We start from the raw sequence: 56,660 nt of genomic DNA, 5'->3' as shown, positions 1-56,660 counted from the left end.
CAGCTGGCCAGCATCAGGGTGCCGAACAGCGCAGCCATCATCGTGGGCACGTCCGCACCGCCGGTTTTCAGCGCGGTACCACCCATGATCAGTGGCGCAACAAAGTTAAAGCTGGTGCCCTGAATCGAGAGCAGCCCGGAGCCGACCGGGCCCCAGGCTTTGATCTGGATAATAGAGGCGACGCCAGAGGCGAACAGCGACATGCTGATAATGTGCTGAGTATCCTGAGCCGGTAAACCCAGCGCCTGGCAGATAAGCAGCGCGGGCGTGATAACGCCAACAAACATTGCCAGCAGATGCTGGAGCGCGGCAAACAGGGTCTGCGGCAGCGGCGGGCGATCTTCAAGGCGGTAGATCAGTTCGCTGGGTTGAGTCTGCGCAACCGGTTGCGCACTTTCTGACTCGATGGTGTTTACGGACATCTCAAGCAATCCCCTGGATGGAAAAGCGCTGATTTTATCGGACTGTTTGGTAAAAGCAAACGGTTGCTATGCTAAAAACATACTTTTCTAAGGGGTGTTCGTTTTACGGGATAAGGTTCTAAAACTCAGGCGTTGGAGTAGCGTTCTGTTTCCGGCATCCAGCGGTCGATCAGCGCTTCGGCAAGCTGCGGATAACGCTCATGAATATGGCGGGCTACGCGCTGTACTTCCGGGATCATCGCCTGGTCGCGCAACAAGTCGGCGACTTTGAATTCCGCGTTGCCGGTCTGGCGGGTACCAAGCAGTTCGCCGGGACCGCGAATTTCCAGATCTTTTTGCGCAATCACAAAGCCATCGTTACTGTCGCGCAGCACTTGCAGACGTTTTTGCGCGGTTTTTGACAAAGGGGATTTGTAGAGCAGAACGCAGTGGGAGGCTACCGCACCGCGTCCAACGCGGCCACGTAGCTGGTGGAGTTGCGCAAGACCGAGCCGCTCCGGGTTTTCGATAATCATCAGGCTGGAATTTGGCACATCCACGCCCACTTCAATCACCGTGGTGGCGACCAGCAGATGCAACTCGCCCTGTTTGAATGCCTGCATCACCGCCTGTTTTTCTGCCGGTTTCATGCGGCCATGCACCAGGCCAACATTCAGCTCCGGCAACGCCAGTTTTAGCTCTTCCCAGGTCGCTTCCGCCGCTTGTGCTTCCAGCAGGTCGGACTCTTCGATCAATGTACAAACCCAGTAGGCCTGGCGACCTTCGCCAGTACAGGCGCTTCGCACGCGGTCGATAATCTCGCTACGGCGTGTATCCGGGATAGCGACGGTAGTGACCGGTGTACGGCCTGGTGGTAGTTCGTCGATCACCGAGGTGTCGAGATCGGCGTAGGCGGTCATCGCCAGCGTGCGCGGGATTGGTGTTGCCGTCATGATCAACTGATGCGGGTGAAAACCCTGCTGCTGGCCTTTTTCCCACAGCGCCAGCCGCTGATGAACGCCAAAGCGGTGCTGTTCGTCGATAATCACCAGCGCAAGGCCGTTAAACTGCACCTGTTCCTGGAAAATGGCATGGGTGCCCACCACCATTTGTACCTTACCGCTGGCAATCGCCTCCTGCTGTGCCTGGCGCGCTTTGCCTTTTTGCTTGCCCGCCAGCCAGCCTACTTCCACGCCGAGCGGTGCGAACCAGTTGCGGAAATTGTTGGCGTGCTGTTCTGCCAGCAGTTCGGTGGGCGCCATCATCGCCACTTGTTTGCCATTGGCAATTGCCCGCAAGGCTGCCAGCGCGGCGACCAGCGTTTTACCGGAGCCCACATCGCCCTGCACCAGGCGCATCATCGGCATATCCAGCGCCATATCGCGCTCGATCTCCGCGACCACGCGCGTTTGTGCGCCGGTTGGTTTAAACGGCAATGACGCCAGCAGGCGGTTTTTCAGTTCATCTATGGTGCCGAGTGGTTGCGCATGATAACGCTGCGCGCCGGCGCGCAAGGCCAGCATGCTGAGGTTGTGCGCCAGTAATTCTTCAAGGATCAAACGGCGCTGCGCCGGGTGCTGCCCGCTTTCCAGATCGCTTAGTTGCAGTGACGGCGGCGGGCGATGCAGCGTATGCAGCGCTTCTGGCAGGCTCATCATGCCTTGTGCCAGCTCCGGTGGCAGCAGTTCGCTGATGGCACAAGTCGCCAGTAATTCCAGCGCCTGGTCGGTGAGCTTGCGCAGTGTCGCTTGTTTGATGCCTTCGGTGGTGGGGTAAACCGGCGTCAGGGTTTCCTGCAATTCCGGGGTGCTGAGATCGCCCTGCACGCGGTATTCGGGATGGATCATTTCCGCGCCATACTTCCCGCGTTTCGCTTCCCCATAGGCCAGCACACGGCGGCCGGTGGCGAGGCTGTTTTTCATCGCCGCGTTGAAGTTGAAAAAGCGCATCGTGAGAATGCCGGAACCGTCGCTAATCTGGCAGGTCATCATCCGGCGACCACCGAAGGTGATATTGCAGTTCAACACCTCGCCTTCCACCGTGGCGTAAATGCCCGGCAGCAGGTCGGCAATTGGGTAAAGCTGGGTACGATCTTCGTAGCGTAACGGGAGATGAAGCAGGAGATCCTGAACGGTATGCAGGCCGATTTTCGCCAGCTTGCTGCTCTGCGCCGCGCCGACACCGGTCAGCGAACTTAAAGGCACCGCATCGAGCAGCTTACCTTTCATTGGTTATCCCGCCGCCTGCATCGTTGCCCACCACGTTGGGTCGGCTTCGATTTGGCCTTCCGTATTTACGTGGGGGTAAGGCAGGCCCTTGCGTTTCGCGACTCTCGCCAGCACCGGGTAGCCACCCTCAAACAGCAGGCGTTGCTGAACTCCATCCGGCAACATGCTGTTTTCACGTTCATACATACCGGCGTTTTGCCGCTGGCGCTGCGCTTCGTAAAGAATCAATGCTGACGCCACGGAAACATTCAGCGACTGCACCATGCCAGTCATTGGGATGATGATGTCCCGATCCGCCAGATCCAGCGCTTCCTGCGTGATCCCGGTTTTCTCCTGGCCCATCAGAATGCAGGTCGGGCGGGTGTAATCTATTTCGCGGAAATCAACGGCTTTGTCGGACAGATGAGTCGCAAGGATTTGCATGCCGCGCGCTTTCAGCACGCCAACAGCATCGCCAATGGTACGGTGGGTTTTCACTTCCACCCAACTGTTGCTGCCCGCAGCAGATGAGGCCATGGTGCGCATGCGGTTGCCCGGCCAGACGGCGTGAACTTCATGCACGCCGACGGCGTCCGCAGTGCGGATAATGGCGGAGACGTTATGAGGCTTGTGAACCTGCTCCATGCAGACCGTCAGATCCGGCTGACGCCTGGCGAGCATCTCGCGGATACGCGCATAACGTTGAGAATTCATAAAGTTAGTTTCGGTTGCGGGTGACTTTTATCACATCCGGCATCACGCGGATTTTGCGCATGATATTCGCCAGATGGACGCGATCGCGCGCCGTCAGACGGATGAACGCGCTGTAGACGCGGCCATCTTTTTCTTCGGTATTCAGGCTTTGAATATTCGACGAGGCCGTATTAATCGCTGCCGTCAGGTTCGCCAGTGCGCCCTGATGGTTGAACATATCCACCTTGATCTCGGTGATAAATTCCTGCGCGGTCTCTTTGTCCCACTCAACGGCCATGAACTTCTCTGGCTCTTTCTGGTAGCCACGAATGTTGCGGCAGGACTCATGGTGAATAACCAGCCCTTTGCCGGGACTGACGTGCGCGACAATCGGGTCGCCAGGAATGGGGCGACAGCATTTGGCAAAGGTGATCAGTACGCCGTCTGCGCCTTTAATCGGCAGATGACCACCGTTTGAGCCAGCCGGTGCTTGCGTGCTCTGCACGGCTTCCCCTTGCTGCAGGTTTTTCGCAACCACGACGCTCATGGCGTTGCCGAGGCCGATTTCGGCCAGCAAATCATCGAGCGAGGCGAGCTTCATGCGATCCAGCTCGCGCTGCACATGTTCCGGCGGAATTTCGGCCAGTTTACGGCTCCCGCCCAGCGCGTGATTCAGCAGACGGCGGCCGAGGCTCACCGAATCGTCACGCTTGAGGTTTTTCAGCATCTGACGGATTTTGGCGCGTGCTTTCGAGCTGACGACAAAGTTCAGCCATGCGGCATTCGGGCGGGCGCCCGGTGCGGTGATAATTTCTACCGTCTGGCCGCTGGAGAGCGACTGCGACAGCGGATACGGCTGGCGGTCGACGCGCGCGCCAACACAGGCATGGCCGATATCCGTATGCACCGCATAGGCGAAATCCACCGGCGTGGCGCCAGCGGGCAGCTCGACAATACGGCCTTCCGGGGTGAAAACATAAATCTCATCGGGGAAGAGATCAGATTTAACGCTCTCGATAAATTCAAACGAACTACCGGCGCTCTGCTGCAGCTCCAGCAGGCTTTGCATCCAGCGCTGAGCGCGGATTTGCGCGGTAGTACTGCTTTCGCCATGCTCTTTATATGCCCAGTGCGCGGCAACCCCCATCTCTGCCATCTGATCCATATCTTCGGTACGGATCTGCACTTCGACCGGTACGCCGTGCGGGCCAATCATAGAGGTGTGCAGAGATTGATAGCCGTTCGCCTTGGGGATGGCGATATAGTCTTTCACGCGGCCAGGACGTGGTTTGTACAAGCTGTGCATCTGGCCCAGAACGCGATAACAGGTATCCAGATCGTGAACAATCACGCGAAAGGCGTAGATATCCATAATCGAGTGGAAACGCTGCTCTTTCAGCACCATTTTGCAGTAGATCGAGTACAGGTGCTTTTCGCGACCGCTAACGCGGCAGGGAATACCCGCTTCCTGTAAACGCCCTTCGATTTCCGAGAGGATTTTTTGAATCATCTCTTTGCGGTTGCCACGCGCGGCTTTGACCACTTCTTTGATGACGCGATAGCGGTTTGGATATAGCGCTTCAAAGCCCAGCTCTTCGAGCTCGGTTTTGATGTGATGAATACCTAAACGGTGCGCCAGCGGGCTATAGATTTCGAGGGTTTCACGGGCGATGCGACGGCGTTTGTCCGGGCGAAGAGAACCCAGCGTGCGCATATTGTGGGTGCGGTCAGCGAGCTTGATAAGAATGACGCGGATGTCCTGCACCATCGCCATAATCATTTTGCGAAAGTTTTCGGCCTGCGCTTCTTTCTTATCCTGAAACTTGAGCTTATCAAGCTTCGACACCCCTTCCACCAGCTCGGCAACACTTTTGCCAAACAGCTGTTCCATATCCTGGTAGGTGGCGGGGGTATCTTCAATCACGTCATGCAATAGTGCAGCCATCAGCGTTTCGTGGTCGAGTTTCATCTCGGCCAGAATGCAGGCTACCGCTACCGGGTGCGTGATATAAGGTTCACCGCTTGAACGTGTCTGGCCCTCGTGAGCGTCACGTGCAACGAGATACGCCTGCCTGAGACGTTTGATTTGATCTTCAGGCAGATAGTGTTGAATCAGCTGATTCAGGCTTTCAAACAGATACAAGGGTGACCTGCAGGTTAATTAACGACGACCTTCAGCAATGGCGGTTACGGACTGCAGTTCTGCGGCTTCCTGCTCTTGCTGTTCCTGGCGCTCACGGACGTCGAGGATCTGGTTGTTGATCAGACCTTCTTCGATTTCGCGCAGCGCGATAACGGTGGTTTTATCGTTTTCTTCCGGGACTAACGGATCTTTACCGCCAACCTGCATCTGACGAGCGCGACGCGCGGCGACCAGCACCAGGTCAAAACGGTTACCAACTTTCTCTACAGCGTCCTGAACAGTTACGCGTGCCATACTTAAAATGCTCCACAGGTGAAGAAATGACTGGGCATGATACTGAAACCAGGCTCAGTCTGCCAATAGTTTGCTGATTAAAGCGTCATGTCGCTGCTTTTGGCGGCTCATGCGCAGACGTTCGGCGCGAATAATGGTTTTCAGATCACCCAACGCGGTATCGAAATCATCATTCACAATCAGGTAATCATATTCCGCGTAATGGCTCATTTCCGCAACTGCCTGCGCCATACGTTTCGCAATGACCTCTTCGCTATCCTGGCCGCGCCCGCGCAAGCGGCGATCGAGTTCCAGCTTCGACGGCGGCAGAATAAAAATGCTGCGCGCTTGCGGCATACGGGCGCGAATTTGCTGCGCACCCTGCCAGTCGATATCAAGAAACACATCTACGCCGGTTGCCAGCACTTGCTCAATGGCTGCGCGCGAGGTGCCGTAATAGTTACCAAAGACTTCGGCATGCTCAAGAAACGCGTCCTCGCCAATCATGGATTTAAATTCATCATGATTAACAAAGAAATAATGTTCACCGTGCACTTCACCCGGACGCGGAGCGCGCGTGGTGTGCGAAACAGAAACCTGCGTATCGTATAACGGTTGGGTTTTTAGCAAAGCCTGAATGAGGCTTGATTTACCCGCGCCGCTAGGGGCGGAAACAATATAGAGCGTGCCTTGAGCCATGAGAGTCTTTTGTATGTGAATTGCGAAAGGAAACTTACATACGTGCCTATTATACACATCGGCGCTATGTGACGTAGCCTTTGTCACACTTTTTCCCGCTGAGTTTGACATTTTGCGGCCTGCTTTCCTGTTTTATTTGCAAATTTTCACAGCGGCAGTGAATTGCCGGAATCCTCCTCGCAATCTCTCTCTTTCCATGTCGTCAGCACAGCGTTGGCCACGCTATAACAGCGGCGCTATCACAAGGAGAAGGGATGATGTGGAAAAGAACCGGATTCGCGGTGTGTCTGTTGCTATGGAGCCTGTCCAGCCAGGCGGTGTGTCCAGTCTGGTCGCCATCTAGAGCGCAAGATGAGGTTAACCGCCTTCAGCAGCAGCTTACCCAGTGGAATGAGCACTACTGGAAGCAGGGAGCAAGCGAGGTAAGCGACGCTGTTTACGACCAGCTCAGCGCGCGGCTGGCGGCATGGCAACGCTGTTTTGCGCTTGAACCTGCAAATTCAGCACCTGTCTTACCCGGCGGCAGTGTGAAACACCCTGTCGCGCACACTGGGGTGCAAAAGCTAGCGGGTAAGCAAGCGCTACAGCGCTGGATGGCAGGAAAAACCGATTTATGGGCGCAACCAAAAGTGGATGGTGTCGCGGTGACGTTAGTCTATCGCAATGGTGAACTGACGCAGGCAATCAGTCGCGGAGATGGACTGGCGGGTGAAGACTGGACGGCAAAAATACGTGCAATCCCATCGATTCCTGAAAAAGTGAGTGGCGCGCTGGCGAACAGCGTATTGCAGGGTGAACTGTTTTTACGCACGGAAAACCATATTCAGAAACAGGCCGGTGGGCTTAACGCCCGAGCAAAAGTTGCGGGCGCGATGATGCGCCGCGACGAGCCCGCCATTCTCAATGATCTGGCGTTTTTCGTCTGGGCCTGGCCAGACGGCCCGGCAACGCTGGCACAAAAGTTAGCGGAACTCAGCAAAGCGGGGTTTAGTGACGAAGTGCAATATAGCGTGCCAGTGAGCACTGCAGAAGACGTGGAAAAGCTGCGCAGCCTTTGGTTTACCTCTGAATTACCTTTCGTCACCGATGGTGTTGTGGTGCGCTCTGGAACCGAACCGGCGGGAAATACCTGGCTGCCGGGGCAGGGTAATTGGGTGGCGGCATGGAAATATGAACCGCCCGAGGAAATTGCAACGGTAAAAGATATTCAGTTTGCTATTGGGCGTACCGGTAAAATTTCCGTGGTGGCTCTGCTGGAACCGGTACAACTCGATGACAAACGCGTCCAGCGGGTCAATTTGGGTTCTGTCAGACGCTGGCAAGAGCTGGATGTTGCGCCTGGCGATCAAATCGCTATCAGCCTCGCCGGTCAAGGGATCCCGCGCATCGACAGTGTGGCGTGGCGTTCACTGGTTCGCGATAAACCTGTTCCGCCTGCGCCACGTTTTACCCCGTTGACCTGTTTTTATGCTTCTGCGGAATGTCAGGAGCAATTTATTGCTCGACTGGTATGGCTCAGCTCGGCAAAAGCGCTGGGGATTGAGGGGCTTGGCGAAAGTGGCTGGCGGGGATTGAATCAGGCGCATCACTTCGAACATCTTTTTTCCTGGCTGGCGCTGACAAAAGAGCAATTACAGTCGACGCCTGGCATTTCGCCGGAACGCGGTTTACAGCTCTGGCATCGCTTTTCGCTGGTACGAGAAAAACCGTTTATTCGCTGGCTTATTGCGCTTGGAACGCCGCTGCCGCAGCCTGCCCTGAAAGTCACTGGCGACACAACATGGCAGCAAATGCGCATGCGTAACGAAAAGGAGTGGCAGCGTTTCCCGGCAATTGGTGCTGAAAAAGCCCGGCAGATCGTTGCCTTTATGCATGCTCCCGAGATTGAACAACTTTCGGCTTGGTTAGGCGAACAAGGAATAAAGGCGTTTCAGTGAGTGCTGTGGTTGTAGTGGAATACGGGCAAGCCGAGCTTCCAGCGGATAGCCAGTAATCGCGTAATGAAGCCAAACAGCAACGTTGCAATTACCACCATATCGTAGCTGGGAACCATATGACCGAGAACGATATAGAGCACGGCAGAGGCAAAGGCGATCCCAGCGTACAGCTCTTTCTGGAACACCAGCGGGATACGCTTACAAAACATATCCCGCAGCACACCGCCGAACACGCCGGTAATTACCGCAGCAATCACGGCGATAACCGGGCCTTCACCCATGTCGAGGGCAATCTGCGCACCGATAATGGAAAACACCACCAGCCCCAGGGCATCAAGCACCAGAAATAGACGGCGCAGATGCGGCATCACTGGCGCGAAGATAGTCGTTAATACTGCCGCGACGGCAACGATAACGACATATTCCGGGTGCTTTACCCAGCCGAGCGGGTAGTGACCAAGCAGAATATCGCGTACCGATCCGCCGCCCAGCGCTGTTGCTGTGGCGATAATTATCACGCCAAAGGTATCCATTCTGCGACGGCCTGCCGCCAGAGCGCCAGTCATTGCCTCGGCTGTAATGCCAATCAGATAGAGAATATGTAACAGCATGCCCGCCCCCGTAAATCAGAAGCGGCAGGGTAGCGATTTATACACAGGCATACGATTGAGATTTTCTAAGGAGCGTTATTTTGGATAAGTTTCACTAATGCGGTGTGCAGGATTTGAATGGGCTTATCTATATGATTTGAAAATTTAAAATGAATGGGAAATGGCTGGTAAACGGCAGCGATTAATAAAATTGAGCATAAGTTAATTACAGGCGGCATGATAAATAAAAAGGCCCTACTGGGCCTTTTCAACATGCTACAGAGAGATTACTCGATATTCTGGATCTGCTCGCGCATTTGCTCAATCAGGACTTTGAGCTCGATAGCGGAGTTAGTCACCTCTGCGTTAATCGACTTGGAGGCCAGTGTGTTCGACTCACGGTTGAACTCCTGCATCATAAAGTCGAGACGGCGGCCAACTGCTTCTTTTTTCTTCAGAATGTTGTAGGTTTCTTTAACATGCGCTTCAAGGCGATCCAGCTCTTCGGCGACATCGATGCGCTGCGCCATCAGCACCAGTTCTTGTTCAAGACGGTTATTCTCGAGCTGCACCTGCGCCTCTTCCAGCTTGGCGACCAGGCGCTCGCGCTGCCATTGCAGGATTTCTGGCATATGAGCGCGGACTTTGCTGACTTCGGTGCTCACGCCTTCCAGACGCTGTTCAATCAGCCCTTTCAGCGCCTGACCTTCAGTTTCACGAGCGACGATAAAATCATCCAGTGCGCCGTCAAGCGCGGCGAGGATCTGCGCGGCGATGGCGTCCAGATCCTGTTCTTGCGCAGCCATTACGCCTGGCCAGCGCAGAATATCAACCGGATTGATTTCCCCTTCGTCGCTCTGCATTTTGACCCAGTTCGCCGCATTCACCAGCTGTTTAGCCAGTTTTTCGTTCAGGATCAGTTCGCCCTGCGCACTGGCATCTGGCTCAAAACGAAGATTACACTCCACTTTACCGCGCGTCAGACGGCTACGGAGACGTTCACGGACAACCGGCTCGAGGCTGCGAAATTGCTCCGGCAGGCGGAAGTAAGTTTCCAGATAACGCTGGTTAACCGAGCGCAGTTCCCAGGAGGCAGAGCCCCATTCACCCTTGATTTCACGCCGGGCATAGGCGGTCATACTGCGGATCATAGACGTTCCCGTTTTCAAAGAGAGATGCGGGGATTATAGCTTTCGTGGCCTTATCAGGATAGGAATAACCTTGGTAAGCCAGTATAATGCGCAGCCACATTCGATAAGCCGGAGAAATTATCATGCGTCCAGCAGGCCGTAGCGCCAACCAGGTGCGCCCCGTCACCCTGACCCGTAATTACACAAAACACGCAGAAGGCTCCGTGCTGGTTGAATTTGGTGATACCAAAGTACTGTGCACTGCGTCCATCGAAGAGGGCGTTCCGCGCTTTCTGAAAGGTCAGGGCCAGGGCTGGATCACCGCCGAATATGGCATGCTGCCGCGCTCCACCCACACCCGTAACGCGCGTGAAGCCGCAAAAGGCAAACAGGGCGGGCGTACTATGGAAATCCAGCGTCTTATCGCGCGTGCGCTGCGTGCAGCGGTTGATTTGAACGCGCTGGGCGAATTCACCATTACGCTTGACTGCGACGTCATTCAGGCCGATGGCGGCACGCGTACTGCATCAATTACCGGCGCGTGTGTTGCGCTGGCGGATGCGCTGAACAAACTGGTCGCTGCCGGGAAGCTGAAAACCAACCCGATGAAAGGCATGGTTGCAGCGGTTTCCGTGGGTATTGTTAATGGCGAAGCCGTTTGTGATCTTGAATATGTGGAAGACTCCGCAGCTGAAACCGACATGAACGTGGTGATGACTGAAGATGGTCGCATGATTGAAGTTCAGGGTACGGCGGAAGGCGAGCCCTTCTCCCATGAAGAGTTACTCACCCTGCTGGCTCTGGCCAGAGGGGGGATCGAATCGATTATCGCGACGCAGAAGGCGGCGCTAGAGAATTAATTTTAAGGGCGACTAATGAGTCGCCCTTTTTTTTGCGCTTTATACTTCATGCGGCTTCTTTCTCGGCTGTCGCGAGTCATGCCTGCGCTATTCTCCAGGTATGATTTACGTGGTCTGCGCGAGGTCGCGCGACGTATTTTGCGTAATCTGTAAATAATGAAAAGTGAGATGAGGAGCGGATCCATGAAAGCGTATCAGCGTCAGTTTATTGAATTTGCGCTTAACAAGCAGGTACTGAAGTTCGGCGAATTCACGCTGAAATCCGGGCGCAAAAGCCCCTATTTCTTCAACGCCGGGCTGTTTAATACCGGGCGCGATCTGGCTCTGTTAGGGCGTTTTTACGCCGAAGCGCTGGTGGATTCCGGTATTGATTTTGATCTGCTGTTTGGCCCGGCTTACAAAGGTATTCCTATCGCGACCACCACGGCCGTAGCGCTGGCGGAACACCACGAGCGCGATGTGCCTTATTGCTTTAACCGTAAAGAAGCCAAAACCCACGGCGAAGGCGGCAATCTGGTGGGCAGCGCGTTGCAGGGTCGTGTCATGCTGGTGGATGACGTAATCACCGCCGGAACGGCGATTCGCGAATCGATGGAGATTATCCAGGCCAATGGCGCAACGCTTGCTGGCGTACTGATTTCTCTGGATCGCCAGGAGCGTGGTCGCGGTGATATTTCAGCGATTCAGGAAGTGGAACGCGATTATGGCTGCAACGTGATTTCGATTGTTACGCTCAAAGAATTGATTGCCTACCTGGAAGAGAAACCGGAGATGGCCGATCATCTGGCCGCTGTGCGCGCCTACCGCGAACAGTACGGCGTTTAAATGTGTTCCCGGCAGACGACTGCCGGGTCCGTTTTACACCAGCTTCGCGCCCTGGGTGTTTACATAAAGTGAATAGACCGAGGTGCTGGAAGCCATAAACAGGCGATTGCGTTGTTCGCCGCCAAAGCACAAGTTAGCGCAACGCTCCGGCAGGTGGATCATGCCAATCGCTTTGCCTTGCGGATTGAACACGCGCACGCCGTCCAGCTCCTCTGTACCCATTCCCCAACCGCACCACAGATTGCCATGCACATCGATGGCAATGCCATCTGCCGTGCCGTTGCCGCAATCGATATGTACCCGCCGGTTTTTTAGCTGGTTACCCTCGATATCCCACGCCAGAATTAAGCGATTGGGCGTCGCGCGGCTTTCCACCACAAACAGCGTTTTTTCATCCGGCGAGAAACAGATGCCGTTTGGCCCTTTAACATCGCCCAGCACCGCTTCCAGCTTGCGGGTTTCAGGCTCCAGGCGATAAACGTTTTGCGGCAACTGCGGCGTAGCTTTATGCCCTTCATAAAAACCGGCAATACCAAATGGCGGATCGGTAAACCAGATGGAACCATCGGATTTCACGGCAATATCGTTCGGCGAATTCAGCGGCTTGCCATCGTAGCTGTCTGCCAGCACGGTGATGGTGCCGTCATACTCTGTGCGCGTAATGCGGCGGGTATCGTGCTCACAGCTGATTAAACGCCCTTGTCTGTCGCGGGCGTGGCCGTTGGCGTTATTGGATGGCTGGCGAAAAATGCTGGTTGCGCCGGTGACTTCATCCCAGCGCATGACCGCGTTGTTGGGAATATCGCTCCACAACAGCACGCGGGTATCGCCAAACCAGACTGGCCCTTCTGCCCAGCGGCATCCGGTTGCTATCTGTTCTACTTTGGCGCTGGATACCATATAGTCGCGAAAGCTGTCATCCAGCGCGACGATGCTGGGATCGGGATAGCGGGCCGAGGGTGCCCAGGCGGCGATACTCTTTTGGCTTAGAAGTAACGATGCGGTGGCAATACCGCTGAGTTTAAGCAGTTCCCGACGTGATGTTGCCATCAAGCGTCTCCTTATTTGTAGGGTATTTATGAGGATATTTCGCTTAAGTGGAAAGATACTGCCAGAGGGAGGGTAGGGGATCCGCGACGCCACAACATCTGGCATCTTAACGAATTACGTTGGGCTTTTTCACAGAGTGCGGGGAAATGAGAATGCAGCCGCAAGGGCTGCATGAGGTATTACTGTAATTGTGCGGCCAACAGCGGCCAGCGGGCGTCGAAATCTTCGGTCGGGCTGTATTTAAACTCGCTGCGCACAAAGCGCGACAGCATCCCTTCGCAAAACGCCAGCAGCTGGCTTGCCAGTAACGTTTCATCTGTCGCGTAGGCTTCGCCTTCACGCATCTTGCGTTCACGTAGCACCTGGCGCAGCTGCGCTTCAATGCGTTCGAACAGCTGGCTAATGCGCCCTTGCAGGCGGTCTTGTTCGAACATCAGCGCGTGGCCGGTCATAATGCGTGTCAAACCCGGATTACGTTCACCAAAGCCCAGAATCAGCAGCACAATCAGACGCACACGCGCAGTGGTGTCTTTCTCGTCTTTTAAAATCAGGTTGATACGGGTAATCAGGCTGTCTTCGATAAATTCAATCAGGCTATCGAACATGCGCGTTTTACTGGGGAAGTGGCGGTAGAGCGCCGCTTCAGAAACGCCAACGGACGCCGCCAGTTTTGCCGTCGTAATACGCTGGCTTCCATCGCTGGATTCCAGCATCAGCGCCAGAGATTGAAGTATTTCCTCGCGACGATTCCTTTTCGCAGTTTGTTTTTCTGCCATGTTCCAAAATACCCCTGAAAATAAGCACTTGTCAGGCGAGCAACCACAGGGCGACCGCAAACGGAGTGCGTTTGCGGTGATGTTATCGCGTTATTTCGCCGTGTGATGCGTTAAATAGGGCTGCTTATTGGCGCCCGGAATGGCCGAAGCCGCCTTCGCCGCGCTCGGTCGCGTCAAAGGATTCCACCAGGTTAAATTCTGCCTGAACGACTGGCACAAAGACCATTTGCGCGATGCGTTCACCCGGCACGATGGTAAAGCTGTCCTGGCCGCGGTTCCAGACGGAAACCATCAATTGACCCTGATAATCCGAATCAATCAGCCCCACCAGGTTGCCCAGCACGACGCCATGTTTATGGCCCAGACCGGAACGCGGCAGAATGACCGCAGCCAGTGATGGATCGGCAATATGGATTGCCAGACCGGTCGGCAGCAACGTCGTTGCGCCTGGCGCCAGCTCTACGGCGTCGTCGAGACAGGCACGCAGGTCAAGTCCGGCGGAACCGGAGGTGGCATATGTCGGTAGCGGGAATTCCTTGCCAACGCGCGGGTCCAGAATCTTAACGTCGATTTTTTTCATCATAACGGGTAACGATCTCGTCCAGTAATAGGTGTCCCAGAAGTTCTTTGCGCTCCAGCGGCAAGCGTTTGTCGCCATCCTGCCAGAAAAGGTGTAATGCGTTGTTGTCGCTGTTAAACCCCTGATTCGACTGCGAAACATCATTGGCGCAAATCAGATCAAGGTTTTTGCGGGCGCGTTTTTGCCGGGCATATTCTTCCACATTATTTGTTTCGGCAGCAAACCCAACAACATAAGGGCGATACGCAGAAAGTGCGGCAACGCCAGCGACGATATCCGGGTTTTTCACCATTTTTATCGTGATTTCATCGCCTTGCTTTTTGATTTTTTCTTCAGCGACGCTGGCGGCGCGATAATCCGCAACGGCGGCGCAGCCGATAAAAATATTCTGCTGCTGAACGCGACTCTGAACCGCGGCCTCCATCTCCAGCGCAGTGGTCACATCCACACGTTGCACCAGCGGCGGCGTTGCCAGCGAAACAGGGCCAGAGACCAGCGTGACATTCGCACCGCGGCTTGCAGCGGCGGCGGCAATGGCGAAGCCCATCTTACCGGAGCTGAGATTGGTGATGTAACGTACCGGATCTAACGGTTCACGCGTCGGACCGGCGGTAATCATGATGTTCAGATGTTGCAGATCTTTGACCGGCGAGAAATGCGCGGCGGCCATATCCACAATGGTCAGCGGATCGAGCATTCTTCCAGGACCCACATCGCCACAGGCCTGGCTGCCGCTGTCCGGGCCCCACAGCAACAGCCCGCGCGAGGCCAGCACCTGCAAATTATGCTGGGTGGCGGCGGCGCGATACATCTGCTGATTCATTGCGGGAACAACGGCGACAGGCGAGGGTGTGGCAAGGCAAATAGTGGAGACCAGGTCGTTTGCCATACCGGCAGCGACGCGGGCGATTAAATCCGCGGTGGCGGGTGCGAGAATCACTAAATCAGCCCATTTGCCCAGCTCAATATGGCCCATTGCCGCTTCGGCGGCGGGATCAAGCAAGCTATCGGAAACCGGATAACCGGAAACGGCCTGCAGGCTCATCGGCGTAATAAAGGCTTTAGCCGCCTCAGTCATTGCGACACGGACTTCCGCTCCGCGATCGCGCAGACGGCGCACCAGTTCGGGCGCTTTATAGGCCGCGATACCGCCGCTCACGCCGAGGACAATCTTTTTACCCGCCAGACTGATCATGATTCTTTCCTGTTGGATTTCACCAGAAGCTGGGCATTTTATCACAATCCTGGTGTTGTCGTGCTGTTGCCCACAAACCACTTTGCGAGGCGCTACGCAGAGATATGACTTCCTCGTCGAAGCGAAACGGCGGCTATGGCAGCATTGGCAAGAGTGAAGGAGAAATGAATATGGATATTGTTTTTACGCCTCAGAAACCGCGTGAAAAGATGATGAAATTCGGTATTGAGTCACTGACTGACGTGGAACTCCTGGCGCTTTTTTTGCGCACCGGAACACAGGGTAAGAGCGTGCTCACCGTGGCGCGTGAAATGCTTAAGCAGTTTGGTTCGCTGTATACGCTGCTCTCCGCCGATCTCGATGATTTTAAGGAGGTGCATGGCATTGGCCTTGCCAAATATGCCCAATTGCGGGGTATCGGTGAACTGGCGCGGCGCTATTATAATGCGCGCCTGCTGGAAGAGAGCTCACTGCTGAGTCCGGAAATGACGCGCGAGTTTTTACAAAGCCAACTGGCGGGCGAAGAGCGCGAGATCTTTATGGTGATCCTGATGGATAACCAGAACCGGATACTTAAACACTGTCGGCTTTTTACCGGCACGATTAACCAGGTTGAGGTGCATCCGCGAGAAATTTTGCGTGAAGCGTTAAAAGTCAATGCGGCCGCCGTGATCCTCGCGCATAATCACCCCTCTGGTAACGCTGAGCCGAGCAAAGCGGACAGGCAGATCACCGAACGGGTAATAAAATGCTGCCAGTTCATGGACATCCGGGTGCTCGATCATCTGGTTATTGGCCGCGGTGAGTACGTTTCTTTTGCCGAACGTGGTTGGATTTAGACCACTTTGCGCGATCCATCGGGATCTTTGTCTGTTCGGGACTTGAGCACACCGCCGACTCAGCGTATACTACGCCACCTTTGAGAATCTCGGGTTTGGCATTTGGGCCTGGCAATCGAGAGTTCACATAGAACTGCGATGACCGGGCTGTAAAGCCTGACGAGGCGCCGATACCCCATACGAAGCTCGAGCTAATTTGATTTTTGGAGAATAGACATGTCCCGAGTCTGCCAAGTTACTGGCAAGCGTCCGGTGACCGGTAACAACCGTTCCCACGCACTGAACGCGACTAAACGCCGTTTCCTGCCGAACCTGCACTCTCACCGTTTCTGGGTTGAGAGCGAAAAGCGTTTTGTCACCCTGCGTGTATCTGCTAAAGGTATGCGTGTAATCGATAAGAAAGGCATTGATACAGTTCTGTCTGAACTGCGTGCCCGTGGCGAAAAGTACTAAGTACTTAGAGGATATAAATCATGGCTAAAGGTATTCGTGAGAAAATCAAGCTGGTTTCTTCCGCTGGTACTGGTCACTTCTACACCACCACGAAGAACAAACGTACTAAGCCGGAAAAACTGGAACTGAAAAAATTCGATCCAGTTGTCCGTCAGCACGTGCTGTACAAAGAAGCTAAAATCAAATAATTTTAGTTTTCTTGCACAAAAACCCCGCTCTGTCGGGGTTTTTGCATTTCTGACCACCCATAAACCGGAGACGAGATGCCTGAATTACCCGAAGTCGAAACCAGCCGCAGAGGTATTGAACCGCACCTTGTTGGCGAAACCATTCTTCACGCAGTGGTGCGCAACGGACGATTGCGCTGGCCGGTTTCCGAAGAGATCCACAGCCTGAGCGATAAACCGGTACTGAGCGTTCAGCGCCGCGCCAAATATTTACTGCTCGAATTGCCCGATGGCTGGATCATTATTCACCTTGGCATGTCCGGTAGCCTGCGTATTCTTCCCCATGAGCTGCCCGCTGAAAAACACGACCACGTCGATTTGGTGATGAGCAACGGCAAAGTGCTGCGCTATACCGATCCACGTCGTTTTGGCGCGTGGCTGTGGACGAAAGAGCTGGAAGGTCACAATGTGCTGGCGCATCTCGGCCCGGAACCGCTCAGCGACGCTTTCAACGCTGATTATTTCCAGCAGAAATGCGCGAAGAAGAAAACCGCCATTAAACCCTGGCTCATGGATAACAAACTGGTGGTCGGCGTGGGGAATATCTACGCCAGCGAGTCGCTGTTTGCCGCCGGGATCCATCCCGATCGGCTGGCTTCGTCGCTCTCAGCACAGGAGTGCGAAATTCTGGTGCGGGTTATCAAAGCGGTGCTGTTGCGCTCTATCGAACAGGGCGGAACCACGCTAAAAGACTTTTTGCAAAGCGACGGCAAACCGGGCTATTTCGCTCAGGAGTTGCAGGTATATGGTCGGGAAGGGGAACTTTGTCGCGTCTGCGGCGCACCGATTGTTGCCGCAAAGCATGCACAGCGCTCAACGTTTTACTGCCGACGCTGCCAGAAATAAGGGTCAGAAGCTTATTTAAGCTTCTCTAACAGCGCCTGGTGAACGTCAGGCGGCAGAAAGTGGGTGACATCGCCCTGATGGCGCGCCACTTCTTTGACCAGCGTAGAAGAGATAAACGACCACTCTTTCGACGGCATAAGAAACACGCTTTCTAGCTCCGGCATCAGGTGGCGGTTCATATGCGCCAGCTGCATCTCATATTCGAAATCCGCTACCGCCCGCAAGCCGCGAATAAGGATATTTGCCTGCTGGGCACGGGCAAAATTGGCCATCAAATCACTAAACCCCACCACCGAAACATTCGGCAGATGCGCCGTCGCGGCCTGCGCCAGCGCCACGCGCTCTGACAGGTCAAATAGCGGTTTTTTGCTTGGGCTGGCGGCAATCGCTAATATCACCTCATCAAACATCGTGGCGGCGCGGGTCACAATATCAATATGCCCGTTAGTGATGGGGTCAAAGGTGCCGGGATAAATCGCTTTTGTGCTCATCGCTTATTCTTTCTCTGAATAACCGTGGTTCAGAGCCCACAGCTCGGTGTATTTATTGAAAGTATACTGCGCGTTAACTACTGCCAGCAGCCAGCCCTGTTTTCCATCCAGCACGCCGCCGCGCAGCAATAATGTTTTGGCGAATGCGCCCAAAGTATGCGCGAAAATCCCCGGTAGCGACGTTTTTTTACCGCGCTGATGGCGTTCCTGCGCCCACGCCGTGGCGTAATTGAACTGTTTACGCTGAAAACTGGCGAAATCCCGGCAGGTCAGATGCAGCAAATCACCACTGAGCGCAATGACCGGCGCTTGCGGCGCATCCAGTGATTCATGAACCAGATTGCCGTTGTACTGATAGCGATCGCGCTCGTACAGGCGAGTAACGCGATCCGGATACCAGCCGCTGTGGCGCATAAAGCGACCAAGGAAATAGTTACGGCGGGAAATGCTGTAAACGGCGCCCGGCTGCGGTGCGGCGAGCGTCGCGCGAATGTGATCTGCGAGTTCCGGGGTGACGCGCTCGTCGGTATCGAGCATCAGAACGTAATCGCCGCTGGCGTAGCGCTGTGCCAGCTGGCGCTGTACGCCGTAACCCGACCAGTCGGTATGGGTGAAGACTTTGGCACCTGCGCGGCTGGCAATGCCTACCGTGTCGTCACTGCTGCCGGAATCCAGCAGTACAATTTCATCCGCCCAGGCAATGGATGCCAGACAATCGGGCAGCAGATCCGCCGCGTTTTTGGCGATCATCACCACCGACAAACGTTTGGACATTAATGGCTCCGCTGAGGCAAATACGGTTGCAGAAGTTGCAGCAGACGCGCCAGCGCGCCTTGGTTCTGGTGCAGCACTTCCACCGCGTGGCGGCCGTACCATAAACGGTAATCTTCATCCGTCAGCAGGGTCGACACCTCTTTCACCAGCGAATCCGCATCGGTAATGGTGATCAACCCTTCCGCTTCCTGCAGGCGTGCACAGATATCTTTGAAATTAAACGTATGCGGCCCCATCAGCACGGGAATAGCGTGCGCCGCGGGCTCCAGCGGGTTGTGGCCGCCGCGTTCCACCAGGCTGCCGCCGACAAACGCCAGATCGGCGATACCGTACAGCAGCATCAGTTCACCCATCGTGTCGCCGATCACCACCTGGGTACTGCTGGATGGGATTTCGCCCGAGCTGCGCAAGGTGTAGCTGAAGCCGGCTTTCTGCGTCAAATTGCGCGCATCCGGGAAGCGTTCCGGGTGGCGAGGCACCAGGATCAGCAGTAAATCAGGGAAGGTTTCCAGCAGCTTGCGGTGCGCCTGTAAAATAATGGCTTCTTCGCCGTCGTGCGTGCTGGTGGCAATCCACACCTGGCGGCGTGGTGCCCACTGGCGGCGCAGCGTTATTGCGCGGGCGGCAAGTTCAGGCGTCACGGAGATATCAAATTTCAGGCTGCCGGTCACGGTCAACTGGTTGCGCTTTAAGCCCAATTGCAGAAAGCGGTCGGCATCTTCCTGGTTTTGCGCGGCAATCAGCGTAATTTTGCTGAGCAGGCGGCGCATGAATTTGCCCAACTTGCCATAACCTTTTGCCGAGCGTTCTGAAAGCCGTGCGTTAGCGATAACCAGGGGGATCTGGCGTGCTTTCAGCGCGGAGATCATGTTCGGCCACAGTTCGGTTTCCATCACGATCACCAGCTTCGGGCGAACATTGTTGAGAAAACGGTTCATGGCGCAGGGCAGATCATACGGGAGATAAACATGATGTACGTCTTTGCCGAACGCCGACATCACCCGTTCCGAGCCGGTTGGCGTCATGGTGGTCACGGTGATGGGCAGCGAAGGGTAGCGATGGCGCAGCGCGCGTACCAGCGGGATCGCCGCCAGCGTTTCTCCCACGGAGACGGAATGCAGCAGAATACCGTCCGGCTTCACTTTGTTACGACAAAAACCATAGCGTTCAGCCCAGCGTTTGCGGTAAGCAGGGGCTTTGCGGCTGCGAAGTAATAATCGCAACCACACCAGAGGCTGAATTAAGTAAAGCAGGGTGGTATACAACAATTCCAAGCGACTATCCGTTTTTTTAAGATTCGGCGGGCAAATTCTAAGCATTTAGGGCGGCTAAAGCTATACCTTTGACGCGCGGGCATCTCCCCGCGCGTCAAGAGGTTCTCTGTTTAGCTTTCAGCCAGATAACGTTTCAGGCGAAAATAGCGACGCCCCAGACGCCAGCGCTGACGCAATCCGCGTGCGTTACGCCAGATCATTTGCCAGATACCGCGATCGAACAGCTCTTGAGTGATCTCTTTGCGCTTCGCAGGATCGTCAATATTGTTAATGCTATGAAGGATCCCAAGGCCCTCTTTGGCGATTTGCCACTGGCAAGCCGGAACACGTTTCACCTGCTCCGGATAGCGCAAGTTGATGGTATTAAGCATCTCGAGAATTTTCATGTAGTGGCGCGCCGAACGCATCCGCGTGTCGTTAGTTCCCGGCGTATGGGAAACAGAGGCGGAGTGGATCAGGTAATCGTAATAGGTTTCATCGATGTACTGCACCCGTTTCGCGGTTAGCAGCACTTCGGTTGTCCACGGAATGTCCTGATGCCGTAAACCGTGTTCGAACGTAAAACCCTGCGCTTTGATGAAGTCGTGGCGGTAAATATTCAGCCAGGTAACATGCAGAAATTTACGCGACGTCAGCGCTCGCTGGAGCCAGATCGGCCCTTCAAGCACATCAGTGGAAGCCAGTTTATCTGAAGGGAAGATTTTCTTTGACGGGCGACCGTCATCGTAAATATAGGTGCCGTTACAGGTGGCGACATCCAGTTGGTTTTTGAGTGCGATCTCCAGCAAGCGCGGGTACATGCCTGGATGAATCACATCATCGATATCGGGAAACGCCAGGTACTCGCCTGTCGCCACCGCCAGTCCGGTATTGCGTGCCGCCGAAACGCCCTGGTTCGCCTGGCTAAGCACCCGGTAGTTGGCAAATTCTTGCGCATACTGAGCAATGATCTCTGCCGAGCGGTCAGAAGAGCCATCATCAACCACAATCAGCTCAAGGCTATCGAGATTTTGCGCTTTGATGCTGTCAAAAAACGCGTTAAGAAAATTTTCGCCATTGTAAACAGCGACCACAAGACTGAGTTGGGGTTTGTCGGACATGCTTTCTCCGGTGGGGGCCAATACCGCGTCGTGGGCGGTTATGCGGTGCTTGATGGTGCGGTATTATATCCGCTGAGGGCTAAAAGAATAATCTTTGTAATAACAAAGATTCCGGGCGTTATAATTCGTCGTTTGGCAGGTAAGGTCACAGGAAATCTATGCATATTGTTCACACCGAAGCAGATGGCGGGAAAGGCGGGCAGCCGCTGCGGATTATCAATGAGTCGTTAGGCATGCTGGAGCGCGGCCATCAGGTGACTATCCTGTGTCCGGAAACGGCGCCGCTGCACCAGATGGCGAGCGATGCCGGGCTAACGGTGGTGACCATGCCGCTGAAACGCAAAAATATCAGTAACCTGCGTGCGCTGCGCCGTTGGTTGCGCGCGAACCGCGACAGCATTGATGTGATTAATAGCCATAATTCCGCCGATACCTGGCTGGTGGCGCTGGTGAACCTTACGCTGTCGCGCCCGGAGCCGCTGGTGCGTACCCGCCACGCTTCCGGTACACCGCGCAATAACTGGACTACGCGCTGGCTGTTCCGTCGCGCCTGCGCGCATATCGTCAGTACCGGAGAAGCGCTGCGCTATCAGATGGTCGATATCGGCGTGCCGCTGGAACAAACCACCTCGGTGCCAAGCGGTGTTGATACCCGACGTTTTCATCCGGCTGATAAAACGGCTGCGCGTGAACAATGCGGGTTAGCGCAGGATGCCCTGTGGCTGGGTGTGGTGTCCCATTTGCGCCCGAACAAAGGGCATAGCGTGTTGCTCAAAGCGCTGGCACAAATTAACGACCCGGCGATCAAACTGGCGATTGTCGGTGAAGGGCCACATCGGGCGACGCTGGAACAGGAAATCGTTCAGCTAGGTTTGCAGGATCGCGTGCTGATGGCGGGCCATCAAAGCAATCCTTCGCAGTGGTTTCCGGCGTTCGATATTGCGTTAAGTCCGTCGCACGATATGGAAGGTGTACCGCAAGGCGTACTGCAATCGCTGGCTTGCCGCATCGCGACTATCGCCACCGATGCGGGGGGCACGGCAGATGCCATTATCAATGAACAAACTGGTTTGCTGGTGGCACAGCGCGATGTGGAAGCCCTGCGCGGTGCGATTGTTCGCCTGGTTGACGATGCCGCGCTACGCGATACGCTGGCGCAACAGGGTTATGATTACCTGTGCGCCCACTTAACGCGCGAATGTATGCTGGCGGCGATGGAAAAGGTGTTCGCCGACGCCGCTCAGCGCAGCAGGTCGCGGTAAAGCGCCTGCAACTCCTGGGCCATCCGGTCCAGCGTCCAGGGTTCTGCGGTGGCGCGCGCCGCCGCCGCATAATCCACGCCGCGCGTACGGCCAGCCAGCCACTCACCGACAGACGCACTATAACCCTCGCTATCCAGCGCATCGCGCACCCAGCCGTTTTCCCCTTCGATCACCCATTCGGCAGCACCGCAGCCTGGGCTGGTGAACAGCGGCAGCCCGCAAGCCAGCGCTTCAACGCAGACGTTCGGGAACGGATCGTAGAGCGTTGGCAGGATCAGCGCATCCGCTGAACCGTAGACCTGGCGAATATCCGCCACCGGGCCAAGAAAACGCACACGCTTCGCCACGCCCAACTGGCGTGCCAGCTTTTCAAACTTACGGGCGTGCTTATCGCGTCCGGCAACCAACAGCCAGACGGACGGGTGCGCGACAATTGCACGCAGCGCCGTCGCGACGCCTTTACGGGTAAAACCAGAACCGACATACGCCAGCACCGGCGCATCGGCGGGAATGCCCAGCGCTGTTCGCAGACACAACTCACGCACGCTGGGGTGGAAATGGGCGGTATCGACGCCGTTATAAATCACCGTTAACTGGTCGTCGCGCAACTGAAAACGGCGGGCGATATCATCGCGCACCATCCGCGAATTACAGATAACCTTGCGCAGCGCAGGATGGGCGAACATCTGGCGCTCCGCCTGCAAAATGTAGTGGTGATAGGGACTGAAATTCTGCGACCAGCGTTTTAGCGGTGACAGAATGCGGCTGTACTGCTCAAGCCAGGTGGCGTGTACACCGTCTCCGGCGCGGAAAATGGTCGCACCGGGAATGCGCTCATGGCTCTGCACAATATCGAAATCGGCAAAGTGCGCCGCTGCGGCGTCAGCAAAACCCGCTTCGCGCATTTTGCGGTTACGAAACGGCGGGTTGACCGTCAGAGTGTGCCAGCCAGCGGCGTTTTCCCATTCACGGGCGATCAGCGTGACATTGAGCGATGTGTCCTGCGCCAGCACATTCAACGCGCGGGAAACGAAACGTTCTGCGCCGCCGTTCGGGTTATAGGTTTGTCTGACGATAGCCAGCTTCATGCGGGGTTTTCCAGCAGTAAGGTATCAATCGCGCCGAGCACCTGCGCAGGTGTTATGGCGGTAATGCAGTCAGAAACCTGGCTGTCGCCACAGCCCGCTTTGCCGCAAGGCTGGCAGGTGAAACCGGCGGTAATGACCCGGTAAGTGACACCCCAGGGTGCCCATTTTATCGCGCCCGTCGGGCCGAAAATGGCGACGGTGGGCGTACCCACGGCGCTGGCCAGGTGCATTGGCATGGAATCCACGCCGAAGAAGAGCCGCGCGTGTTTCATCAACGCGCCCAGTTCTTTCAGATTCAGTTGCCCGCTTAAATCAAATACCGGCTGCGTCAGTGCGGCGCGCAGCTTATCCATATAGTCGCTCTCTTCTTTCGACGGCGCGGCCGAGAGAATGATCGGTAAGCCACGGGCTGCCAGCGTGTCGATAGTCGCCGCCAGCTTGTCGATTTGCCAGGCTTTGAACATCCAGCGCGATGTCGGGTGCACCAGAATGTAGGATTTGCTGGCGAGACCAAAGCCCGCCAGTTTTTGCAAAATGGTGTTTTCCGCTTCCTCGCCTGGCGTAAACAACGTGCGTTTGTCCTCGGCGCTGGCCGGGTGGATGCCAATGCGGCGCAGGGCGTCCAGGTTCACTTCCACCATATGGCGGCTGTTATCCTGAATTGCCGGGTAGAGCGTGGTGAAGGATTTCACCCAGCGCCAGCGGGCGAGGCCGCCGCGTTTATCCGGTTTGAAGCCGACTGAGACGCGGGGTTTCAGCTTGCGCGCCAGACGTGCGCCGTGCCAGTGTTCGGTGAGGTTTATCAGCACATCGTAATTGCGCGCCTTTAGCCGGTTGCGCAGGCCGCGATAAAGACTTAACTGTTTCAACCAGCCCTGTTTGCGCCATTTGCGCCCGATGGTATGCACCTGATCGATATACGGATGGTTGGTTAACATCGCCTGAGTATCGTCGTACACCAACGCATCCACTTCGACGCCGGGCCAGTTTTTCTTCAGTACGGTAAACATCGGCGAGGTCAGCAAGACATCACCGTGGTGACGCAGCTTGATAATCAGCACCCGTTTCGGCGGGCGTTCGGGTGAGAAGAAATCAGACATGGACACGCTCAGCTGCTAGCAAAGGCTGTAATTGGCGATAAACCGCAGCGGCAGAAAGGCTGCTCAGCTGCGAAGAGTTTTCCGGGCGGCAAATGGTTTGGTTTTTCCCGTAACCACCGATAAGACCGGGATCCGTTGGGCCATAAAGCGTGACGTTCGGCCTGTCCAGCGCAGCGGTAAGATGGCTTAAACCGGTATCAACCGAGACGACAAACCGCGCGCCTGCCAGTTCCCGCGCCACATTCTCAAGGCTCATCCGTGGCAAGACGTCAACAAAATCCAGCTCTTGCGCCAGCCGTTTCGCGCGGGCTTCTTCATGCGGCGCACCCCACGGTAACTTTATGCGTAAGCCGCTGTCTGCCAGCAGATTAAGTAGCTCGCGCCAGTGCGCTTCCGGCCAGTGCTTATCATCGCGAGTGGTGGCGTGTAAGAACACGGCATAGGGCGAATGCGCCGCGTCGTCGACGGCAAAATGGCGGGCGATGGCGTAATCGCCCTGCGTTTGTGGTTTGGTGTAACCGAGGCTTTTGGCGAACAATTCGCGGGTGCGCTCAACCGCATGTTGCTGTTTAGCAATGTGGTGACGGCGATTGTAAAAAAGGCTCGCTAAGGGCTCGCGCGCGGTGCTCCAGTCCATGCCGTGCTTCACACCGTGCGCCAGCCGGGTAACCAGCGCGGCACTTTTCACCAGCCCTTGCGCATCAATAATCGCGTCGTACCGCTCAGCCTGTACCGCCTGACGAAAGGCTTTACGCTCGGCGGTAATGGGGGCGGAAAACCAGGCTTTGCGCCAGCGGCGGATCGCCACCGGAATAACGCGCTCAACGGCGGCGTGCCAGGAGGGGATCTGGGCAAAACCCTCTTCCACTACCCAGTCAAAACGGATGCCGGGAATCGCCTGCGCGGCGTCGGTGAGCGCGGGCAGTGTATGCAGCACATCGCCCATCGACGAGGTTTTAACGATCAATACCCGCATCGATTATCCTTCCGCGTCCAGCAACAGCGCGTTCAACTCTTCCAGCACGCGCTGCGGGGTAATGTCGATCAAACTCTGGTGATAGCCTTCAGCGGCGTCGCCTTTGCGCACTTTGTGGTAGCCGGTAATCAGGCGGATCACGCGGGCTTTGTGCGACAGCGGCGGGGTGAAATCCGGGCTGCTTGGCCCGTAAAGCGCCACCAGCGGACGATTAAGCGCGGCGGCGACGTGCATCAAACCGGAATCATTGGTCACCACCGCTTTACAGGCGGCAATCAGCACAACGGCTTGCTCCAGCTGCGTTTCCCCGGCCAGATTGCGGCACCAGGCTTGCTGCTCTGTACTCAGCGAAGCCAGAATCTCGTTGCCCGCTTCGTGATCTTTCGCCGAACCAAACAGTAGCACCTGGTAGCCTTCGTCAATCAGTTGCTTTGCCAGTTCTGCATAATGGTAGTGCGGCCAGCGTTTGGCCGGGCCGAACTCTGCGCCTGGGCAAAAACCAATCATCGGGCGTTCTGCAGAAATAGCAAACGCCGCGCAAACTTGTAATTTTTCGCTGTCGTTAACCTGCAACTGCGGCCACAGCAGCGGCTGCGGCAGATCCTGCGCCGAGCGCATCACGCCTTTGTCATAGGCCAGCGCCACATAGCGCTCCACCATTAACGGCCAGGCTTGTTTATCCAGTACGCGAGCGTCATTGAGCAGACCGTAACGCATTTCACCGCGCCAACCGGTACGGTGCGGTACGTTGGCAAAGAACGGTACCAGCGCGGATTTAAACGAGTTGGGCAGCACGTAGGCGCGGTCATAACGGCGCTCGCGCAGGCTGCGGCCCAGCTTACGGCGTGCGCCAATTTCCAGCGCGCCGTGGCCGAGCGGCATCGGGATCGCTTCGTTGACTTCCGGCATGCGTGATAAAAGTGGACGGCACCACGCGGGTGCCATCACATCGATTATCGCCTGGGGAAAGCGCGCTTTAAGCGTGCGGTAAAGACTCTGCGACATCATCATGTCGCCGACCCAGGACGGGCCAATGACCAAAATTTTCATACTTACGCGTCGCGGTTCAGCCAGGCCATATACTCGGTTACGCCTTCGGCGACGGTTTTAAACGGTTTGTCGTAACCCGCCGCGCGCAGGTTGGTCAGATCCGCCTGGGTAAACGCCTGGTAACGGCCTTTCAGTTTGTCCGGGAACGGAATGTATTCGATGCTGCCTTTTTTGTGGAAAGCCAGCGTCGCATCGGCAACGGCCTGGAAAGATTCCGCGCGACCGGTGCCCAGATTGTAGATACCGGAAACACCGTTTTCCCAGAACCACAGGTTCACCGCCGCCACGTCGCCAACATAGACGAAATCGCGTTTGAAGTTATCGCTGCCTTCGAACAGTTTCGGGCTTTCGCCGTTGTTCAACTGGGTATTAAGGTGGAAAGCCACGCTCGCCATGCTGCCTTTGTGCCCTTCGCGCGGGCCATAAACGTTGAAGTAGCGGAAGCCGACGATCGGTGAGTTCGCTTCCGGCAGGATGCCGCGCACATACTCGTCGAACAGCATTTTTGAGTAGCCGTAGACGTTAAGCGGCTTTTCGTATTCGCGGGATTCGATAAAGTCCGAAGTACGGCCACCGTAAGTCGCGGCAGAAGAGGCGTACAGGAACGGAATTTCGCGCTCCAGGCAATAGTGCAGCAGCTCTTTGGAGTACTGATAGTTGTTATCCATCATGTACTTGCCATCCCACTCGGTGGTGGATGAACACGCACCTTCGTGGAATACGGCTTCAATATCACCGAACTCTTCGCCAGACATAATCTGCAGCAGGAAATCTTCTTTATCCATGTAGTCGGCAATGTGCAGGTCGACCAGATTGACGAATTTGGTGCCGTCTTTCAGGTTGTCCACCACCAGAATATCGGTGATACCTTTATCATTCAGGGCTTTAACGATGTTGCTACCGATAAAACCCGCGCCGCCGGTCACGATGATCATAACTGTACCTTTGAAAAGTGGAGCGTTGAGACGATCTCAGACACTAATGTCTCTTATCATATCATCACATTGACGACCCTTCAGCCATTCACCCAGTGAACGATATGGCTATGCGTGATTTATGCTACAAAATGAAGAATGGATGCTGTGTCATCTCGTATCACCGTATACCTTTCGGTAATATGTGCCGAAATTTGCCCAGTCTGGAGAATTGCGATGCGTGGGGATTTTTATAAACAGTTAACGAACGACCTGGAAACCGCGCGTGCGGAAGGGTTGTTTAAAGAAGAACGTATTATCACCTCGGCCCAGCAGGCTGATATCACCGTGGCCAATGGTGACCATGTCATTAATTTCTGTGCCAATAACTATCTTGGCCTCGCCAACCACCCCGATTTGATTGCTGCCGCGAAAGCCGGCATGGACAGCCATGGCTTCGGTATGGCGTCGGTGCGCTTTATCTGCGGCACGCAGGACAGCCACAAAGCGCTGGAGAAGAAGCTGGCCGATTTCCTCGGCATGGAAGATTCCATTCTTTACTCCTCCTGCTTCGACGCTAACGGCGGCCTGTTTGAAACGCTGCTCGGCGCGGAAGACGCCATTATTTCCGACGCGCTGAACCATGCTTCTATCATCGACGGTGTGCGTCTGTGTAAAGCGAAGCGCTATCGCTACGCCAATAACGATATGCAGGAGCTGGAAACCCGCCTGAAAGAGGCGCGTGAAGCGGGTGCGCGTCATGTACTGATTGCGACCGACGGCGTGTTTTCGATGGATGGCGTGATCGCTAACCTGCAAGGCGTGTGCGATCTGGCGGATAAATATGACGCGCTGGTGATGGTCGATGATTCTCACGCGGTCGGTTTTGTTGGCGCGAATGGTCGCGGTACGCATGAATATTGCGACGTGATGGGGCGCGTGGACATCATTACCGGCACGCTGGGCAAAGCGCTTGGCGGCGCGTCCGGCGGTTATACCGCTGCGCGTAAAGAGGTGGTGGAGTGGCTGCGTCAGCGTTCCCGCCCGTATCTTTTCTCCAACTCACTGGCACCAGCCATTGTTGCGGCGTCCATTAAAGTGCTGGAAATGCTTGAATCCGGCGCTGAGCTGCGCGATCGCCTGTGGGCCAATGCCCGCTTGTTCCGCGAAAGAATGACCGCCGCAGGTTTCACACTGGCAGGTGCAGATCACGCGATTATCCCGGTGATGCTGGGCGATGCGGTGGTGGCGCAAAACTTTGCCCGCGAACTGCAAAAAGAGGGGATTTACGTCACCGGTTTCTTCTTCCCGGTGGTGCCGAAAGGTCAGGCGCGCATTCGCACACAGATGTCTGCGGCGCATACGCCTGAACAAATTGAGCGTGCGGTTGCTGCCTTTACCCGCATTGGTAAACAACTGGGTGTGATTGCCTGAGGGCGTGAAATGAAAGCGTTATCCAAACTGAAAGCGGAAGAAGGCATCTGGATGACCGACGTACCGGAGCCGGATGTTGGTCATAACGATCTGCTGATTAAAATTCGCAAAACCGCGATTTGCGGCACTGACGTGCATATCTATAACTGGGACGACTGGTCGCAAAAAACCATTCCTGTGCCGATGGTGGTCGGGCATGAATATGTCGGCGAAGTAGTGGGCATCGGCCAGGAAGTGAAAGGTTTTAAAATTGGCGATCGCGTTTCCGGGGAAGGCCATATTACCTGCGGCCACTGCCGTAACTGCCGCGCCGGGCGTACGCACCTGTGTCGTAATACCACGGGTGTGGGCGTCAACCGTCCGGGCTGTTTTGCTGAATACCTGGTGATCCCGGCGTTCAACGCTTTCAAAATCCCCGACAATATTTCTGATGATTTAGCGTCGATTTTCGATCCGTTTGGTAATGCGGTGCACACGGCGCTCTCGTTTGATTTGGTGGGAGAAGATGTGCTGGTCTCCGGTGCAGGCCCGATTGGTATTATGGCCGCGGCGGTGGCAAAACACGTTGGCGCACGCCATGTGGTTATCACCGATGTGAATGAGTACCGCCTCGATCTGGCGCGCAAAATGGGTGTTACCCGCGCGGTTAACGTCGCCAAAGAGAATCTGGCAGATGTGATGGCAGAACTGGGCATGACCGAAGGGTTCGACGTGGGGCTGGAAATGTCCGGCGCGCCGCCGGCGTTCCGCACGATGCTCGACACCATGAACCACGGTGGTCGTATTGCGATGCTGGGGATTCCGCCGTCCGATATGTCTATCGACTGGACTAAAGTCATCTTCAAGGGGCTGTTTATCAAAGGGGTTTACGGTCGTGAGATGTTTGAAACCTGGTATAAGATGGCGGCGTTAATCCAGTCTGGTCTGGATCTTTCCCCGATCATTACCCACCGTTTCAGCATTGATGAGTTCCAGCAGGGCTTCGACGCGATGCGCTCGGGACAGTCCGGCAAAGTGATTCTGAGCTGGGATTAATTTGGCTTTAGGGGAGGTGACAGCATATATCTCCCCTCATTCTCGGCTGTTTATGCCGCTGAGATTTATTTGCAGATTCCGCGTGGCGAAGATCCCTGGGGCGATGCTGCATCAGAAAACTCTTTGAATGAATAAGTTTTCCGCCGATGCTTTGATTTCGGTAGCGCGGTGTGTAATATTTCGCATCTATTGTTGCTGTGGGTGCTTCAATAGCAGGCCATTACTATTATGAACGCATATGCGAAATTGAGTTATTAAGATAATGATAAATAGTAAATTTGACAACGTGCAGTTAATATTAAAGCAGATAATGTTTTTTCTTTGTGTTATTGCTTTTTGCTCTATTATTGTGAATCCTTATTTGTCAGTGAAAATATTCAGCATTGCTGGCATGGTTGCTTTTTTTATTGCATTAACGGAATGTAAAAAATTAAAAAATAACGATGCAAAATGGTTGTGCCTTTCATTATTGCTAATTGGTATTTGTGATTTAATTTGGTATGGGTTATTCAAAAACGGTAATAGTCCTGCAATAAATTCATACCGTGCTTACCTTGAAGTTGGTAAAATCTGTTGCTTTGGTTCATTTGTTTTATATGTCCTTTCATTAAATAATCAAAAAACCAAAGGCTTTATTTATACTAATAAAATACACTATTTAGCTGCATTGTTACTACAAATTATGATGATCGGCTATACCGTTTATCAAAGCGTTTACCTTGGTGTCCCTCGCGTAACCTTGGCTTTAACGGGGGGGACTGATGCGACAGGTGCTGCTTACACTGTTGTTTTCCTTTCAATATATATAATATTGGTATTGCAGCATCTGCGTATAAAATTTCGTGAGATATTATTGATAGCACATTTTTTTATTACGCTAGTAATTCTGGTTACAACCGAAACACGCGCGGCGATCTTGACGTATCCAGTTATAGTTTTCTCATTGTTGATTGTTAAAATATACCGTGAAAAGCACGTTCCATGGAAAGCATTGGCAGTATTTGCATTGGTGTTTTTAGCAGGTCTATGGATGATGAAAGGCAGTATTATCCAACGTTACAATGATCTTAACAATGATATCGTAGCCTATGATCAGAATAATTCTGCTACCTCTGTTGGGGCGCGTTTTGCGATGTGGGAGACTGGACTTATCGCAGCAAGTCATAATTATTTATGGCAGTCTACCGATCAGCGTAACGAGATCATTACCGCGGTGGTTGCGAAAGATCCATCACTGCGTGGAGCACTTGATCATATGCGTGGACATTTACACAATGAAATTGTAGAAACTATATCAACTAAAGGTCCTTCCGGGTTGTTGTTGTATTTTATGTTTATTATTTCGTTTTTTATTTATGCATATCGTAAATTAAATAGCGTAATAATGTGTGCATTTCTCGTTTCTTTTATAAGCTTTGGCTTTACTGGCGTTATGTTCTATTCCAAAACTACGCCTATTGCCTGGATGCTGGTGTTGATTATGTCCGTCGCACTCCTTGTCAGCAATTCAAAAGATAAGGTTTTTAAGTAGCTTTTGCTTATCCACCGGGGAAAAGGTATTCTTCCGGTGGATAGATTATTGCCAATAATATGAGTTTTATGATGAAAGAATTGGTCTCAGTTATAATCACTACCTTCAACCGGGAAGACCTTCTGGAGAGGGCGATTCGCTCTGTTATTAACCAGATTTATCCGGCCATTGAATTGATTATTATTGACGATCATTCGAACGACAAAACCGCGCAGCTTATCGCAAAATTGCACAGTGAATGTGAAGCGCGTTTTGTTCGCTTCATTTATCAACGCAACGAAATGAATAGTGGTTCGAATTTCAGCCGAAATCGCGGCTACTCTTTAGCTCAGGGGAAATTTGTCACTGGTCTTGACGATGATGATTATTTTCTGCCACAGCGCCTGTCTGCATTAGTCGCCCGTTATGATGAAAAGTTCGCTTTCGTCAGCGACGCGCCGGCGAGGCTTGATAAGCAGCAGAAGAAACCGCTCTTCCCGGAAAGTAAAAAAATCATCACCGCACAGGATCTGCTATGTGAAAACGTTGTCGGTAACCAAGTGCTTACCACACGTGAGAAACTGCTGGGTGTGGGGGGGTTTTCACCTGAAATTCGACAGCAGCAAGATCGTGATGTCTGGATCAAACTGACGTTGAAATATGGCCCAGGCCTAAAATACAACTTCAGCACCGCTATGGTGGATGCGGAACACGGCAGTGACAGAATCACCGCCCGCTTAAAAAAATACCACTCCTACCGTAAGCTTTATTTCAAATTTAAACCGCAGATGACGGAAGAAACCATCAGTCACAACCTTTATCAATTGATGTCATTTCGCGGGGTAAGTTCCAGCAAGATGAATGCGCTGCTGCGCGGCCGTAAGAAAGGCTGGAAACTTCGGCTTAAACTGCTGCGTCGCACCCTTAAAGAGATGTTCTAAAACAGGTGGATCCATGTTTGCGCTTAATCTGCTGAATAAACTCATTAAAAAGTCCAGGCGCCTGGCAAAAAAAACCAAACTACCGTTTTTTCAGCGCTTCTCCACACGGCTGGAAGAGAAGAAAAAGCGGGTGATTTTCTCTGCTATTGATGCGCTGGGGGTGAAACCCTCGGTGAATGAGCCCGCAGTGGCGGAGCCGACTCGTATTGTCTGGATCTGCTGGTTGCAGGGACGTGAGCACGCGCCAGAGCTGGTTAAGCGCTGTATTGCGTCAGTCGAAGAAAATGCCGTGGGGGCAAAAGTGGTGGTGCTAACCGATGAAACCATCCCGCAATATTTGACCTTACCTGAGCATATTGTGCAGAAGTACCAGCAGGGGCGAATCAGTAAGGCTCCGTATTCAGATATTGTGCGCTGCTCGTTGCTCTATCAATACGGTGGGATCTGGATGGATGCGACCATGTTTTTAACACGCCCTATTCCTGAATCGCTATTCGCGCGAGAATTCTCCTCGCTGCGTTTTGATCTTAATAAAGAGGATAATGCCCTTAGCCAGGGATTTTGGACCACCTACTTACTGGCTTCTCACAAACACAATTCGCTGGTGAAATACGTTCGCGATGTACTGTACGCTTACTGGCTCCAGAACAATGAATTAATTGAATATTTTCTGACCGATTATTCATTTCGCCATGCGCTGGAACATTACGCGGAATTCCGTACGTTGCTGCTTGAGCAACCGGTGATTGGCAATAACCGCTTTCTGATTCGTCAGTTTATGAATAAAAAAGCGGATGGCAATGGCTGGGCGGCGTTGCGGGATGATGCCGTTGGTATTTATAAGCTCTCACATAAAGAGACGTATCAAACGGAAGATAACCAGCAACCAACACTCTATGCGCAGATCCTGAAGGGCGAGTTCTCGCTCAATTAATTACTCGCCAGTCGGATAATCTCTTAAGGGTGGGTTGTTTTCCACCCTTGCCACTGATTCTGCATATAACGCACCAGCGTACTTTCCCCAACACTTTCACTGATTACACCAAAGAAGCGGCTGGCGTAAACCGGTTCAGGTTTGTGCTTCGCTTTACACAGTTTTGCACCGCGAAACGGGTTGCGCGGTGGCTGAACGGTACCGCCTGGCGGTGTGGCGTTGGGCGTTGAGGTATCTGTCTGCGGTTCATTGAGCAGATCGCTCGGGCGCACCAGCGTAATATCGGCCGGCAGGCTGGGGAGCACTTGCTGTAACACGCGAACGGTAGTGGGATGCGGGTGACCAATTGCAATGGCGGAACCATTGCGACGCGCTAACTGTACGGCGCGGTCAAACTGACGGCGGATATCGCCTTCGTTTTGCGTATCGTCGAGGAACACCTTGCGCTTAATGACTTTCACTCCGGTGCCGGAAGCGGCGCGCAGTGCCTGGCTATTGCCGATGGTCATACTATCAAGGAAATAGAGGTTATAGCGCTCCAGCGCCTGCATCACTTTCTGCATGCCAAACAGACTTGACGTCATGGCGCTGCCCATATGGTTATTCAGCCCGACGGCATACGGCACTTTGTTGACGGCGTCGCTGATGATGCGCTCAATCTCTGCGCTACTCATTTCCGGGCGCAGCGTATCTTTTTCCAGCGGCTGTTTACTCAAAGGCGCCATTGGAAGGTGGATCAACACTTCATGGCCACTGTTGTGCGCTTTGGTCGCCATTTCCCGCGCATGCGTTGCATTGGGCAGCACCGCGACGGAAACCGCCTGCGGCATGGCCAGCACCTGGTTTTCAGTTTGTGGACGGTAGCCGAAATCGTCGATCACGATGGCCAGTTTCCCGGCGAATGCCGGAGCGGAAAACGCCAGCGCAGTGGCGAGCGTCAAAACAATACGACGAAATTGAAGCAAACCTTATCTTCCCAACCACGGCTGTGGATTGACCGCCTGACCCTGACGGCGAATTTCGAAATAGAGTGAAGGCCGGCCCTGACCGCCACTGCTCCCTACGAGGGCTATCGGCTGACCGGCGCGAACCTGGGTGCCTACGCTCACCAGTGCGCTCTGGTTGTAGCCGTAAAGGCTCATATCACCCTTGCCGTGTTCAACCACCACCACCAGGCCATAGCCTTGCAGCCAGTCGGCGAGGATCACGCGCCCGTCGGCTATGGCTTTCACTTCGCTGCCTTCCGACGCGCCGATAACAATCCCTTTCCAACGTAGCTCACCCTGCAGTTGTTCGCCATAACGATGCAGCAACGGGCCGCGAACCGGCCAGACGGCCTGGCCTGACGGCGAACCTAAACCGCCGGTGCGGGACATCAGCGAGCGTTCACTCTCGGTAGGTTTATACGTAGTGCCTTTGCGGCTGGCTTCATTCTGGCGGTCACGCACGGCTTGCGCTTCGCGGGCTTCGCGTTCAGCGCGCGCTTTGGCTGCCGCTTCCGCACGGGCGAGGCGATCGCGCAAGCGAGATTCGTTGGCGCGCATTTCGCTTAGCTGCTGTTGCCCTTCCTGAATGGAGGATTCCAGACCCGAAAGGGTTTTCTGCCGCTCGCTGCGCGCTTGTTCAAGTTTGGCCTGCTGCGCTTTTTGCTCATACAGCAGCGTTTGTTGCTGGCTCTGCTTCTCTTCCAGCTCGGATTTTTGCGTGGCGACTTCTTCGCGCGTCTGCTTCAACTGAGCGATGGTTTCCTGGCGCGCCTGGTTGAGATAACCAAAGTAGGCCTGCAAACGCTGGCCGCGCTGGCTCTCTTCGCCGCTTAAAATCAGCTGGATCCCGGTGTGTGGCCCCTGGCGGAACGCCGCATCAAGCTGTGCCGCAAGGTTGTGTTCCTGCGTGGTGCGCTGACGTTCCAGTTTGGCAATCGAGGCGTTCATTTCGGCGATCTGCTTATTGAGCTGAGCGAGGGTATTTTGCGTTTCCCGCAGCTGGCGAGTGGCGGCGGAGATGGCTTCTTCCTGTGCCTTCAACTGGGCAAGAAGACCCGCGCGTTGCTGTTGTTGCTGGCGAACCGCGCGCTCTTTTTCAGCGATATCGGCCTGAATAGATTTGAGCTGATCGCGGTCATCGGCGTGGGCGGAAACGGCGCACAGCAATGCGCCAGCGCTGAGTGCGCTGGCGCAAAGAAAGGGCCGGATCCCGACCCATGTAATTGAAAAAATCGCCTTTCCCCTCATGGGGAGCGATTATTCCACGATGAACAGCGGCTTACCAGTCATCTCTTGCGGGATTTCCATGCCCATCAGCGTCAGCATAGTCGGCGCGATGTCGGAAAGTTTACCGCCGGAAACGGCTTTCAGCGCTTTATCGCCAACGTAGATCAGCGGCACCGGCAGGTTGGTATGCGCCGTGTGCGCCTGACCGGTTGACGGGTCACGCATCTGCTCTGCATTACCGTGGTCGGCGGTGATCAGCATCTGGCCGCCGACGGATTCCACCGCTTTGCTCACCTCAGCAACGCAATGATCCAGCGCTTCAACAGCGGCGACAGCGGCATCGAACACGCCGGTATGACCGACCATATCGCCGTTCGGGTAGTTACAAATAATGGTGTCATACTTCCCGCTGGTGATCGCACCCACCAGTTTCTCGGTTAGCTCTGCGGAGCTCATTTCCGGTTGCAGGTCGTAAGTTGCCACTTTTGGCGAGTTGATCAGAATGCGGTCTTCGCCAGGGAACGGCTCTTCTACGCCGCCGTTGAAGAAGAAGGTGACGTGGGCATATTTTTCCGTTTCGGAAATACGCAACTGGGTTTTGTTGTGTTTCGCCATCCACTCACCGAGCGTGTTCGCCAGAGAAGCGGGTGGATAAGCGACGGCGGTTTTGATATCGGCGGCATATTCGGTCAGCATGACGAAGTCGCCGAGCTTAACCACTTTCTTACGCGCGAAACCGTCGAAGTCTGCGTTCACAAAAGCTCGGGTAATTTCGCGTGCGCGGTCGGCGCGGAAGTTCATGAAAATCAGTGCGTCGCCATCTTCCATTGCCGCATCGGGCTGGCCTGCGGCGCGGATGACCGTCGCTTTTACAAACTCGTCATTTTCGTCGCGAGCGTAAGCCGCTTGCAGACCCGCAACGGCGCTATCAAAGGTGAATTCGCCTTTGGCCTCGGTCATCAGGTTGTAAGCTTGTTCCACGCGATCCCAGCGGTTGTCGCGATCCATGGCGAAATAACGGCCAATAATGCTCGCAACACGCCCTTTACCCAGCGCGGCGAACTTGTCTTCGAATTTTTTCAGTGAGGATTCTGCGCTGCGCGGCGGCGTGTCGCGACCGTCGAGGAAAGCGTGCAGATAGATTTTTTCCGCGCCGCGTTCCGCTGCCAGCTCCACCATCGCCAGAATGTGGTCTTCATGGCTGTGCACGCCGCCTGCGGAGAGCAGACCCATAATGTGCACGGCTTTGCCTGCGGCAACCGCTTTGTCTACCGCACCGCCCAGCACCGGGTTGCTAAAGAACGTGCGCTCTTTGATCTCTTTATCCAGGCGAGTCAGATCCTGGTAAACAATACGCCCTGCGCCCAGGTTGACGTGGCCGACTTCGGAGTTGCCCATCTGGCGATCCGGCAGGCCGACTTCGAGGCCGGATGCGTCAATCAGCGTATGCGGGCGGGTTGCCCACAGTTTGTCCATTACCGGGGTTTTGGCGTTGAAAATAGCGTTATCCTGCTGGTCTTCACGGTAGCCATAGCCATCCAGAATCACCAGTACCATAGGTTTTTTAGAAACCGACATTGCGACAACCTCATGCTCAGAAGACAAAAAAATTTGCGTAATTTTACTACAGCTGAATCGATAAAATAGCCGCAGAAGATCAAAGAAAGCGGCTGACCAGCCCCTTGTTTGCGCCGCGAGTCTTTATTTTTTCTGTAACACTCCGCAGAAAATGCATTCCGTCGCGCTCGCTGGCTGTATTTGCCCCACTGCGCAGGTATACTCCTTGCTGGTTTTTAATCACTAAGTCCGGAGTTGTAACCCCAGATGCAAGAAATTATGCAATTTATTGGCCGCAACCCAATCCTGTGTATCGCCTGGATTGCGTTATTCGGTGCTGTGCTGTTTACCACTTTCAAGGGCATTGCGTCTAAAGTGAAAGTGATTTCTCGCGGCGAAGCTACGCGCCTCATTAATAAAGAAGATGCCGTGGTAGTGGACTTACGCCAGCGTGATGATTTCCGTAAAGGTCACATTGCAGGCGCGGTGAATTTGCTGCCAAACGAGATCAAAGCCAATAATGTAGGTGAGCTTGAAAAACACAAAAGCGCGCCGATTATCGTTGTTGATGGTACCGGCATGCAGGCCCAGACCCCGGCGAACGAGCTGGTGAAAGCCGGTTTCGAGAAGGTCTTTGTGCTGAAAGACGGTATCTCTGGCTGGATGGGCGAAAACCTGCCGTTAGTTCGCGGTAAATAATTTACCCACGGGTAAACATCGGAGAAGAGATATGGCCAATATTGAGATCTACACGAAAGCGACTTGCCCGTTTTGCCACCGCGCAAAAGCGCTGCTGAATAGCAAAGGTGTCGCGTTTGCTGAGCTGCCGATCGACGGTGACATGGTAAAACGTGAAGAGATGATTCAACGTAGTGGCCGTACGACGGTTCCGCAGATTTTTATTGATGCGCAGCACATTGGCGGCTGCGACGATTTATATGCGCTGGACGCGCGTGGCGGGCTGGATCCGCTGTTGCGTTAATGCTTTTAGAGCACTACAACACTTAAGGGTTATTCACTCATGTCTGAACAAAACAACACCGAAATGACTTTCCAGATTCAGCGTATCTATACGAAAGATATCTCTTTCGAAGCGCCGAATGCGCCACACATCTTCCAGAAAGAGTGGCAGCCGGAAGTGAAACTGGATCTCGACACTGCCTCCACTCAGCTGGCGGAAGGTGTTTATGAAGTGGTTCTACGCGTTACCGTGACCGCTTCCCTGGGCGAAGAAACTGGCTTCCTGTGCGAAGTACAGCAGGGCGGTATCTTCTCTATCGACGGTATCGAAGGAACGCAGATGGCGCACTGCCTGGGTGCATACTGCCCGAACATTCTGTTCCCGTATGCCCGCGAGTGCATCACCAGCCTGGTTTCCCGCGGTACTTTCCCGCAACTGAACCTTGCGCCAGTGAACTTTGATGCGCTGTTCATGAACTACCTGCAACAGCAGACTGGCGAAGGTGCCGAACAACATCAGGATGCCTGATGAACGCACTTAATGCTGCAATGACTGTGATCGGTGCCGGCTCTTACGGCACCGCTCTTGCCATCACGCTGGCAAGAAATGGCCACCCGGTTGTGCTGTGGGGCCATGACCCAAAACATATCGCGACCCTGCAACACGACCGTTGCAACGCCGCGTTCCTCCCCGATGTGCCTTTCCCCGACACGCTGCAATTAGAGAGCGATCTTGCCCGCGCGCTTTCCGCCAGCCGCAATATTCTGGTGGTGGTGCCAAGCCACGTCTTTGGCGATGTGCTGGCGCAAATCAAGCCGCTCATGCGCGATGATGCGCGTATCGTCTGGGCGACAAAAGGGCTGGAAGCCGAAACCGGGCGTCTGCTCGAAGAGGTGGCGCGCGAAGTGTTAGGCCCGGATATTCCGCTGGCGGTGATTTCCGGCCCGACCTTTGCCAAAGAGCTGGCGGCGGGACTGCCTACGGCGATTTCCCTCGCTTCTGCTGATCCTCAGTTCGCCGAGGATTTACAGCAGCTCCTTCACTGCGGCAAAAGTTTCCGCGTCTACAGCAACCCGGATTTCATCGGCGTGCAACTGGGCGGCGCGGTGAAAAACGTCATTGCGATTGGCGCGGGCATGTCCGATGGCATTGGCTTTGGTGCCAATGCGCGTACGGCGCTGATCACCCGTGGTTTGACCGAAATGTCACGTCTCGGTGCCGCGCTGGGCGCCGATCCTGCCACCTTTATGGGCATGGCGGGTTTAGGCGATTTGGTGCTGACCTGTACCGACAACCAGTCGCGCAACCGCCGTTTTGGCATGATGCTTGGCCAGGGCATGGACGTGCAAAGCGCCCAGGACAAGATTGGCCAGGTGGTTGAAGGTTACCGCAATACCAAAGAAGTGCGCGCGCTGGCGCATCGGTTTGGCGTCGAAATGCCAATAACCGAGGAAATTTATCAGGTATTGTATTGCGGAAAAAATGCGCGCGAGGCAGCATTGACCCTATTAGGTCGTGCCCGCAAGGAAGAGCACTAACCCCTTAGTCGCAGGGACTCTTTTTGAACTCACGATAAGGCTGGCGCAGACCAGCCTGTCGTCTTATCACGTCTGGAGTAAGCAATGCCGTGTGAAGAACTGGATCTGGTCTGGAAAAATATCAAAGCCGAAGCCCGGGCACTGGCGGAGTGCGAGCCAATGCTGGCCAGTTTTTACCACGCGACATTACTCAAGCATGAAAACCTGGGCAGCGCGCTGAGCTATATGCTGGCGAACAAACTTGCCTCGCCGATTATGCCCGCGATTGCCATTCGTGAAGTCGTCGAAGAAGCCTACGCCGCCGACCCGGAGATGATCGCCTCTGCCGCCTGTGATATCCAGGCCGTGCGCACACGCGACCCGGCGGTGGATAAATACTCCACGCCGCTGCTCTATCTGAAAGGTTTCCACGCGCTACAGGCATACCGCATTGGGCACTGGCTCTGGACGCAAGGGCGCGAGGCGCTGGCGATTTTCCTGCAAAATCAGGTGTCGGTCAGTTTCCAGGTCGATATTCACCCGGCGGCACGCATTGGTCGCGGTATTATGCTCGACCACGCAACCGGCATCGTAGTGGGCGAAACGGCAGTCATTGAAGATGACGTGTCGATCCTGCAATCGGTCACGCTCGGCGGGACCGGTAAAACCAGCGGCGATCGCCATCCGAAAATCCGCGAAGGGGTGATGATTGGCGCGGGCGCCAAAATTCTCGGCAATATCGAAGTGGGTCGCGGCGCGAAGATTGGCGCGGGTTCAGTGGTATTGCAACCGGTGCCGCCGCATACCACGGCTGCAGGCGTGCCGGCGCGCATTGTCGGTAAGCCGGAAAGCGATAAACCGTCAATGGATATGGATCAGCATTTCAACGGGATAAACCACGGGTTCGAGTACGGCGACGGGATTTAATTGCCTGGTTATTTTGCTCGCCAGTCTGAGTCAGGGCTGCGAGCAAGACGCGACAGCATGTTGAGCACCTGCTGGAGGCGCGAAGCGAAAATCCTTGTAGATTTTGTGTTCGCGCCGGTTTACCGCGCCGCTCGTGTTTTACTGCCTTCGGCAGTTAGCGCAGAAAAATAGATGCGTCAGTCATGACAGGCATCGCTATCCGCAGGGCGGATTAACGTGTCGCCGTCATCCGTCAATTCCCCTTCAGCTACGCAGCACTGCGCCGGGGTAACCGAGCTGGCGCCAGGCTTCATACACCACCACTGACACCGCATTCGACAGGTTCATGCTGCGGCTGTCCGGCATCATCGGAATGCGGATTTTCTGCTCCGGCGGCAGCACGTCAAGGATAGCCGCTGGCAGGCCGCGCGTTTCCGGGCCAAACATCAAATAATCCCCAGCCTGGTAGCTCACCGCGCTGTGCGCTGGCGTGCCTTTGGTGGTGAGGGCAAATAAGCGTTGCGGCTGCTCGGCGTCGACAAAGGCGGCGTAATCATGATGGCGTTTTACCGCGGCGAACTCATGGTAGTCCAGCCCTGCGCGGCGCAGGCGCTTGTCGTCCCAGGTGAAGCCCATCGGTTCAATGATATGCAGACGAAAACCGGTATTGGCGCATAAGCGGATGATATTCCCGGTATTTGGTGGGATTTCAGGTTCGAATAAAACGATGTTTAACATACTGCCCCCTTAATAGCGGGGGCAGGATAGCACTCTCTAGGCGGCGTCGCCATGCGACAACGGTGCCAGCGCGGCAGGTAACTGGTTCAGTCCTTGTACCAGCGAATCCTTGCTGATGTCGCGAATCGATTTCGCGCTGGTCAGCGTCATCGCCACGCGCATCTCTTTCTCAATCAGATCCAGCAAATTCGCCACACCCTGGCGGCCATGCGTCGCCAGCGCATACAGATAAGCGCGGCCCAGCAGGACGGAATCTGCGCCAAGCGCCAGCATCCGCACTACATCCAGCCCGTTACGGATGCCGCTGTCGGCCAGGATCGTGATATCGCCTTTCACCGCATCGGCAATCGCCGGAAGCGCGCGGGCGGAAGAGAGCACACCGTCGAGCTGGCGGCCGCCGTGGTTAGAAACCACAATGCCGTCTGCGCCAAAACGTACCGCGTCGCGGGCATCTTCCGGGTCGAGGATCCCTTTGATCACCATCGGGCCATCCCAGAATTCACGGATCCACTCCAGGTCTTTCCACGAAATCGACGGATCAAAATTCTTCGCCAGCCAGCCAATGTAATCCTCCAGCCCGGTCGGCTTGCCGAGATAGGCGGAGATATTCCCCAGATCGTGCGGGCGGCCATTAACGCCGACATCCCACGCCCACTGCGGATGCAGCACCGATTGCAGGTAACGGCGCAGCGCTGCGTTCGGGCCGCTCATACCGGAATGGGCATCGCGGTAGCGCGCGCCTGGGGTAGGCATATCCACGGTGAATACCAGCGTTGAGCAGCCGGCGGCTTTCGCCCGCTCCAGCGCATTACGCATAAAGCCGCGATCGCGCAGCACATATAGCTGGAACCACATCGGGCGCTTAATCGTCGGCGCAACCTCTTCAATCGGGCAGACGGAAACTGTCGAGAGCGTAAAAGGAATGCCTTTCGCATCCGCCGCGCCCGCTGCCTGCACTTCACCGCGCCGGGCGTACATGCCGCACAAGCCAACCGGGGCAAGCGCCACCGGCATCGATAACTTTTCATTAAACAATGTGGTTTCGAGGCTCAGTTCAGACATGTCTTTCAGCACCCGCTGGCGCAGCGCCACCTGAGACAGGTCTTCAACGTTGCGGCGCAGGGTGTATTCGGCATACGCGCCGCCATCGATATAGTGAAATAAGAACGGCGGCAAAATGCGTTTAGCCGCCGCGCGATAGTCGCTGGCTGCGGAAATAATCATGCTTTTTTCTCCCTGGAGTGAGTGTGCTGCTCGTCGGGCAGGCGGGTGATGCGTGCCTGGCGGGCCTGATCTTCATCGAATTTACGAATAGTGGTATGCACGAAACCGAGATGCGCCATCATCGCCTGGCGCGCGCCATCGGCGTCACCGGCAAGAATGGCGTTCATCACCACCTGGTGCTGTTCGGTCAGTTGTGAAAAAACGGGGGGAACGAGGTACATACGCTGGCGGCTCTGTTTCACCGACGATTGCAGCAGGTCGAAGAACCCGCGCATGGTTTGCAATAACACCACGTTATGCGAGGCTTCGGCGATGGCGAGATGGAAACGCACATCCGCCTGCGAAGCGAGATCCGGGTCATCGGATTGTGTGGCTTCAAAGCACAGCACAATTTTCTCTTTATCGGCCTCGGTGGCGCGCATCGCCGCGTGCCAGGCGGTGCTGGCTTCAATGGCGTGGCGCGCTTCGAGAATATCGAAACTGTAATCCGGGTCATCATGCAGCAGCGTTTTCAGCGGCTGGACGATGTTTTGTTCCGACCAGTCATCATGTTGCCAGCGCACAAATGTGCCGCCGCCGCGACGGCTGAGCAGCACGCCTTCGCTGACCAGTTTCGATAACGCCTCACGCAACGAGTTGCGCGACACGCCGAGCTGTACGGCGAGCTGACGTTCTGCGGGCAATTTCATGCCCGCTTCCAGTTGTTGCTCGGCAATCAGCGCCCGCACACGATCGGCAACCTCGTCTGTCAGGCGTCTGGGTAACACTTTCATGGTATCATCCAGGTCAGTACATAGGCCTGAAGTGTGGTAATCACCCCTACCATGCAGGTGAAAATCAGGCTGTGTTTAACAGTAAAACGGAACAGGTCAGACTCTTTGCCCACCAGACCCACCGCCGCACAGGCAATGGCGATCGACTGCGGCGAAATCATCTTGCCGGTAACGCCGCCGGTGGTATTCGCCGCCACCATCAGCACATCCGACACGCCAATTTGCTGCGCCGCCGTGGCTTGCAGCGCGGCGAACAGCGCATTGGATGAAGTATCTGAACCGGTCAGGAAAACACCCAGCCAGCCGAGAAACGGCGAGAAGAAGGGGAAGGCGCTGCCGGTGTGCGCCAGCGCCAGTGCCAGCGTTGAGGACAGCCCGGAATAGTTAGAGATAAAGGCGAACGCCAGCACCATACCAATCGAGTAAATCGGCAGCGCCAGGTCACGCAGCGTGCTGGTAAACGTCGTGACGGCATCCTTCGGCTTCATGCGCAGCCAGATAATCGACAACATGGCGGCAAAAAGAATGGCGGTGCCGGTGGCGGAGAACCAGTCAAATTTATACACCGCAGCATAAGGCGTGGCGGCGCTCACCACCGGCGGCATCCGCGCGACCAGCTTGTCGAGATGCGGTACAGAAACAGTGAATACCCAGTCATACAGCGCACCGCCAGGGGCAAACAGCGCCTTAAATGGCGGCACGCTCCACAGCGTCACGGTGGCGGTCAAAAACAGAAATGGCGACCAGGCGCGCAGGATCTGCCCGCCGCTGTATTGCGTGCGTTTTAAATCAAGATCCACCTGTGATGCGCCCATATCGCCGAAGCGGAAGATGCGCACCGGACGCCAGCGCTTGAGGAACAGCGTCAGGCAGACCAGCGAAACCAGCGACGAGATGATATCCGGCAGTTCCGGGCCGATAAAGTTGGAGCTCAGATACTGGGCGATAGCAAAAGAGCCACCCGCGACAATCACCGCCGGCCAGGTCTCTTTTATGCCGCGCCAGCCGTCCATAATCGCCATGATCCAGAACAGCACGATAATGGTCAGGAACGGTAACTGGCGGCCAACCATCTGGCCGATTTCAAAGCTGTCCAGCCCGGTAACCTGTCCGGCAACCAGAATCGGAATACCCATTGCGCCAAAGGCGACCGGCGCGGTGTTGACGATCAGACACAGGCCTGCGGCATAGAGCGGGTTAAAACCTAAGCCCACCAGCAACGCGGCGGTAATGGCGACCGGCGCGCCAAAGCCTGCAGCCCCTTCCAGAAACGCGCCGAAAGAGAAGCCGACAATCAGCATTTGCAGGCGCTGGTCTGGCGTTATCGACAAAATCGAAGAGCGGATAATGTCGAACTGCCCGGTTTTGACCGAGATTTTGTAGACAAAAACGGCGGCGATAATGATCCACGCAATCGGCCACAATCCGTAGAAGAAACCATAAACCACCGAGGCCAGCGCATGATCGAGCGGCATACGGTAAAACAGCAGCGTCACGCCAAGGGCGATAACGACAGTCCAACTGGCGGCCACATAGCCTTTCAGTTTGAGCTTTATCAGCGCAAAAAAGAAAAACAGGATCGGTAGCGATGCAATTAAGCTGGAAAGCCAAAGGTTGCCAGCCGGGTCGTAATTCTGTTGCCAGAGATTCATGCAGGTCTCCTGAGAACCACAACAAAACCGGTGAGCGGCAAGTCTGCGCTTAGCTCTGCGTCACATGTTTTGTAAAAGTGGTCCTGCCAGTTGGGTTGTGTAGGGGTTGTGATAACGAATGGTTATCCAGATGTTGCTGGCAAGCAATATATCTGTGACGGGATTTGATGGAATTGTGAACCAGGGAGAGTAACGGCAGGAATTGGTAGGGCCAATTAAATAACCCTGGCGCTAGCAGGCGACCAGGGTTGTTAAAGCGAGGATCAGAACTCGCTGTTGGCGAAGCCGGTCATTGCATCGAGGCCCATTTCGCGGCCCAGCGCGGTCATCGGGTGGACAACCACCAGACCACGGACGCTTTTTTTCAGCTTACCGAGATCGGCCTGCTCTTTTTTGGTGATGGCGCGGCGAAACGGCATTTTCGTCAACTTCTGCGCTTCTTTGCTCAGCTTTTGCGTGTACTGCTCACGCAGACGGGCGATTTCGCTTTCCAGTGTGGTTTTCTCTTTTTCCAGTTCAGCGTATTTTTCCGCTGCATCAACTAAGGAGAGATCCGCCTGCTGGTGGCGAATCGCGTCGAGGCGGTCGCTCAGACGCTTGATTTCGTTTTTTTCGACTTCTTTCATGGGGCTCAATTCGTTGGGGAGTAAAACGATAAGGATACAGTATTTATGGCGAAGGTTATTTCTGGAATGCTTTTTTTAAGCTGATACGGGAAATAAGCTCGGTCAGAGAGAGCACCATGGTTGAACGCACGACTTGCTGGTAGCGCTGTTTTTGCATGGCCAAAAGCCTTGCGTCACTGGTATCAAACACCGGCGTTGGCGGCAGGGCGGCAACGCAGTGCAACTCACCAAACGGCCCGAGGATCTCATCATCGGTAAACGCGTACTCTGTGCCATCGTGATTGAGCTCTTCACGCAGCGCCATCAACAGCTCGGCGTCTTCGTATTCCGGACGGGAAATGACTCCCAGACCGTAAATCAGTTTTAAACGCACCGACAAATTGCCCAGCGGTCCATCTCCGTCAAGCAGCGGCTCTACAGCGTATTTCACCGCGTAGTCATCTTTGCGAAATACCTGCAACACCAGAATATTGATAGCTTCGTTGAGTAGCTCAACGGCGGCGATCAAAAAGCTTCGCACGGTTTTGCCAGCATTCAGACGCTCGAGAACACGGTTTTCGAAAGCCTGCGTTTTTTCCATTATTGCCTGCATATCTGACAATTTCGTTAACTGGCGCGGGGTTTCCCGCGCCATCGTCGGCATCATGCCCTGGCGTTATAGGCGCTGACGGCTTCGTTAACGACCGGGCTGTTAGCATCCAGGCCGGAAACCTGCGCCAGCGCGGCTTGCGGGCCTTTCTCTTCGATAAGCTGAGCCAGCTCCTGCGCCTGCGGATCCTGCTCGCTGCGGTAATGCATAGCTGCGGCAATGCCTTTCACCAGGTTCGCGTGCGGCAGGTTGTACTCCAGCGTGCCGAGCAGCGGTTTGATCAGGCGATCGCCCGTGCTCAGTTTACGCAGCGGTTGGCGACCTACGCGCTCAACATCGTCTTTCAGATAGGGGTTTTCAAAACGGCCCAGGATTTTCTGAATATACGCAGCATGCTTGTCGGCATCGAAGCCATAACGTTTGATCAGCACCGCGCCGCTCTCTTCCATTGCGCCTTTCACAACCGCACGGATATTGGCATCCAGAATTGCGTCGCGAATGGTTTGATGGCCGGTCTGTTTTCCAAGGTACGCGGTTATAGCATGCCCGGTATTCAGCGTGAAGAGCTTACGTTCAACAAATGCCATCAGGTTATCAGTTAATTCCATACCCGGAATGTTCGGCAGCGTGCCTTTGAACTGGGTTTTGTCGACAATCCACTCGCTGAAGGTTTCCACCGTCACTTCCAGCGGATCGTTAGTGGCGGATGCAGACGGCGGAACAATACGGTCAACGGCGGAATCCACAAAGCCAACGTGTTCTTCAACCCAGGCTTTGTCGGCGTCCGCTAACGCGGCAATAACATGGCCTTTCAACTGCGTGGTGCCGCGCACCATGTTTTCACAAGCGATAATGTTCAGCGGTGTGTTAATGCCCTGCGCTTTACGTTTTGCCAGACCTTTAGCGATAGCCGGAGCGATACGTTCCAGCACCACCGGACCGACCGCCGTGGTCACCAGATCAACGTGCGCAATCAGGTCGACAACCTCGTCACCAATGCTGCTCACGGCGTTAACGCCGGAGACGGTATCGACCTGCTCTTTTTCACCAACCACATGCACCTGATAGCTATGACGGGCATTAAGGGCGTCGAGCACCACCTGGTTCACATCGGCGAACGTCAGTTCAATCCCCGCGTCGGCGAGCAACTTGCCGATAAAGCCACGTCCGATATTACCTGCGCCAAAATGCAATGCTTTCATAGTCTTAACCTTCATCAATGTTTTTACCCGAGAGGGCTGGGGTGAGGAACCGCAAATACTTCCCCTCACCCTAGCCCTCTCCCCGTGGGGAGAGGGAGGAAAACCGATTACTTGCCGAGCAGTGCCAGCACTTCTTCAACGCTGGTGGTGTTCGCCAGACGCTGAATCACGGTCTCGTCATCCAGCGCATTGGTGAGGCTGGTGATGACCTGGATATGCTCATTGTTACGTGCCGCGATGCCAATCACCAGACGGGCGATGTCATCTTCGTCTTCACCGAAGCGAACACCTTCCGGGTACTGGCAGAACACCACGCCGGTTTTCAGCACGCGATCTTTCGCTTCCACTGTGCCGTGCGGTACCGCGATGGACTCACCCAGATAGGTCGGGGTCAGTTTTTCGCGTTCCAGCATGGCATCCACATATTCCGGCTGAACGTAGCCGCCTTTGACCAGCTGTTCACCGGCAAAACGGATGGCTTCTTCTTTGTTGCTCGCCGTGCGGCCAAGGAAGATATTCTCTGCGCTCAGCTTGAACAGGTTACTGTTCTGAGCATCGAAACTATCTTGCAAGCTGCTGGTGACTTTGGCTTCGTTGTCAGTATGGCGCTGTGCGGCGACCAGACGTTCGGTCAGGTTGGTGTACAGGCCACTGTCGAGGAAGTTGGTCAGCGAAATATGCTGCGCCTGCGGTGCCTGGCGCATGGCGCGCTCGGTCAGATCGCGGTGCGTAATCACCAGGTCAACATCAGACGGCAGGCTGTTAATGGCGCTGTTGGTGACAGAGATATTGCTCAGACCCGCATCCTGCACTTTCTTACGCAGCACGCCTGCGCCCATGGCGCTGGAACCCATACCGGCGTCACATGCGACGATGATTTTACGCACATGGCTCAGATCGTTGGTCACGTCGCCTGCTGCCAGCGGAGTTGCGCCTTTAGATTCGGCTTTCATTTCGTGAATACGACGGGTCGCTTCTTGCAGGTCTTCGTCGTCTTTCACTTTGCTGGTTTTCAGCAGGATGGAAGAGATAACGAAAGAGACAATCAGCGCAGCGAAGATCGCCGCCAGGTTGGCGAAGTACGCGCCTTTTGGTGTCATTGCCAGCACCGCCAGGATGGAACCCGGAGACGCCGGAGAGACCAGGCCGCCGTTCAGCACGCTCAGGGTGAACACGCCAGTCATACCGCCAAGGATAACGGCAAGCAGCAGACGCGGGTTCATCAGCACATACGGGAAGTAAATTTCGTGGATACCACCCAGGAAGTGGATGATAGCCGCGCCGCCAGCAGACTGTTTAGCGCTGCCGCGACCAAAGAACATGTACGCCAGCAGCACGCCCATACCCGGACCCGGGTTCGCTTCGATCAGGAAGAAGATGGACTTGCCGAGATCATGCGATTGCTGGATACCCAACGGTGAGAAGATACCGTGGTTGATGGCGTTGTTGAGGAACAGGATTTTCGCCGGTTCCACAAAAATAGACGCCAGCGGCAGCATTTCGTGCGCAACCATGAAGTTAACGCCCGCCGCCAGAACTTTGGACAGCACTTCAACCGCAGGACCAATGCCGAGGAACGCCAGGATGGCGAGGATCATACCGATGATGCCAGCGGAGAAGTTGTTCACCAGCATTTCGAAACCGGATTTGATCTTACCGTCGACCCAGTTATCAAAGTGTTTAATCGCCCAGCCGCCAAGCGGACCCGCGATCATTGCACCGAGGAACATCGGCATATCCGCACCGACGATAACCCCCATAGTGGTGATCGCGCCGACTACGCCGCCACGATCGCCGCCTACCAGACGACCACCGGTGTAACCGATGAGCAGCGGCAGCAGATAAGTAATCATTGGGCCAACGAGTTTCGCCAGCGTCTCGTTAGGCAACCACCCTGTAGGAATAAACAATGCGGTGATGATCCCCCACGCGATAAACGCGCCGATATTCGGCATCACCATATTGCTGAGAAAACGACCAAAGCTTTGCACCTTGATCTTGATATCGGATGACATAAAACACCCCTTCTTATGTTTGCTATCGCACAGGCCGGAAGCCCGAGGTTTTTTGTTAACGTGGCGGCAGAGGTAGCCGGACCTGGGTTATCTGTGAGGCGAAATCTCGCACCGAATCGCGTAGCTGTCCAGATGGCGCGCTTTTGTGTGATTCAGATCACACTAACGTAGGGGGTATGCCACCTATTAGTGTGATATTAGTCACAAAAAATACGTGTAAAAAAAGAACAAAGCGCAAAAACCACGCGTTATGAGCCTGTAAGTGTGATGTTATTCACATTTTATGCGCGATGGTTTGTTATGTATTTGTGATATAAATCACAAGATATTTTCGTCAGGACTTTTCCGAATGTGATCGTCAGCAAACTGTGTTTTTGACGACCTGCAGAACCTGTAACTTCCTTTCACTGCCTGCTGCGATATGCACAGTAGCGGCAGAAGTTTTCATCTTGATGAAACAATCTACGCCCGCTCGTTCATACTTAGGTTTTTGTTGGCGGAAACGGAGAAGGCAATGAAACTGATCGGCAGCTATACCAGTCCTTTTGTACGCAAAATTTCGGTGATCCTGCTGGAAAAGGGCATCACCTTCGAATTTATCAATGAACAGCCTTATAACGCCGTGAATGGCGTGGCGCAGTACAACCCGCTTGGCAAAGTACCGGCGCTGATAACCGATGATGGCGACGTGTGGTACGACTCACCGATCATTGCGGAATATATTGATTTGCTCAATATCGCTCCGGCCATGCTGCCCACCGATCGCAAAGCGGCATTGAAAATTCGCCAACTCGAAGCGCTGGGCGATGGCATTATGGATGCGGCGCTGGTTTCGGTTCGCGAGCTGGCGCGCCCGGTCGAACAGCAATCGGAAACTGAACTGTTGCGCCAGCGGGAAAAGGTTTCGCGCGGTCTGGATGCGCTGGAAAGCTACCTTAAAGACGGCACGCTGAGCGTGGATGACTTGAATCTGGCGACGGTAGCAATCGCCTGCGCTATTAGTTACCTGAATTTCCGCCATGTTTCGCCCGGCTGGTGTGTTGATCGCCCCTTATTGGTAAAGCTGGTGGAAAATCTGTTCCAGCGCGAGAGTTTCGCCCGCACCGAACCGCCGAAGGCTTGATAAGCATGATGTCCGCCTGAGCAAGTCACTGTACAATCCCCTCACGTCAAACCCCCTGACGGGAGGGGGCAACTCATAGCCAGGCCTTTTCATGACAACTCTTTACAGCCAGATCCCTTCGACCGATCGCCTGTTACGTGACGAGGCGTTCGCCACTTTATTAACCACTTTCGGCCACAGTCGCGTGGCGCAAACGCTGCGCCAGTTGCAGGACGAGGCGCGCGCGCAGATCCGTGAAGCACAAACCCTACCCGCCTGGTGCCTCGATTGGGCGGCGGCGGCGCAACAGCGGCTGGAACAAAGCGACAGCAGCGCGCTGCGCCCGGTGTTTAACCTGAGCGGTACGGTGCTGCATACGAACTTAGGCCGCGCGGTACAACCGCAGGCCGCCATCGACGCCGTCGCGCAGGTGATGGGCTCGCCGGTGACGCTCGAATATGACCTCGACGGCGCGGGGCGCGGTCATCGTGATCGCGCCCTGGCCGATCTTCTCTGTCAGCTTACCGGCGCGGAAGATGCCTGCATCGTCAATAACAATGCCGCAGCGGTGTTGCTGATGCTGGCGGCCACGGCGGCTGGCCGCGAAGTGGTGGTGTCGCGTGGTGAGCTGGTAGAAATTGGCGGCGCATTTCGCATTCCGGACGTGATGCGCCAGGCGGGTTGTGTGTTGTATGAAGTCGGCACCACTAACCGCACGCATGCGAAAGATTATCGCCAGGCGATTAACGACAGCACCGCGTTGCTGATGAAAGTCCACACCAGTAATTACCACATTGAAGGCTTTACCAAAGCGGTGGATGAAGCTGATCTGGTGGCGCTGGGTGAAGAACATGCGCTACCGGTGGTTGTCGATCTCGGTAGCGGTTCGCTGGTTGATTTAAGCCGCTACGGTTTGCCGCAGGAACCGATGCCGCAGACACTGATTGCTGCCGGTGTGAGTCTGGTGAGTTTCTCCGGCGATAAGCTGCTCGGCGGCCCGCAGGCGGGCATTATCGTGGGTAAAAAAGCGCTGATTGAACAGCTGCAACAGCACCCGCTGAAACGCGCATTGCGGGCGGATAAAATGACCCTTGCGGCGCTGGAAGCGACATTACGCCTCTATCTGCACCCGGAAAAACTCATTGAGAACCTGCCGACGCTGCGTTACTTAACACGTCCGGAGGCGGATATTCGCGAGCAGGCGCAGCGCTTATGCGCGGCGTTGACGGCGTGTTATCACGAATTTGAGCTGCGCGTGGAAACCTGTCTGTCACAAATTGGTAGCGGTTCGCTGCCGGTCGACAGGCTGCCTGGCGCGGCGCTGACGTTTACCCCGCGCGATGGCAGTGGCCGTCGCCTGGAGATGCTGGCCGCGCAGTGGCGGGCGCTGCCGCAGCCGGTGATTGGCCGTATTTACGATGGTCGCCTGTGGCTGGACTGTCGCTGTGTTGATGATGAATCCCGCTTGCTGGAGATGTTGCTGAAATGATTATTGCCACTGCCGGGCATGTCGACCACGGCAAAACCACCCTGATTGAAGCCATTACTGGCGTGAATGCCGATCGCCTGCCGGAAGAGAAAAAACGTGGCATGACCATCGATCTCGGTTATGCCTACTGGCCGCAGCCGGATGGCCGCGTGCCGGGTTTTATTGATGTGCCAGGGCATGAAAAATTCCTTTCAAATATGCTGGCGGGCGTTGGTGGCATTGACCATGCGCTGCTGGTGGTGGCGTGTGACGATGGCGTCATGGCGCAGACGCGCGAGCATCTGGCGATTTTACAACTGACCGGCAACCCGGCGCTGACGGTGGCGCTAACGAAGGCTGACCGCGTGGATGATACACGCATTGCCGACGTGCGCACGGAAGTCCAAAACACGCTCCAGGCTTTTGGTTACCCGCAGGCGACGCTGTTTGTTACCGCCGCCACGGAACAGCGCGGCATTGCTGAGTTGCGCGAACACCTGTTGCAGTTGCCAGAACGCGCACATCCTGAGCATCAGCGTTTCCGCCTGGCGCTCGATCGCGCTTTCACGGTAAAAGGTGCCGGGCTGGTGGTAACGGGAACGGCGCTTTCCGGCGATGTCCGCGTAGGCGATACGCTGTGGCTGACCGGGGCGAATACACCGATGCGCGTGCGCGGGTTGCATGCGCAGAATCAACCTGTCGAGCACGCTCATGCCGGGCAGCGTATTGCGCTGAACATTGCCGGTGATGCGGAAAAAGAGGCGCTCAGTCGCGGTGACTGGCTGTTGTCGCAGCAGCCCGACGAACCCACCGAGCGGTTAATCGTCGCCCTGCAAACTCATGTTCCGCTGACGCAATGGCAGCCGTTGCATATTCACCATGCCGCCAGCCATGTTACCGGGCGCGTGTCGCTGCTGGAAAATGGTCTTGCCGAACTGGTGCTTGATTCGCCGCTGTGGCTGGCGGACAACGACCTGCTGGTGCTGCGCGATATCTCCGCGCGCACGACGCTTGCGGGCGCGCGCGTGGTGACGCTGAACTCACCGCGTCGCGGCAAGCGCAAAGCAGATTACCTGGCGTGGATTGGTGAGCTGGCGCAGGCCAAAGATGATGCCCAGGCGCTGGCCGTACATTTATCGCGCGGGGCGGTGGATTTGCGCGCGTTTGGCTGGGCGCGCCAGTTAAGTAGCAGCGGTCTGGCGGCGTTACTCGCTAACCCCGGTTTTATCCGGGCGGGTGATAACCTGCTAAATGCGCCCGTGGCAGCGCGCTGGCAGCGCAAACTGCTGGACACGCTGGCGACTTACCATGAGCAGCACCGCGAAGAGCCGGGGCCAGGGCGCGAACGCCTGCGTCGTATGGCGCTGCCGATGGAAGATGAGGCGCTGGTATTAACGCTGATTGAACTGATGCGTGAGAGCGGCGATATCCACAGCCACCACGGCTGGCTGCATTTGCCGGAGCATAAAGCCGGTTTCAGCGACGAACAGGCTCAGCTCTGGCAAAAAGTCTCACCACTGTTTGGCGACGAACCCTGGTGGGTGCGGGATTTAGCCCGCGAAATCGGCGTCGATGAACAGGTGATGCGCGGCGTGCTGCGCCAGGCGGCACAGCAGGGGCTGATTACGGCTATCGTCAAAGACCGTTATTACCGTAACGATCGCATCGTGACTTTTGCCAGCATGATCCGCGATCTCGATCAGGGGCGCGGTTCGACCAGCGCGGCAGACTTTCGCGATACGCTGAACGTAGGCCGCAAACTGGCGATTCAGATCCTTGAGTATTTCGACCGCATTGGTTTTACCCGTCGCCGTGGCAATGACCACATCCTGCGCGACAAAGCGTTATTCCTCAAAGAGTGATTAAACCTCAGGCTGGCGATTTTTCGCCAGCCGCATCAACCCTCGTAAAACCTTCTTACCGCAAGAAAGCGCTGGTCGTAGCCTGCCATAACGTCCAGAACTCAACGGAAAACCTGACATTAAGCGCGAGAAACCCGGCAACGGATGCGAATTCTCTGGAACGTGATAAGCAGGCGTAACACGCGCTGGCGAGCGGCTCCTGCACACCTTTAGCGGCATTTTGAACACGTGCTACAAATTGCCAGAAATGTTCAGGCAAATAACAAAACTGGCGGCTTTCCCGGTTGCGATCAAAGCATTGCGGCGGTTTTTTCTGGCACCCTTGTCGTTTTCGTGCCCGGTGGAGTGGGGGAATGAACCGTTTTATTATCGCTGATCCGGCCAAATGCATTGGCTGTCGCACCTGCGAAGTGGCGTGTGTGGTGTCGCATGAAGATAATCAGGACTGCTCGGGTGTGAAACCCGCAACCTTTTCCGCACGCATCCGCGTGGTGAAAACAGGCGATTTCTCCACTGCCGTTACTTGTCATCATTGCGAAGACGCACCCTGCGCCAATGTCTGTCCGGTCGGCGCGATCGGTCGGGCCAACGGTGCGGTGCTGGTTGAGCAATCGCGCTGTATCGGCTGTAAAAGCTGCATGATTGCCTGCCCGTTTGGTGCCATGCAGGTGATGCGCGTTGAGGAGCGGGCGCAGGCGCTGAAGTGCGATCTGTGCCAGCATCGCGAAAACGGCCCGGCCTGTGTCGAGGCTTGTCCGACCAATGCGCTGCGTTGCATAAACCCGGCGCAGCTTCGTGAAAACCGGCTGCAAAGCCAGCGGCTCTAGCCAGCAAATCGGCGTGCATTGCACTAAAAATCACCCCCCATAGAAAGCAGTGATTCGCAAATCATAAAGAAAAGCCGTTGCCAGTTCTGCAAGCCTTAAGCCCAAAGGCATCAGGTCGAGGTGACGCGCGCCCTTGTTCGTTGGCGAAAAAAAAGCCCTCGACAGAGGGCTTAATTCAGCGTGTTCGCTTTAGTTTTCTTGCCAGGCTTTCTCAATTTCTTCGGCGAGGATTTTCACGCCCGCTTCAATAAGCTCCGGCTCCGGCACATAGTTCATGCGCATACACTGATGCGTGTGCGGCCAGGGTTTATCCAGACCCGGGAAGAAGTAGTCGCCTGGCACCATCAGCACGCCACGTTTTTTCAGCCGTTGATACAGCAACTCGGTGCTGATTGGCAGGTCTTTAAACCACAGCCAAAGGAAAATCGCCCCTTCCGGTTTGTGGATCAGGCAGCGTTCTTCCGGTAAATAGCGGCGCAGCGTGGCGATCGTTTCCTGTACCCGCTGGTAGTAAAACGGCTTGATCACCTCTTCAGAGAGGCGCAGCAGATCTTTGCGCTTAATCATTTCGCACATCATCGCCGGGCCAATGCCGCCTGGCGCGAGGCTGATAATGCCGTTCATATTACGGATTGCGGAGATGATTTTTTCGCTGGCGATAATAATGCCGCAGCGGCTACCCGGCAGGCCCAGCTTCGACAGGCTCATGCACAGAATGATGTTTGGATTCCACAGCGGGCGCGCTTCGCTAAAGATAATGCCCGGGAAAGGGACGCCGTAAGCGTTATCAATTACCAGCGGAATGTTGTGCTGATTCGCCAGCACATCCAGCTTCATCAGCTCTTCGTCGGTGATCACGTTACCGGTCGGGTTGGTCGGGCGTGAGACGCAGATCATGCCGGTCTCTTCGCCAATATGCAGGTGTTCAAAATCGACGTGGTACTTAAACTGCCCGTCCGGCAGCAGTTCAATATTGGGGCGTGCGGAGACAAACAGATCTTCTTCCAGCCCGGAATCTGCATAGCCGATGTACTCCGGTGCCAGCGGGAAAAGCACTTTTCTGGTGCTTCCATCGGCGCGACGGCCAGCAAACAGATTGAATAAGTAGAAAAACGCGCTCTGGCTGCCGTTTGTTAGTGCAATATTCTGTGGCTCAATATCCCAACCTAACTCTTCACGCAGCATACCTGCCAGCGCCGTCAGTAGCTCCGTTTTACCCTGCGGGCCGTCATAATTGCACAGCGCATCAGTCGCTTTGCCGTTTTCCACCATGTCTGCAAGCAGGTTGTGGAAGTAATCGGTCATCGCCGGGATTTGTGCCGGGTTACCGCCGCCGAGCATGATAGCGCCAGGGGTGCGTAAACCGTCGTTGAGATCCTCCATCAGGCGCGTAATGCCTGCGTGGCGGGTAAATTTGTCGCCGAAAAGTGAAAATGTCATCGCTACTGCTCTGTCGGGCTGCGGATCAAAGTGGCTAACCATAGCGCTCCGAACGGCGAGGTGCAAATCGCCGCCGGTGCGCCTTTTCCACTCTTAATCCTTATCGATGGCAGTTGAGCGATATATTGTGCTGATATTTGTTTTATGGCTCAGTGGCGGGCCGCGCCTGCCCAGACCACCATCACTTTGTCTTCACCCTGTTCACGGACAAAACCGTAGCCCTGCGGCAGTGTAAGCGTGGTCTGTTTGCCCATGCCCAGCGCCGGGTGACGCGCACGGAACTGTCCCAGCGTTTGCCAGTGCCGCAGGCTGGCGGCGCTTTTGCCGTCGAGATCCTGCCAGTTCATATCCGATCGCGTCCCTTGTAGCGGATCGGATCCT

At 55.2% G+C, this 56,660-nt stretch carries 56 protein-coding genes (2 of these 56 running past the window's edge); 22 read left to right on the top strand and 34 right to left on the bottom strand.

Annotation, left to right across the window (positions count from 1 at the left end; all coding sequences use genetic code 11):
* The 6 genes from ACFX4U_RS08270 to gmk all read right to left on the bottom strand — a co-directional run.
* On the bottom strand, positions 1-422 hold the 5' end (the start) of the coding sequence (locus ACFX4U_RS08270) for an NCS2 family protein (RefSeq protein ID WP_017458157.1). It extends 964 nt beyond the left edge of the window; the window shows 422 of its 1,386 coding nt (coding positions 1-422); the start codon lies at positions 420-422; the stop codon falls past the left edge of the window.
* A gap of 125 nt (positions 423-547) precedes the next feature.
* Positions 548-2,629: an ATP-dependent DNA helicase RecG gene (gene recG / locus ACFX4U_RS08265; RefSeq protein WP_313508129.1), complete on the bottom strand. Its 2,082-nt coding sequence runs from the start codon at positions 2,627-2,629 to the stop codon at positions 548-550.
* A gap of 3 nt (positions 2,630-2,632) precedes the next feature.
* Positions 2,633-3,322, bottom strand: a complete 690-nt coding sequence (gene trmH / locus ACFX4U_RS08260; RefSeq protein WP_305734667.1) for a tRNA (guanosine(18)-2'-O)-methyltransferase TrmH — start codon at positions 3,320-3,322, stop codon at positions 2,633-2,635.
* A 4-nt stretch (positions 3,323-3,326) separates the two neighbouring features.
* A complete protein-coding gene (gene spoT / locus ACFX4U_RS08255) occupies positions 3,327-5,444 on the bottom strand; it encodes a bifunctional GTP diphosphokinase/guanosine-3',5'-bis pyrophosphate 3'-pyrophosphohydrolase (protein WP_305734668.1) in 2,118 nt (705 codons plus the stop codon).
* Positions 5,445-5,462: 18 nt separating this feature from the next.
* Entirely contained in the window at positions 5,463-5,738 is a 276-nt protein-coding gene (rpoZ, locus tag ACFX4U_RS08250) for a DNA-directed RNA polymerase subunit omega (protein ID WP_313508128.1), read from the bottom strand.
* 54 nt (positions 5,739-5,792) lie between these two features.
* Positions 5,793-6,416, bottom strand: coding sequence for a guanylate kinase (gene gmk, locus ACFX4U_RS08245; protein WP_020455761.1), 624 nt, complete (start codon positions 6,414-6,416; stop codon positions 5,793-5,795).
* A 257-nt stretch (positions 6,417-6,673) separates the two neighbouring features.
* Between gmk and ligB the strand changes: the two genes are divergently transcribed.
* Positions 6,674-8,353, top strand: a complete 1,680-nt coding sequence (gene ligB / locus ACFX4U_RS08240) for an NAD-dependent DNA ligase LigB (protein WP_313508172.1) — start codon at positions 6,674-6,676, stop codon at positions 8,351-8,353.
* Here ligB and ACFX4U_RS08235 read toward each other — a convergent pair.
* Positions 8,347-8,964 carry a trimeric intracellular cation channel family protein gene (locus ACFX4U_RS08235; RefSeq protein WP_313508127.1) on the bottom strand — a complete coding sequence of 206 codons (618 nt, stop codon included), beginning with the start codon at positions 8,962-8,964 and terminating at the stop codon, positions 8,347-8,349. The two genes, ligB and ACFX4U_RS08235, sit on opposite strands and share 7 nt — an antisense overlap.
* A 266-nt stretch (positions 8,965-9,230) precedes the next feature.
* On the bottom strand, positions 9,231-10,094 hold the full coding sequence (locus ACFX4U_RS08230; protein ID WP_020455758.1) for a YicC/YloC family endoribonuclease: 864 nt from the start codon (positions 10,092-10,094) through the stop codon (positions 9,231-9,233).
* A 122-nt stretch (positions 10,095-10,216) separates the two neighbouring features.
* Here ACFX4U_RS08230 and rph point away from each other — a divergent pair, with 122 nt between their 5' ends.
* Both rph and pyrE read left to right on the top strand, forming a co-directional pair.
* The gene (gene rph / locus ACFX4U_RS08225) at positions 10,217-10,933 is read left to right on the top strand and encodes a ribonuclease PH (protein WP_017458165.1); all 717 of its coding nucleotides are present in this window, start codon (positions 10,217-10,219) and stop codon (positions 10,931-10,933) included.
* A 183-nt stretch (positions 10,934-11,116) separates the two neighbouring features.
* Positions 11,117-11,758, top strand: coding sequence for an orotate phosphoribosyltransferase (gene pyrE, locus ACFX4U_RS08220; RefSeq protein ID WP_200551187.1), 642 nt, complete (start codon positions 11,117-11,119; stop codon positions 11,756-11,758).
* A 33-nt stretch (positions 11,759-11,791) separates the two neighbouring features.
* Here the strand turns inward: pyrE and ACFX4U_RS08215 are convergent, their stop codons facing one another.
* From ACFX4U_RS08215 to coaBC, 4 genes are all read right to left on the bottom strand, one after another.
* Entirely contained in the window at positions 11,792-12,808 is a 1,017-nt protein-coding gene (locus ACFX4U_RS08215; protein ID WP_313508126.1) for an SMP-30/gluconolactonase/LRE family protein, read from the bottom strand.
* Between the two features lie 179 nt (positions 12,809-12,987).
* Positions 12,988-13,584 (bottom strand): nucleoid occlusion factor SlmA, encoded by a 597-nt coding sequence (gene slmA / locus ACFX4U_RS08210; protein WP_313508125.1) that lies wholly within the window; start codon positions 13,582-13,584, stop codon positions 12,988-12,990.
* 124 nt (positions 13,585-13,708) lie between these two features.
* Positions 13,709-14,167 (bottom strand): dUTP diphosphatase, encoded by a 459-nt coding sequence (gene dut, locus ACFX4U_RS08205; protein WP_017458169.1) that lies wholly within the window; start codon positions 14,165-14,167, stop codon positions 13,709-13,711.
* Positions 14,145-15,356, bottom strand: coding sequence for a bifunctional phosphopantothenoylcysteine decarboxylase/phosphopantothenate--cysteine ligase CoaBC (gene coaBC, locus ACFX4U_RS08200; protein ID WP_305737543.1), 1,212 nt, complete (start codon positions 15,354-15,356; stop codon positions 14,145-14,147). The genes dut and coaBC overlap by 23 nt, the downstream gene beginning before the upstream one ends.
* 173 nt (positions 15,357-15,529) lie before the next feature.
* Here coaBC and radC point away from each other — a divergent pair, with 173 nt between their 5' ends.
* The 4 genes from radC to mutM all read left to right on the top strand — a co-directional run bounded on the left by radC (position 15,530) and on the right by mutM (position 17,724).
* Positions 15,530-16,198 carry a DNA repair protein RadC gene (gene radC, locus ACFX4U_RS08195; protein ID WP_020455753.1) on the top strand — a complete coding sequence of 223 codons (669 nt, stop codon included), beginning with the start codon at positions 15,530-15,532 and terminating at the stop codon, positions 16,196-16,198.
* 216 nt (positions 16,199-16,414) lie between these two features.
* The gene (rpmB, locus tag ACFX4U_RS08190; RefSeq protein ID WP_002436699.1) at positions 16,415-16,651 is read left to right on the top strand and encodes a 50S ribosomal protein L28; all 237 of its coding nucleotides are present in this window, start codon (positions 16,415-16,417) and stop codon (positions 16,649-16,651) included.
* 20 nt (positions 16,652-16,671) lie between these two features.
* Complete coding sequence (gene rpmG, locus ACFX4U_RS08185) at positions 16,672-16,839, top strand: 50S ribosomal protein L33 (protein WP_003024094.1); 168 nt, start codon at positions 16,672-16,674, stop codon at positions 16,837-16,839.
* Positions 16,840-16,914: 75 nt separating this feature from the next.
* Positions 16,915-17,724, top strand: a complete 810-nt coding sequence (gene mutM / locus ACFX4U_RS08180) for a bifunctional DNA-formamidopyrimidine glycosylase/DNA-(apurinic or apyrimidinic site) lyase (protein ID WP_313508124.1) — start codon at positions 16,915-16,917, stop codon at positions 17,722-17,724.
* An 11-nt stretch (positions 17,725-17,735) separates the two neighbouring features.
* Here the strand turns inward: mutM and coaD are convergent, their stop codons facing one another.
* The 4 genes from coaD to ACFX4U_RS08160 form a co-directional block, all read right to left on the bottom strand.
* Positions 17,736-18,215, bottom strand: a complete 480-nt coding sequence (gene coaD / locus ACFX4U_RS08175) for a pantetheine-phosphate adenylyltransferase (protein WP_313508123.1) — start codon at positions 18,213-18,215, stop codon at positions 17,736-17,738.
* Positions 18,216-18,218: 3 nt separating this feature from the next.
* A complete protein-coding gene (locus tag ACFX4U_RS08170) occupies positions 18,219-18,989 on the bottom strand; it encodes a glycosyltransferase family 2 protein (RefSeq protein WP_305734673.1) in 771 nt (256 codons plus the stop codon).
* On the bottom strand, positions 18,989-20,263 hold the full coding sequence (gene waaA / locus ACFX4U_RS08165; protein ID WP_313508122.1) for a lipid IV(A) 3-deoxy-D-manno-octulosonic acid transferase: 1,275 nt from the start codon (positions 20,261-20,263) through the stop codon (positions 18,989-18,991). The genes ACFX4U_RS08170 and waaA overlap by 1 nt, the downstream gene beginning before the upstream one ends.
* Before the next feature lie 110 nt (positions 20,264-20,373).
* Positions 20,374-21,363: a glycosyltransferase gene (locus tag ACFX4U_RS08160; RefSeq protein WP_313508121.1), complete on the bottom strand. Its 990-nt coding sequence runs from the start codon at positions 21,361-21,363 to the stop codon at positions 20,374-20,376.
* 158 nt (positions 21,364-21,521) lie between these two features.
* Between ACFX4U_RS08160 and ACFX4U_RS08155 the strand changes: the two genes are divergently transcribed.
* Positions 21,522-22,625 carry a glycosyltransferase family 4 protein gene (locus ACFX4U_RS08155; protein WP_313508120.1) on the top strand — a complete coding sequence of 368 codons (1,104 nt, stop codon included), beginning with the start codon at positions 21,522-21,524 and terminating at the stop codon, positions 22,623-22,625.
* Here the strand turns inward: ACFX4U_RS08155 and ACFX4U_RS08150 are convergent.
* From ACFX4U_RS08150 to rfaD, 5 genes are read right to left on the bottom strand one after another with little or no spacing between them, the layout of a single operon-like run.
* Complete coding sequence (locus ACFX4U_RS08150) at positions 22,604-23,713, bottom strand: glycosyltransferase family 4 protein (protein WP_313508119.1); 1,110 nt, start codon at positions 23,711-23,713, stop codon at positions 22,604-22,606. The two genes, ACFX4U_RS08155 and ACFX4U_RS08150, sit on opposite strands and share 22 nt — an antisense overlap.
* Complete coding sequence (gene rfaQ / locus ACFX4U_RS08145; protein WP_200551200.1) at positions 23,710-24,813, bottom strand: putative lipopolysaccharide heptosyltransferase III; 1,104 nt, start codon at positions 24,811-24,813, stop codon at positions 23,710-23,712. The genes ACFX4U_RS08150 and rfaQ overlap by 4 nt, the downstream gene beginning before the upstream one ends.
* Positions 24,806-25,789: a lipopolysaccharide heptosyltransferase RfaC gene (gene rfaC, locus ACFX4U_RS08140; protein WP_305734681.1), complete on the bottom strand. Its 984-nt coding sequence runs from the start codon at positions 25,787-25,789 to the stop codon at positions 24,806-24,808. Before rfaC ends, rfaQ begins: the two co-directional genes overlap by 8 nt.
* Before the next feature lie 3 nt (positions 25,790-25,792).
* Positions 25,793-26,839 (bottom strand): ADP-heptose--LPS heptosyltransferase RfaF, encoded by a 1,047-nt coding sequence (gene rfaF / locus ACFX4U_RS08135; protein ID WP_305734682.1) that lies wholly within the window; start codon positions 26,837-26,839, stop codon positions 25,793-25,795.
* 2 nt (positions 26,840-26,841) lie between these two features.
* Positions 26,842-27,774: an ADP-glyceromanno-heptose 6-epimerase gene (gene rfaD / locus ACFX4U_RS08130; protein ID WP_131412394.1), complete on the bottom strand. Its 933-nt coding sequence runs from the start codon at positions 27,772-27,774 to the stop codon at positions 26,842-26,844.
* Between the two features lie 216 nt (positions 27,775-27,990).
* Here rfaD and kbl point away from each other — a divergent pair, with 216 nt between their 5' ends.
* From kbl to ACFX4U_RS08105, 5 genes are all read left to right on the top strand, one after another.
* Positions 27,991-29,187, top strand: coding sequence for a glycine C-acetyltransferase (gene kbl / locus ACFX4U_RS08125; protein ID WP_305734683.1), 1,197 nt, complete (start codon positions 27,991-27,993; stop codon positions 29,185-29,187).
* A 9-nt stretch (positions 29,188-29,196) separates the two neighbouring features.
* Complete coding sequence (tdh, locus tag ACFX4U_RS08120) at positions 29,197-30,222, top strand: L-threonine 3-dehydrogenase (RefSeq protein WP_380217934.1); 1,026 nt, start codon at positions 29,197-29,199, stop codon at positions 30,220-30,222.
* A gap of 262 nt (positions 30,223-30,484) precedes the next feature.
* Positions 30,485-31,753: an O-antigen ligase family protein gene (locus tag ACFX4U_RS08115; protein WP_313510264.1), complete on the top strand. Its 1,269-nt coding sequence runs from the start codon at positions 30,485-30,487 to the stop codon at positions 31,751-31,753.
* 59 nt (positions 31,754-31,812) lie between these two features.
* Positions 31,813-32,673: a glycosyltransferase gene (locus ACFX4U_RS08110; RefSeq protein WP_313510267.1), complete on the top strand. Its 861-nt coding sequence runs from the start codon at positions 31,813-31,815 to the stop codon at positions 32,671-32,673.
* Positions 32,674-32,686: 13 nt separating this feature from the next.
* Entirely contained in the window at positions 32,687-33,607 is a 921-nt protein-coding gene (locus tag ACFX4U_RS08105) for a capsular polysaccharide synthesis protein (RefSeq protein ID WP_313510270.1), read from the top strand.
* Between the two features lie 23 nt (positions 33,608-33,630).
* On the opposite strand, the gene ACFX4U_RS08100 is transcribed toward ACFX4U_RS08105, so the two are convergent.
* From ACFX4U_RS08100 to gpmM, 3 genes are read right to left on the bottom strand one after another with little or no spacing between them, the layout of a single operon-like run.
* Positions 33,631-34,572 carry a divergent polysaccharide deacetylase family protein gene (locus tag ACFX4U_RS08100; RefSeq protein ID WP_313510273.1) on the bottom strand — a complete coding sequence of 314 codons (942 nt, stop codon included), beginning with the start codon at positions 34,570-34,572 and terminating at the stop codon, positions 33,631-33,633.
* A gap of 3 nt (positions 34,573-34,575) precedes the next feature.
* Positions 34,576-35,841, bottom strand: a complete 1,266-nt coding sequence (gene envC, locus ACFX4U_RS08095) for a murein hydrolase activator EnvC (protein ID WP_017458189.1) — start codon at positions 35,839-35,841, stop codon at positions 34,576-34,578.
* 9 nt (positions 35,842-35,850) lie between these two features.
* A complete protein-coding gene (gene gpmM / locus ACFX4U_RS08090; protein ID WP_305734685.1) occupies positions 35,851-37,398 on the bottom strand; it encodes a 2,3-bisphosphoglycerate-independent phosphoglycerate mutase in 1,548 nt (515 codons plus the stop codon).
* A 246-nt stretch (positions 37,399-37,644) separates the two neighbouring features.
* On the opposite strand from gpmM, the gene ACFX4U_RS08085 reads away from it, so the two are divergent.
* The 5 genes from ACFX4U_RS08085 (at position 37,645) to cysE (ending at position 40,782) form a co-directional block, all read left to right on the top strand.
* A complete protein-coding gene (locus ACFX4U_RS08085) occupies positions 37,645-38,076 on the top strand; it encodes a rhodanese-like domain-containing protein (RefSeq protein WP_017458191.1) in 432 nt (143 codons plus the stop codon).
* Between the two features lie 31 nt (positions 38,077-38,107).
* Positions 38,108-38,359, top strand: a complete 252-nt coding sequence (gene grxC / locus ACFX4U_RS08080; protein ID WP_020455733.1) for a glutaredoxin 3 — start codon at positions 38,108-38,110, stop codon at positions 38,357-38,359.
* Positions 38,360-38,398: 39 nt separating this feature from the next.
* Positions 38,399-38,866, top strand: coding sequence for a protein-export chaperone SecB (gene secB / locus ACFX4U_RS08075; protein ID WP_017458193.1), 468 nt, complete (start codon positions 38,399-38,401; stop codon positions 38,864-38,866).
* Positions 38,866-39,876 (top strand): NAD(P)H-dependent glycerol-3-phosphate dehydrogenase, encoded by a 1,011-nt coding sequence (gpsA, locus tag ACFX4U_RS08070; RefSeq protein ID WP_017458194.1) that lies wholly within the window; start codon positions 38,866-38,868, stop codon positions 39,874-39,876. Before secB ends, gpsA begins: the two co-directional genes overlap by 1 nt.
* 84 nt (positions 39,877-39,960) lie before the next feature.
* On the top strand, positions 39,961-40,782 hold the full coding sequence (cysE, locus tag ACFX4U_RS08065) for a serine O-acetyltransferase (RefSeq protein ID WP_017458195.1): 822 nt from the start codon (positions 39,961-39,963) through the stop codon (positions 40,780-40,782).
* A gap of 243 nt (positions 40,783-41,025) precedes the next feature.
* Here the strand turns inward: cysE and trmL are convergent, their stop codons facing one another.
* From trmL to ACFX4U_RS08025, 8 genes are all read right to left on the bottom strand, one after another.
* Positions 41,026-41,499 (bottom strand): tRNA (uridine(34)/cytosine(34)/5-carboxymethylaminomethyluridine(34)-2'-O)-methyltransferase TrmL, encoded by a 474-nt coding sequence (trmL, locus tag ACFX4U_RS08060; protein WP_313510279.1) that lies wholly within the window; start codon positions 41,497-41,499, stop codon positions 41,026-41,028.
* A 36-nt stretch (positions 41,500-41,535) separates the two neighbouring features.
* Positions 41,536-42,723 (bottom strand): FMN-dependent L-lactate dehydrogenase LldD, encoded by a 1,188-nt coding sequence (gene lldD / locus ACFX4U_RS08055; protein WP_065369647.1) that lies wholly within the window; start codon positions 42,721-42,723, stop codon positions 41,536-41,538.
* Complete coding sequence (gene lldR, locus ACFX4U_RS08050; protein WP_305734687.1) at positions 42,720-43,496, bottom strand: transcriptional regulator LldR; 777 nt, start codon at positions 43,494-43,496, stop codon at positions 42,720-42,722. The genes lldD and lldR overlap by 4 nt, the downstream gene beginning before the upstream one ends.
* Positions 43,493-45,148, bottom strand: coding sequence for an L-lactate permease (lldP, locus tag ACFX4U_RS08045; RefSeq protein ID WP_313510283.1), 1,656 nt, complete (start codon positions 45,146-45,148; stop codon positions 43,493-43,495). The genes lldR and lldP overlap by 4 nt, the downstream gene beginning before the upstream one ends.
* Positions 45,149-45,411: 263 nt before the next feature.
* Complete coding sequence (locus ACFX4U_RS08040) at positions 45,412-45,774, bottom strand: YibL family ribosome-associated protein (protein WP_305734689.1); 363 nt, start codon at positions 45,772-45,774, stop codon at positions 45,412-45,414.
* 55 nt (positions 45,775-45,829) lie between these two features.
* The gene (mtlR, locus tag ACFX4U_RS08035) at positions 45,830-46,417 is read right to left on the bottom strand and encodes a mannitol operon repressor MtlR (RefSeq protein WP_305737544.1); all 588 of its coding nucleotides are present in this window, start codon (positions 46,415-46,417) and stop codon (positions 45,830-45,832) included.
* Entirely contained in the window at positions 46,417-47,580 is a 1,164-nt protein-coding gene (mtlD, locus tag ACFX4U_RS08030) for a mannitol-1-phosphate 5-dehydrogenase (protein ID WP_313510286.1), read from the bottom strand. Before mtlD ends, mtlR begins: the two co-directional genes overlap by 1 nt.
* A 92-nt stretch (positions 47,581-47,672) precedes the next feature.
* The gene (locus tag ACFX4U_RS08025; protein WP_313510287.1) at positions 47,673-49,580 is read right to left on the bottom strand and encodes a PTS mannitol transporter subunit IICBA; all 1,908 of its coding nucleotides are present in this window, start codon (positions 49,578-49,580) and stop codon (positions 47,673-47,675) included.
* A gap of 514 nt (positions 49,581-50,094) precedes the next feature.
* Between ACFX4U_RS08025 and ACFX4U_RS08020 the strand changes: the two genes are divergently transcribed.
* From ACFX4U_RS08020 to ACFX4U_RS08005, 4 genes are all read left to right on the top strand, one after another.
* Positions 50,095-50,703, top strand: a complete 609-nt coding sequence (locus tag ACFX4U_RS08020; protein ID WP_313510290.1) for a glutathione S-transferase — start codon at positions 50,095-50,097, stop codon at positions 50,701-50,703.
* 91 nt (positions 50,704-50,794) lie between these two features.
* Positions 50,795-52,171, top strand: a complete 1,377-nt coding sequence (gene selA, locus ACFX4U_RS08015; RefSeq protein ID WP_313510293.1) for an L-seryl-tRNA(Sec) selenium transferase — start codon at positions 50,795-50,797, stop codon at positions 52,169-52,171.
* Positions 52,168-54,012: a selenocysteine-specific translation elongation factor gene (gene selB / locus ACFX4U_RS08010; protein ID WP_313509462.1), complete on the top strand. Its 1,845-nt coding sequence runs from the start codon at positions 52,168-52,170 to the stop codon at positions 54,010-54,012. The genes selA and selB overlap by 4 nt, the downstream gene beginning before the upstream one ends.
* 353 nt (positions 54,013-54,365) lie before the next feature.
* Positions 54,366-54,839 carry a 4Fe-4S dicluster domain-containing protein gene (locus ACFX4U_RS08005; RefSeq protein WP_305734695.1) on the top strand — a complete coding sequence of 158 codons (474 nt, stop codon included), beginning with the start codon at positions 54,366-54,368 and terminating at the stop codon, positions 54,837-54,839.
* 189 nt (positions 54,840-55,028) lie between these two features.
* On the opposite strand, the gene avtA is transcribed toward ACFX4U_RS08005, so the two are convergent.
* Entirely contained in the window at positions 55,029-56,279 is a 1,251-nt protein-coding gene (gene avtA / locus ACFX4U_RS08000) for a valine--pyruvate transaminase (protein WP_349350383.1), read from the bottom strand.
* 149 nt (positions 56,280-56,428) lie between these two features.
* A protein-coding gene (locus tag ACFX4U_RS07995; RefSeq protein WP_313509458.1) for an alpha-amylase crosses the window boundary here: on the bottom strand, positions 56,429-56,660 show its end. It continues 1,805 nt past the right edge of the window; 232 of the gene's 2,037 nt are visible here — the last part of the coding sequence; its start codon lies off the right edge, out of view — the gene reads right to left on this strand; its stop codon occupies positions 56,429-56,431.

Origin of the sequence: Kosakonia sp. YIM B13588 (assembly GCF_042788165.1) — a bacterium.
Lineage (GTDB): Bacteria > Pseudomonadota > Gammaproteobacteria > Enterobacterales > Enterobacteriaceae > Kosakonia > Kosakonia sacchari.
This window is presented reverse-complemented; position numbering and strand designations above follow the sequence as displayed.

Bases quoted from the DNA above. Each gene is read 5' to 3' on its own strand.
- rpmB (WP_002436699.1), top strand. From the start codon at position 16,415: ATGTCCCGAGTCTGCCAAGTTACTGGCAAGCGTCCGGTGACCGGTAAC.
- selA (WP_313510293.1), top strand. From the start codon at position 50,795: ATGACAACTCTTTACAGCCAGATCCCTTCGACCGATCGCCTGTTACGT.
- coaD (WP_313508123.1), bottom strand. From the start codon at position 18,215: ATGAGCACAAAAGCGATTTATCCCGGCACCTTTGACCCCATCACTAAC.
- rfaC (WP_305734681.1), bottom strand. From the start codon at position 25,789: ATGCGGGTATTGATCGTTAAAACCTCGTCGATGGGCGATGTGCTGCAT.
- kbl (WP_305734683.1), top strand. From the start codon at position 27,991: ATGCGTGGGGATTTTTATAAACAGTTAACGAACGACCTGGAAACCGCG.
- rph (WP_017458165.1), top strand. From the start codon at position 10,217: ATGCGTCCAGCAGGCCGTAGCGCCAACCAGGTGCGCCCCGTCACCCTG.
- envC (WP_017458189.1), bottom strand. From the start codon at position 35,841: ATGAGGGGAAAGGCGATTTTTTCAATTACATGGGTCGGGATCCGGCCC.
- pyrE (WP_200551187.1), top strand. From the start codon at position 11,117: ATGAAAGCGTATCAGCGTCAGTTTATTGAATTTGCGCTTAACAAGCAG.
- cysE (WP_017458195.1), top strand. From the start codon at position 39,961: ATGCCGTGTGAAGAACTGGATCTGGTCTGGAAAAATATCAAAGCCGAA.
- radC (WP_020455753.1), top strand. From the start codon at position 15,530: ATGGATATTGTTTTTACGCCTCAGAAACCGCGTGAAAAGATGATGAAA.
- rfaQ (WP_200551200.1), bottom strand. From the start codon at position 24,813: ATGTCTGATTTCTTCTCACCCGAACGCCCGCCGAAACGGGTGCTGATT.
- lldP (WP_313510283.1), bottom strand. From the start codon at position 45,148: ATGAATCTCTGGCAACAGAATTACGACCCGGCTGGCAACCTTTGGCTT.
- dut (WP_017458169.1), bottom strand. From the start codon at position 14,167: ATGATGAAAAAAATCGACGTTAAGATTCTGGACCCGCGCGTTGGCAAG.
- rfaF (WP_305734682.1), bottom strand. From the start codon at position 26,839: ATGAAAATTTTGGTCATTGGCCCGTCCTGGGTCGGCGACATGATGATG.
- ACFX4U_RS08115 (WP_313510264.1), top strand. From the start codon at position 30,485: ATGATAAATAGTAAATTTGACAACGTGCAGTTAATATTAAAGCAGATA.
- ACFX4U_RS08155 (WP_313508120.1), top strand. From the start codon at position 21,522: ATGCATATTGTTCACACCGAAGCAGATGGCGGGAAAGGCGGGCAGCCG.
- ACFX4U_RS08020 (WP_313510290.1), top strand. From the start codon at position 50,095: ATGAAACTGATCGGCAGCTATACCAGTCCTTTTGTACGCAAAATTTCG.
- ACFX4U_RS08025 (WP_313510287.1), bottom strand. From the start codon at position 49,580: ATGTCATCCGATATCAAGATCAAGGTGCAAAGCTTTGGTCGTTTTCTC.
- mutM (WP_313508124.1), top strand. From the start codon at position 16,915: ATGCCTGAATTACCCGAAGTCGAAACCAGCCGCAGAGGTATTGAACCG.
- ACFX4U_RS08085 (WP_017458191.1), top strand. From the start codon at position 37,645: ATGCAAGAAATTATGCAATTTATTGGCCGCAACCCAATCCTGTGTATC.
- ACFX4U_RS08110 (WP_313510267.1), top strand. From the start codon at position 31,813: ATGAGTTTTATGATGAAAGAATTGGTCTCAGTTATAATCACTACCTTC.
- ACFX4U_RS08150 (WP_313508119.1), bottom strand. From the start codon at position 23,713: ATGAAGCTGGCTATCGTCAGACAAACCTATAACCCGAACGGCGGCGCA.
- gpsA (WP_017458194.1), top strand. From the start codon at position 38,866: ATGAACGCACTTAATGCTGCAATGACTGTGATCGGTGCCGGCTCTTAC.
- selB (WP_313509462.1), top strand. From the start codon at position 52,168: ATGATTATTGCCACTGCCGGGCATGTCGACCACGGCAAAACCACCCTG.
- gpmM (WP_305734685.1), bottom strand. From the start codon at position 37,398: ATGTCGGTTTCTAAAAAACCTATGGTACTGGTGATTCTGGATGGCTAT.
- avtA (WP_349350383.1), bottom strand. From the start codon at position 56,279: ATGACATTTTCACTTTTCGGCGACAAATTTACCCGCCACGCAGGCATT.
- secB (WP_017458193.1), top strand. From the start codon at position 38,399: ATGTCTGAACAAAACAACACCGAAATGACTTTCCAGATTCAGCGTATC.
- slmA (WP_313508125.1), bottom strand. From the start codon at position 13,584: ATGGCAGAAAAACAAACTGCGAAAAGGAATCGTCGCGAGGAAATACTT.
- mtlR (WP_305737544.1), bottom strand. From the start codon at position 46,417: ATGCCGACGATGGCGCGGGAAACCCCGCGCCAGTTAACGAAATTGTCA.
- ligB (WP_313508172.1), top strand. From the start codon at position 6,674: ATGTGGAAAAGAACCGGATTCGCGGTGTGTCTGTTGCTATGGAGCCTG.
- tdh (WP_380217934.1), top strand. From the start codon at position 29,197: ATGAAAGCGTTATCCAAACTGAAAGCGGAAGAAGGCATCTGGATGACC.
- ACFX4U_RS08040 (WP_305734689.1), bottom strand. From the start codon at position 45,774: ATGAAAGAAGTCGAAAAAAACGAAATCAAGCGTCTGAGCGACCGCCTC.
- ACFX4U_RS08235 (WP_313508127.1), bottom strand. From the start codon at position 8,964: ATGCTGTTACATATTCTCTATCTGATTGGCATTACAGCCGAGGCAATG.
- ACFX4U_RS08160 (WP_313508121.1), bottom strand. From the start codon at position 21,363: ATGTCCGACAAACCCCAACTCAGTCTTGTGGTCGCTGTTTACAATGGC.
- ACFX4U_RS08105 (WP_313510270.1), top strand. From the start codon at position 32,687: ATGTTTGCGCTTAATCTGCTGAATAAACTCATTAAAAAGTCCAGGCGC.
- ACFX4U_RS08005 (WP_305734695.1), top strand. From the start codon at position 54,366: ATGAACCGTTTTATTATCGCTGATCCGGCCAAATGCATTGGCTGTCGC.
- gmk (WP_020455761.1), bottom strand. From the start codon at position 6,416: ATGGCTCAAGGCACGCTCTATATTGTTTCCGCCCCTAGCGGCGCGGGT.
- ACFX4U_RS08170 (WP_305734673.1), bottom strand. From the start codon at position 18,989: ATGTCCAAACGTTTGTCGGTGGTGATGATCGCCAAAAACGCGGCGGAT.
- ACFX4U_RS08230 (WP_020455758.1), bottom strand. From the start codon at position 10,094: ATGATCCGCAGTATGACCGCCTATGCCCGGCGTGAAATCAAGGGTGAA.
- lldD (WP_065369647.1), bottom strand. From the start codon at position 42,723: ATGATTATTTCCGCAGCCAGCGACTATCGCGCGGCGGCTAAACGCATT.
- rpmG (WP_003024094.1), top strand. From the start codon at position 16,672: ATGGCTAAAGGTATTCGTGAGAAAATCAAGCTGGTTTCTTCCGCTGGT.
- rfaD (WP_131412394.1), bottom strand. From the start codon at position 27,774: ATGATCATCGTGACCGGCGGCGCGGGTTTTATCGGTAGCAACATCGTT.
- lldR (WP_305734687.1), bottom strand. From the start codon at position 43,496: ATGAAAGTGTTACCCAGACGCCTGACAGACGAGGTTGCCGATCGTGTG.
- grxC (WP_020455733.1), top strand. From the start codon at position 38,108: ATGGCCAATATTGAGATCTACACGAAAGCGACTTGCCCGTTTTGCCAC.
- trmH (WP_305734667.1), bottom strand. From the start codon at position 3,322: ATGAATTCTCAACGTTATGCGCGTATCCGCGAGATGCTCGCCAGGCGT.
- trmL (WP_313510279.1), bottom strand. From the start codon at position 41,499: ATGTTAAACATCGTTTTATTCGAACCTGAAATCCCACCAAATACCGGG.
- recG (WP_313508129.1), bottom strand. From the start codon at position 2,629: ATGAAAGGTAAGCTGCTCGATGCGGTGCCTTTAAGTTCGCTGACCGGT.
- rpoZ (WP_313508128.1), bottom strand. From the start codon at position 5,738: ATGGCACGCGTAACTGTTCAGGACGCTGTAGAGAAAGTTGGTAACCGT.
- ACFX4U_RS08215 (WP_313508126.1), bottom strand. From the start codon at position 12,808: ATGGCAACATCACGTCGGGAACTGCTTAAACTCAGCGGTATTGCCACC.
- mtlD (WP_313510286.1), bottom strand. From the start codon at position 47,580: ATGAAGGTTAAGACTATGAAAGCATTGCATTTTGGCGCAGGTAATATC.